This is a genomic window from Microbulbifer sp. GL-2, from assembly GCF_007183175.1.
GTDB lineage: Bacteria > Pseudomonadota > Gammaproteobacteria > Pseudomonadales > Cellvibrionaceae > Microbulbifer.
In genome coordinates this window covers 995001-1052671 of the sequence record NZ_AP019807.1, presented here as the reverse complement: position 1 = coordinate 1052671, position 57671 = coordinate 995001, and the positions used below count along the sequence as shown (strand labels likewise).

General features: G+C 54.1%; 51 protein-coding genes and 1 pseudogene (1 of these 52 only partly in view). 21 read left to right on the top strand and 31 right to left on the bottom strand.

The features are described from left to right. Positions 1-284 precede the first annotated feature (284 nt). Positions 285-857: a helix-turn-helix domain-containing protein gene (locus GL2_RS04640; RefSeq protein WP_143729505.1), complete on the top strand. Its 573-nt coding sequence runs from the start codon at positions 285-287 to the stop codon at positions 855-857. 79 nt (positions 858-936) lie between these two features. Here the strand turns inward: GL2_RS04640 and GL2_RS04635 are convergent, their stop codons facing one another. The 4 genes from GL2_RS04635 to GL2_RS21430 all read right to left on the bottom strand — a co-directional run bounded on the left by GL2_RS04635 (position 937) and on the right by GL2_RS21430 (position 6114). Next, positions 937-2526, bottom strand: coding sequence for a SpoVR family protein (locus GL2_RS04635; protein WP_143729504.1), 1590 nt, complete (start codon positions 2524-2526; stop codon positions 937-939). Then, positions 2520-3803 carry a YeaH/YhbH family protein gene (locus GL2_RS04630; protein ID WP_143729503.1) on the bottom strand — a complete coding sequence of 428 codons (1284 nt, stop codon included), beginning with the start codon at positions 3801-3803 and terminating at the stop codon, positions 2520-2522. Before GL2_RS04630 ends, GL2_RS04635 begins: the two co-directional genes overlap by 7 nt. Positions 3804-3933: 130 nt before the next feature. After that, positions 3934-5856: a PrkA family serine protein kinase gene (locus GL2_RS04625; RefSeq protein ID WP_143729502.1), complete on the bottom strand. Its 1923-nt coding sequence runs from the start codon at positions 5854-5856 to the stop codon at positions 3934-3936. Positions 5857-5952: 96 nt separating this feature from the next. Beyond that, the gene (locus tag GL2_RS21430; RefSeq protein ID WP_172621059.1) at positions 5953-6114 is read right to left on the bottom strand and encodes a hypothetical protein; all 162 of its coding nucleotides are present in this window, start codon (positions 6112-6114) and stop codon (positions 5953-5955) included. Positions 6115-6209: 95 nt separating this feature from the next. On the opposite strand from GL2_RS21430, the gene galE reads away from it, so the two are divergent. Continuing rightward, positions 6210-7238, top strand: a complete 1029-nt coding sequence (gene galE / locus GL2_RS04620) for a UDP-glucose 4-epimerase GalE (protein ID WP_143729501.1) — start codon at positions 6210-6212, stop codon at positions 7236-7238. A gap of 91 nt (positions 7239-7329) precedes the next feature. Here the strand turns inward: galE and GL2_RS04615 are convergent, their stop codons facing one another. The 5 genes from GL2_RS04615 to GL2_RS04595 form a co-directional block, all read right to left on the bottom strand. Beyond that, the gene (locus GL2_RS04615; RefSeq protein ID WP_143729500.1) at positions 7330-8142 is read right to left on the bottom strand and encodes a symmetrical bis(5'-nucleosyl)-tetraphosphatase; all 813 of its coding nucleotides are present in this window, start codon (positions 8140-8142) and stop codon (positions 7330-7332) included. Between the two features lie 33 nt (positions 8143-8175). Then, positions 8176-8973: a 16S rRNA (adenine(1518)-N(6)/adenine(1519)-N(6))-dimethyltransferase RsmA gene (gene rsmA, locus GL2_RS04610; RefSeq protein ID WP_143729499.1), complete on the bottom strand. Its 798-nt coding sequence runs from the start codon at positions 8971-8973 to the stop codon at positions 8176-8178. Positions 8974-9046: 73 nt separating this feature from the next. Then, positions 9047-10024, bottom strand: coding sequence for a 4-hydroxythreonine-4-phosphate dehydrogenase PdxA (pdxA, locus tag GL2_RS04605; RefSeq protein WP_143729498.1), 978 nt, complete (start codon positions 10022-10024; stop codon positions 9047-9049). 81 nt (positions 10025-10105) lie between these two features. Next, on the bottom strand, positions 10106-11437 hold the full coding sequence (locus GL2_RS04600; protein ID WP_143729497.1) for a peptidylprolyl isomerase: 1332 nt from the start codon (positions 11435-11437) through the stop codon (positions 10106-10108). Between the two features lie 8 nt (positions 11438-11445). Beyond that, on the bottom strand, positions 11446-14055 hold the full coding sequence (locus GL2_RS04595; protein WP_143729496.1) for an LPS-assembly protein LptD: 2610 nt from the start codon (positions 14053-14055) through the stop codon (positions 11446-11448). Between the two features lie 267 nt (positions 14056-14322). Here GL2_RS04595 and GL2_RS04590 point away from each other — a divergent pair, with 267 nt between their 5' ends. The 8 genes and pseudogenes from GL2_RS04590 to trpC all read left to right on the top strand — a co-directional run bounded on the left by GL2_RS04590 (position 14323) and on the right by trpC (position 21866). Continuing rightward, positions 14323-15354: an aminoglycoside phosphotransferase family protein gene (locus GL2_RS04590; RefSeq protein WP_143729495.1), complete on the top strand. Its 1032-nt coding sequence runs from the start codon at positions 14323-14325 to the stop codon at positions 15352-15354. A 38-nt stretch (positions 15355-15392) separates the two neighbouring features. Continuing rightward, positions 15393-16100, top strand: coding sequence for a nucleotidyltransferase family protein (locus tag GL2_RS04585; RefSeq protein ID WP_232053766.1), 708 nt, complete (start codon positions 15393-15395; stop codon positions 16098-16100). 19 nt (positions 16101-16119) lie between these two features. Continuing rightward, positions 16120-16782, top strand: a complete 663-nt coding sequence (gene rpe, locus GL2_RS04580) for a ribulose-phosphate 3-epimerase (protein WP_143729494.1) — start codon at positions 16120-16122, stop codon at positions 16780-16782. A gap of 231 nt (positions 16783-17013) precedes the next feature. Next, positions 17014-18513, top strand: coding sequence for an anthranilate synthase component I (trpE, locus tag GL2_RS04575; RefSeq protein WP_143729493.1), 1500 nt, complete (start codon positions 17014-17016; stop codon positions 18511-18513). Continuing rightward, positions 18510-19373, top strand: a complete 864-nt coding sequence (locus GL2_RS04570; RefSeq protein ID WP_143729492.1) for an ion transporter — start codon at positions 18510-18512, stop codon at positions 19371-19373. Before trpE ends, GL2_RS04570 begins: the two co-directional genes overlap by 4 nt. Next, the gene (locus tag GL2_RS04565; protein ID WP_143729491.1) at positions 19370-19948 is read left to right on the top strand and encodes an aminodeoxychorismate/anthranilate synthase component II; all 579 of its coding nucleotides are present in this window, start codon (positions 19370-19372) and stop codon (positions 19946-19948) included. The genes GL2_RS04570 and GL2_RS04565 overlap by 4 nt, the downstream gene beginning before the upstream one ends. 78 nt (positions 19949-20026) lie before the next feature. Beyond that, positions 20027-21075: pseudogene (trpD, locus tag GL2_RS04560) on the top strand (anthranilate phosphoribosyltransferase). After that, a complete protein-coding gene (gene trpC, locus GL2_RS04555) occupies positions 21072-21866 on the top strand; it encodes an indole-3-glycerol phosphate synthase TrpC (RefSeq protein WP_143729490.1) in 795 nt (264 codons plus the stop codon). Before trpD ends, trpC begins: the two are co-directional and overlap by 4 nt. Before the next feature lie 79 nt (positions 21867-21945). Here trpC and crp read toward each other — a convergent pair whose 3' ends face one another. After that, entirely contained in the window at positions 21946-22596 is a 651-nt protein-coding gene (gene crp, locus GL2_RS04550; RefSeq protein WP_051089460.1) for a cAMP-activated global transcriptional regulator CRP, read from the bottom strand. A gap of 300 nt (positions 22597-22896) precedes the next feature. Here crp and GL2_RS04545 point away from each other — a divergent pair, with 300 nt between their 5' ends. After that, positions 22897-23304 carry an OsmC family protein gene (locus GL2_RS04545; RefSeq protein ID WP_143729489.1) on the top strand — a complete coding sequence of 136 codons (408 nt, stop codon included), beginning with the start codon at positions 22897-22899 and terminating at the stop codon, positions 23302-23304. 90 nt (positions 23305-23394) lie between these two features. Here GL2_RS04545 and coq7 read toward each other — a convergent pair whose 3' ends face one another. From coq7 to GL2_RS04490, 11 genes are all read right to left on the bottom strand, one after another. After that, positions 23395-24039, bottom strand: a complete 645-nt coding sequence (gene coq7 / locus GL2_RS04540; protein WP_143729488.1) for a 2-polyprenyl-3-methyl-6-methoxy-1,4-benzoquinone monooxygenase — start codon at positions 24037-24039, stop codon at positions 23395-23397. Positions 24040-24093: 54 nt separating this feature from the next. Then, complete coding sequence (gene purD, locus GL2_RS04535) at positions 24094-25398, bottom strand: phosphoribosylamine--glycine ligase (RefSeq protein ID WP_143729487.1); 1305 nt, start codon at positions 25396-25398, stop codon at positions 24094-24096. 210 nt (positions 25399-25608) lie between these two features. Then, complete coding sequence (gene purH, locus GL2_RS04530) at positions 25609-27180, bottom strand: bifunctional phosphoribosylaminoimidazolecarboxamide formyltransferase/IMP cyclohydrolase (protein WP_143729486.1); 1572 nt, start codon at positions 27178-27180, stop codon at positions 25609-25611. A 148-nt stretch (positions 27181-27328) separates the two neighbouring features. Continuing rightward, positions 27329-27637 carry a DNA-binding transcriptional regulator Fis gene (fis, locus tag GL2_RS04525; RefSeq protein ID WP_020411495.1) on the bottom strand — a complete coding sequence of 103 codons (309 nt, stop codon included), beginning with the start codon at positions 27635-27637 and terminating at the stop codon, positions 27329-27331. Next, entirely contained in the window at positions 27634-28572 is a 939-nt protein-coding gene (dusB, locus tag GL2_RS04520) for a tRNA dihydrouridine synthase DusB (RefSeq protein WP_232053824.1), read from the bottom strand. The genes fis and dusB overlap by 4 nt, the downstream gene beginning before the upstream one ends. A 248-nt stretch (positions 28573-28820) precedes the next feature. After that, positions 28821-30113, bottom strand: coding sequence for a DUF3426 domain-containing protein (locus tag GL2_RS04515; RefSeq protein WP_143732791.1), 1293 nt, complete (start codon positions 30111-30113; stop codon positions 28821-28823). Between the two features lie 75 nt (positions 30114-30188). Further along, complete coding sequence (prmA, locus tag GL2_RS04510) at positions 30189-31070, bottom strand: 50S ribosomal protein L11 methyltransferase (protein WP_143732790.1); 882 nt, start codon at positions 31068-31070, stop codon at positions 30189-30191. Between the two features lie 133 nt (positions 31071-31203). Then, the gene (accC, locus tag GL2_RS04505; RefSeq protein ID WP_143729484.1) at positions 31204-32544 is read right to left on the bottom strand and encodes an acetyl-CoA carboxylase biotin carboxylase subunit; all 1341 of its coding nucleotides are present in this window, start codon (positions 32542-32544) and stop codon (positions 31204-31206) included. A 15-nt stretch (positions 32545-32559) separates the two neighbouring features. Beyond that, the gene (gene accB, locus GL2_RS04500; RefSeq protein WP_143729483.1) at positions 32560-33030 is read right to left on the bottom strand and encodes an acetyl-CoA carboxylase biotin carboxyl carrier protein; all 471 of its coding nucleotides are present in this window, start codon (positions 33028-33030) and stop codon (positions 32560-32562) included. A 23-nt stretch (positions 33031-33053) separates the two neighbouring features. Beyond that, entirely contained in the window at positions 33054-33509 is a 456-nt protein-coding gene (gene aroQ, locus GL2_RS04495; protein ID WP_143729482.1) for a type II 3-dehydroquinate dehydratase, read from the bottom strand. Positions 33510-33746: 237 nt separating this feature from the next. Continuing rightward, entirely contained in the window at positions 33747-35576 is a 1830-nt protein-coding gene (locus GL2_RS04490; RefSeq protein ID WP_143729481.1) for a protein-disulfide reductase DsbD, read from the bottom strand. 63 nt (positions 35577-35639) lie between these two features. Here GL2_RS04490 and GL2_RS04485 point away from each other — a divergent pair, with 63 nt between their 5' ends. The 4 genes from GL2_RS04485 to GL2_RS04470 all read left to right on the top strand — a co-directional run bounded on the left by GL2_RS04485 (position 35640) and on the right by GL2_RS04470 (position 39447). Next, the gene (locus tag GL2_RS04485) at positions 35640-36422 is read left to right on the top strand and encodes an N-acetylglucosaminyltransferase (protein ID WP_143729480.1); all 783 of its coding nucleotides are present in this window, start codon (positions 35640-35642) and stop codon (positions 36420-36422) included. Next, positions 36419-36892, top strand: coding sequence for a copper chaperone PCu(A)C (locus tag GL2_RS04480; RefSeq protein ID WP_143729479.1), 474 nt, complete (start codon positions 36419-36421; stop codon positions 36890-36892). Before GL2_RS04485 ends, GL2_RS04480 begins: the two co-directional genes overlap by 4 nt. 40 nt (positions 36893-36932) lie before the next feature. Then, entirely contained in the window at positions 36933-37502 is a 570-nt protein-coding gene (locus GL2_RS04475; protein ID WP_143729478.1) for a YajG family lipoprotein, read from the top strand. A gap of 181 nt (positions 37503-37683) precedes the next feature. After that, complete coding sequence (locus tag GL2_RS04470) at positions 37684-39447, top strand: EAL domain-containing protein (RefSeq protein ID WP_232053765.1); 1764 nt, start codon at positions 37684-37686, stop codon at positions 39445-39447. A gap of 39 nt (positions 39448-39486) precedes the next feature. On the opposite strand, the gene GL2_RS04465 is transcribed toward GL2_RS04470, so the two are convergent. Beyond that, the gene (locus GL2_RS04465; protein WP_143729476.1) at positions 39487-40485 is read right to left on the bottom strand and encodes an adenosine kinase; all 999 of its coding nucleotides are present in this window, start codon (positions 40483-40485) and stop codon (positions 39487-39489) included. 381 nt (positions 40486-40866) lie between these two features. Here GL2_RS04465 and mrcB point away from each other — a divergent pair, with 381 nt between their 5' ends. Next, on the top strand, positions 40867-43437 hold the full coding sequence (gene mrcB / locus GL2_RS04460) for a penicillin-binding protein 1B (protein ID WP_143729475.1): 2571 nt from the start codon (positions 40867-40869) through the stop codon (positions 43435-43437). Between the two features lie 45 nt (positions 43438-43482). Here mrcB and hemB read toward each other — a convergent pair whose 3' ends face one another. The 7 genes from hemB to GL2_RS04425 form a co-directional block, all read right to left on the bottom strand. Then, complete coding sequence (hemB, locus tag GL2_RS04455; RefSeq protein ID WP_143729474.1) at positions 43483-44493, bottom strand: porphobilinogen synthase; 1011 nt, start codon at positions 44491-44493, stop codon at positions 43483-43485. Positions 44494-44614: 121 nt separating this feature from the next. Then, positions 44615-45217, bottom strand: coding sequence for a GntR family transcriptional regulator (locus GL2_RS04450; RefSeq protein ID WP_232053764.1), 603 nt, complete (start codon positions 45215-45217; stop codon positions 44615-44617). 30 nt (positions 45218-45247) lie between these two features. Then, a complete protein-coding gene (locus GL2_RS04445; protein WP_143729472.1) occupies positions 45248-46423 on the bottom strand; it encodes a benzoate/H(+) symporter BenE family transporter in 1176 nt (391 codons plus the stop codon). Between the two features lie 157 nt (positions 46424-46580). After that, the gene (hemL, locus tag GL2_RS04440) at positions 46581-47864 is read right to left on the bottom strand and encodes a glutamate-1-semialdehyde 2,1-aminomutase (RefSeq protein ID WP_143729471.1); all 1284 of its coding nucleotides are present in this window, start codon (positions 47862-47864) and stop codon (positions 46581-46583) included. Between the two features lie 172 nt (positions 47865-48036). Next, positions 48037-48822: a hydroxymethylpyrimidine/phosphomethylpyrimidine kinase gene (locus GL2_RS04435; RefSeq protein WP_143729470.1), complete on the bottom strand. Its 786-nt coding sequence runs from the start codon at positions 48820-48822 to the stop codon at positions 48037-48039. A gap of 81 nt (positions 48823-48903) precedes the next feature. Next, the gene (hemJ, locus tag GL2_RS04430) at positions 48904-49332 is read right to left on the bottom strand and encodes a protoporphyrinogen oxidase HemJ (RefSeq protein WP_143732789.1); all 429 of its coding nucleotides are present in this window, start codon (positions 49330-49332) and stop codon (positions 48904-48906) included. A 28-nt stretch (positions 49333-49360) separates the two neighbouring features. Next, positions 49361-51196 carry a chloride channel protein gene (locus tag GL2_RS04425; protein ID WP_232053763.1) on the bottom strand — a complete coding sequence of 612 codons (1836 nt, stop codon included), beginning with the start codon at positions 51194-51196 and terminating at the stop codon, positions 49361-49363. Positions 51197-51292: 96 nt separating this feature from the next. Here GL2_RS04425 and argC point away from each other — a divergent pair, with 96 nt between their 5' ends. The 4 genes from argC to erpA all read left to right on the top strand — a co-directional run bounded on the left by argC (position 51293) and on the right by erpA (position 54126). Next, positions 51293-52339, top strand: a complete 1047-nt coding sequence (gene argC / locus GL2_RS04420; RefSeq protein WP_172621058.1) for an N-acetyl-gamma-glutamyl-phosphate reductase — start codon at positions 51293-51295, stop codon at positions 52337-52339. 64 nt (positions 52340-52403) lie between these two features. After that, positions 52404-53135 (top strand): DUF6776 family protein, encoded by a 732-nt coding sequence (locus GL2_RS04415; RefSeq protein ID WP_143729468.1) that lies wholly within the window; start codon positions 52404-52406, stop codon positions 53133-53135. A gap of 33 nt (positions 53136-53168) precedes the next feature. Continuing rightward, positions 53169-53612, top strand: coding sequence for a polymer-forming cytoskeletal protein (locus tag GL2_RS04410; protein ID WP_370452111.1), 444 nt, complete (start codon positions 53169-53171; stop codon positions 53610-53612). Positions 53613-53772: 160 nt separating this feature from the next. Continuing rightward, positions 53773-54126 (top strand): iron-sulfur cluster insertion protein ErpA, encoded by a 354-nt coding sequence (gene erpA, locus GL2_RS04405; RefSeq protein WP_143729467.1) that lies wholly within the window; start codon positions 53773-53775, stop codon positions 54124-54126. 14 nt (positions 54127-54140) lie between these two features. Here erpA and GL2_RS04400 read toward each other — a convergent pair whose 3' ends face one another. Together GL2_RS04400 and GL2_RS04395 are read right to left on the bottom strand one after the other, a co-directional pair. Continuing rightward, a complete protein-coding gene (locus GL2_RS04400) occupies positions 54141-55250 on the bottom strand; it encodes an anhydro-N-acetylmuramic acid kinase (protein ID WP_143729466.1) in 1110 nt (369 codons plus the stop codon). 15 nt (positions 55251-55265) lie between these two features. Continuing rightward, positions 55266-56645, bottom strand: a complete 1380-nt coding sequence (locus GL2_RS04395; RefSeq protein WP_143729465.1) for a peptidoglycan DD-metalloendopeptidase family protein — start codon at positions 56643-56645, stop codon at positions 55266-55268. A 276-nt stretch (positions 56646-56921) separates the two neighbouring features. Here GL2_RS04395 and tyrS point away from each other — a divergent pair, with 276 nt between their 5' ends. Further along, positions 56922-57671 carry the 5' portion of a tyrosine--tRNA ligase gene (gene tyrS / locus GL2_RS04390; protein ID WP_143729464.1) on the top strand. It continues 555 nt past the right edge of the window, so only the first 750 of its 1305 coding nucleotides appear in the window; its start codon is at positions 56922-56924; its stop codon lies beyond the right edge, outside the window.

The following is a 57671-nucleotide window of genomic DNA, read 5'->3' as shown; positions in this document are numbered from 1 at the left end:
GAGGATCAGGCGACACATCAATGTCGCGAAATCTAAGGTTATTCTATGAGACCTGTCATACCTGTCAACTATATCTTTTAGTATTTTTTGAGGGGGTTGTACCGCTGTTCGTTAATAAATTACATGGACCGGATTTCGGGCTGGTTTTGCAGCATTAAACAGCATAATTTATAGGGGCGGTTCTATTGGACAGGATAATTTCGCGCCTGGCTTCGGGGGATGGAGTCCAGGTGTGAGAGGTTGACCTGGCCGTCAAGGATCGCAGTTGTTGGGGAGAAAATAATATGAGCGAACTACATGTGCTAACCACCGGCGAGGCAGCCAGATACTGCGGCGTCAACTTTCGTACGGTGATTCGCTGGATAGAGCGCGGACAACTCAAGGCTTACAAACTTCCAGGTCGTGGTGACCATCGTATCTGTGTGGAGGACTTCGTTGGGTTCCTGCGCGATAACTCCATGCCGGTACCAAACGATCTGGCAGTGCCCAGCCGCAAGGTACTGTTGGTAACCACAGACCCGGAGCTGACTTCTGCGGGAATTCAAACGCTGAAAAGCATTGGCTGCGAGATAGAGATAGCTGGTGATAGCTTTTCCGCCGGTATTTTGCTGGCCAATGCAAAACCGGCACTGCTGGTGATTGATGCGAGCCTTGTGGGAGATGGTGGGTTCCAGGTTCTGGACTACTTGAGATCCCGCAGTGAGTACGCAAACCTGCGCATTCTGGTCGTGCCTTCTGAGGATGATCTCGATAAGGCTCGCTGGCTGGATGCGGGTGCTGATGCCCTGTTGGCGCATCGTGAAGAACGCGGGGAGTTGGCGGCAAAAGCGAAGTTGTTGCTGGAAGCTGACGACTAAGACTTTTCAGGCTGGCGCTGGCTTACTTTCTTACCCCTTCTGTGCGGGATCTGCCGAATGGCAGCTCCCACGCCGAAGTTCAAATGGGTTTCGGGATCAACATGGATTCCTCTTCTCCCTCTTGGCGATCGCGTCCCTGTTCTGGGCAGTGGAAGCTTGCCGTCACTTCATCACTATTAAGGCTGTGTAGATGCACGTCAAAGCCCCATAGTCTGTGCAAGTGCTTAAGTACTTCAGTGGTCTCCTTACCCAAAGGACGGCGTCGATACTGGGTGTGATGCAGTGTCAGCGAGCGATCTCCACGAGTATCTACTGAGAATACTTGAATATTGGGTTCACGGTTACCGAGGTTGTACTGCCCGGCCAGGTTTTCTCTCAATTGCCGATAGCCGCTATCATCGTGAATAGCGCTCACAATGATTTCATTTTCCTTGTCATTGTCACTGATACAAAAGAGCTTCATATCGCGCATCACTTTTGGTGAGAGGAATTGCAGGATAAAGCTCTCATCTTTAAAGTCGCGCATTGCAAACTGCAGCGTTTCCCGCCAGTTACTCCCTGCAATATCAGGAAACCAGCGGCGGTCCTCGTCGGTGGGACTTTCGCAGATTCGCCTTAGGTCACTGAAAATACTGAAACCCAGAGTATAGGGGTTAATGCCATTGTAATGTGGGCTGTCAAAACCAGGCTGATAGATCACATTGGTATGGCTTTGCAGGAACTCCATCATGAAGCCTTCGGTGACCCGACCTCGCCCATACAGCTCTGTCAGTAAAGTGTAGTGCCAGAAGGTGGCCCAGCCTTCATTCATTACCTGGGTCTGACGCTGTGGATAAAAATACTGGGCCAGTTTGCGAACAATGCGCACCAGTTCCCGTTGCCAGTTTTCCAGTAGTGGCGCATTTTTTTCAATAAAGTAAAGAATATTTTCCTGGGGCTCTTTGGGAAAACGTTCCTCCTGGGCTTCCTCTGTACCTTCGCCCAGCTTGGGAATGGTCCTCCACAGGTCATTGAGCTGTCGTTGCCGGTATTCTTCGCGTTCCTGTTGTTGGCGCTCCTCCTCAACCGCGGAGATGGGGTATGGTCTCTTGTATCGGTCGACACCGTAATTCATCAGGGCGTGGCAGGAGTCCATTATTGCCTCAACTTCATCGAGGCCATGGCGCTCTTCGCAGCGTGAAATATAGTTCTTGGCAAAAATCAGGTAGTCGATAATGCTGCCGGCATCAGTCCAGGACCGGAACAGATAATTTCCCTTAAAGAAAGAGTTGTGCCCATAAGACGCATGTGCAATAACGAGTGCCTGCATCGTCATGGTGTTCTCTTCCATGAGATAGGCAATACAGGGGTTGGAATTGATAACGATTTCGTAGGCGAGCCCCATCAAGCCGCGCTGGTAATTGTTTTCGACGCTGATAAATTGTTTGCCGAAGGACCAGTGATTATACCCAACTGGCATGCCAACCGAAGAGTAGGCATCCATCATCTGCTCAGAGCTGATTACCTCGATCTGGTTGGGGTAAGTATCGAGGCCAAACTCTTCTGCCAGCGCACTAATCGCGCGGTCATACTCCTGGATCAACTCAAACGTCCACTCAGAAGTGGTTGAGATAGGCCCTTGTGAATCAGATTTCTGTGAGTCGCTGCCACTGGTAAATGTGTCTAGCATCGAGCGGTTACCTTCTGGCTGAACAGCTGGCGGAAGACTGGGTAGATATCTTGGACATCGACAATCTGTTCCATGGCAAAGTGGTGTGGGAACAGTGTGCGCACACTTTCGTACTCCTCCCAGAGCGCCTGGTGATCGCGAGGGGTAATCTCTACATAGGAGTAGTACTGTACATGGGGCATGATGTCGTCGATCAGGATTCTATGGCAGGTACTGGAGTCATCATTCCAATTGTCTCCATCTGAAGCCTGGGCACCATAAATATTCCACTCGCTTTCTGGGTAACGCTCACGCATGATTCGCCGCATCAGTTTTAATGCACTGGAGACAATCGTGCCTCCGGTCTCACGCGAATAAAAAAATTCCTCTTCATCTACTTCTTTGGCGCTGGTGTGATGGCGTATAAACACCACTTCGGTGTATTCATAGCTGCGCTGGAGGAAAAGATAAAGCAGTAAGAAGAATCGCTTGGCCATATCCTTGGTGGCCTGATTCATGGAGCCGGAAACGTCCATTAAGCAGAACATGACAGCTCGGGAGCGCGGTTTTGGCTGGCGAATCAACAGGTTGTATTTAAGGTCGAAGTCATCAAGGAATGGCACCCGACTAATACGTTTGCGTAACTCGTTAATTTCATTATTAAGCGCTTCAATTTTGCGCTGGTCCCGCAGAACGGATTCTTTTCCTTCCTCTATTTCCAGTGACTGCTCTAAATCTCGCAGGTTGCGCCTTTTATTGCTGGTCAGTGCGATACGGCGGGCGTGGGCAGCCCTGAGGGAGCGGATGACATTAAGTCGGCCGGGAGTACCTTCATTGCTGATACCGGCGCGGACTACCTGGAAGGATTCATTGCCGGCTAATCGACGTTTGATCATATTGGGCAGCTGCAGCCCTTCAAACATAAAGTCGAGAAACTCCTCCTGGGAGATCTGGAAAACAAACTCATCCACACCTTCGCCGCTATCACTGGCACCACCACCGCCCCCATCCCCACCTTTCTGGTTTTGACGTGGAATTCGATCGCCGGTGGTAAACTCCTTGTTGCCTGGGAGGACGCGCTCCACGTGACCGCCGGCACCGTGAGAGAATAGAGGCTCGCTAATATCCCTGGTGGGAATACTGATACGCTCGCCTTTATCCATATCCATGATGGAGCGGCTGTTCATGGCGTCACCAACAGCTTTCTTTATATGGGCCTTGTAACGCCTTAAGAAACGTTGGCGGTTAACCGTACTTTTCTTCTTTCCGTTTAGGCGACGGTCGATGATATAGCTCATATTTCTGCCCTTGGTCCGAATAGTGTCTTTGGATAAAATCTCCCCAGAAACTATTCAGACATGCTCTACCAGCTGGATACGTGCATAGCAGGGGTCTCTCAATGAAGTGAACCCTGCTCTTACTGTAGGGTCACTGCGATTTGCGAACTCTCAGGTACCACTCAGACAATAGACGAACCTGTTTTTCGGTATAGCCGCGCTCGACCATGCGAGCAACAAAGTCCGCATGCTTACGCTTGTCATCTGCAGATGCTTTAGTGTTGAAGGAAATTACCGGCAGGAGGTCCTCGGTATTAGAGAACATCTTCTTCTCAATAACTGCGCGTAATTTCTCATAAGATCTCCAGTCTGGATTTTTCCCCTGATTATTGGCCCGGGCACGTAATACAAAGTTGACAATTTCATTACGGAAATCTTTAGGGTTGGATATTCCTGCAGGTTTTTCCGTTTTTTCCAGCTCTTCGTTTAGTGCACCGCGATCGAGTATTTCTCCGGTTTCGGGATCGCGGTATTCCTGGTCCTGAATCCAGAAATCGGCATAGGTGACATAGCGGTCAAACAGGTTTTGACCGTACTCAGCATAGGATTCCAGGTAGGCAGTCTGTATCTCTTTGCCTATAAACTCCACGTATCTTGGCGCCAGATACTCTTTGATAAAGCCAAGATAGTTTTCTTGGATCTCGGGAGGGAATTGTTCCTGCTCTATCTGCTGTTCAAGTACGTAGAGCAGGTGTACCGGATTAGCTGCCACCTCTGTTGCATCAAAGTTAAAGACCTTGGAGAGAATTTTGAAAGAAAACCGAGTCGAAAGGCCATGCATGCCCTCATCAACGCCTGCGTTATCGCGATACTCCTGAATGGTCTTCGCCTTAGGGTCTGTATCCTTGAGATTCTCTCCATCATAAATGCGCATTTTCGAGTAAAGACTGGAGTTTTCTGGATTTTTCATCCGGGAAAGCACAGAAAATTGTGCCAGCATACGCAGGGTGTCCGGCGCACATGGCGCTTTGGAAAGTGAGCTGTTTTCTAATAGTTTTTGGTAAATCTTGATTTCTTCCAGGACTCGCACGCAATAGGGGACTTTGACAATATAAATCCGGTCCAGGAAAGCTTCATTATTCCGGTTATTACGGAAAGACTGCCATTCGGATTCATTTGAGTGGGCAAGGATGGTGCCATTAAACGGTATGGAGCCCAGACCTTCGGTGCTATTGTAGTTACCTTCTTGAGTAGCTGTAAGCAGGGGGTGAAGCACCTTAATTGGCGCTTTGAACATTTCTACAAATTCCATCAACCCCTGGTTAGCGCGACACAGACTGCCAGAAAAACTATAGGCGTCAGGATCATTTTGTGGAAAGTCTTCCAGCTTTCGAATATCAATCTTGCCAACCAGAGAGGATATGTCCTGGTTGTTTTCATCCCCTGGCTCAGTCTTTGAAATGGCGACTTGATCCAAAATAGAAGGTCGAATTTTAACTACACGGAATTTACTGATATCCCCCTTGAATTCATGTAGGCGTTTAACTGCCCAAGGGGACATGATCGTATTGACGTATCGCCTGGCGATACCATAGTCCTCCTCCAGGATTCGTCCATCCTCATCGGGTGAGAACAGGCTGAGGGGGGATTCAAAGACCGGTGAACCTTTAATCGCATAAATTGGCACTTGTTCCATTAGGGCCTTTAAGCGTTCTGCAAGAGAGGATTTCCCTCCTCCTACAGGGCCGAGCAAGTATAGGATTTGTTTCTTCTCTTCCAGTCCCTGAGCGGCATGGCGGAAGAATGAGACAATTTGTTCAATTGCCTCTTCCATACCGTAAAATTCATTGAATGCCTTATAGCGCTTAATGACCTTGTTACAGAAAATTCGAGACAAGCGAGGGTCGCGAGACGTATCTATTAGTTCGGCCTCGCCTATAGCCATAAGCATTCGCTCTGCGGGAGATGCATAGGCGCTGCGGTCTGTTTTACACAACTCCAGATATTCCTGGATGCTGAGTTCCTCATCCTGGATAGACTCATACCTTTCAAGGTAATGGTTGAAAATTGTCATGGTATTGACCTCCCTGTTGCCTAGTAGGCAGAGCTCAGCGTCCTGCTTATCAATTGGAATCAGTGCACTGGTTGTTTCTGAGGCTGTACCGTCTGTTCACATTGTGCTGGTCAATATGTGGCAGTGGCGCAGCGGTTGCCATGTTTGAGATAAGTCCGGCATTAAACGCTTTTGATTATTGCCGTTACTATCCTTGTTCTTCCAAGGGACACGCGGAATTGTCCCCAGCTTTTCCAGCATAGCTTTCAGTCTGCTCATGGTATGGTAATGTCCCCCAGAATGGTTGAATAGAACGGCAGTTTTAGGTTTTACTTATATTTTCTCTGAAGTACTCAAAGGTCAAAGGAGCCATCATGGCGATTCTAGTGACTGGCGGAGCGGGTTATATTGGCAGTCATATGTGCGTGGAATTATTTGAGGCGGGCCTTCAACCGATTGTTGTAGATAATTTTTTGAATAGTAGCCAGGAAGCCCTAAACCGTGTTGAGGTTATTTCTGGGAAAAAACTACCATTTTATGACTATGACATTAGTGATCAGGAGGGGCTTCGTAAGATTTTCTATGAGCATGATATTGAAGCCGTAATCCATTTTGCTGGTTTGAAAGCAGTGGGAGAATCTGTTGAGCAGCCATTGCGTTACTATCAAAATAATGTGGCCGGAACCCTGGCTCTTATTGAGGTGATGGAGGAGTTTGGCGTATTTCAAATGATCTTCAGTTCGTCTGCCACGGTCTATGGTTATCCCGATACTGTTCCTATTAGGGAAAGTTGCGCAACCGGAGCTACTAACCCTTATGGCGCAAGCAAGTTGATTGTTGAAGAGATTTTACGCGATATTTGTGCAGTTCCCAGAAGCCAATGGAAAGTGAGCCTGTTGCGCTATTTTAATCCTATTGGTGCCCATAAGAGTGGGAGAATTGGTGAGGCTCCCCGCGGAATACCGAATAACTTACTGCCATTTATTTCCCAGGTCGCAGTTGGGTGTCACCCTTATTTGCAGATTTTTGGAGATGACTACGAGACGGCCGACGGAACAGGTGTGCGGGATTATATTCACGTGGTCGACCTTGCCCTGGGACACTTGGCAGCCCTTAAGTTACTTGGTAAACAGGAAACAAAAGAGGGGTGTTATACCTATAACCTGGGTACAGGGCAGGGAAGTTCTGTGTTTGAGGTTGTGCATGCCTTTGAAAAGGTTAGTGGCAGAAAAATTCCTTATAAGATAGTACCGCGAAGGCCTGGGGATATTGCAGAGTGCTATGCCGATCCGGCATTGGCAGAAAAAGAACTAGGCTGGAGCGCGACGTATGACCTAACGCGAATGGTTGAAGATGCCTGGCGTTGGCAATCCCGGAATCCTAAAGGATACACTGGGGAATAACCACTCTCACTAAAAAGCTTAATTGGAAAACTATATTGACATTGACCAATTAAGCTATGTTTGTGATTTTATTGGAATAACTATTAATTGCTTACAGGCTGCAATCTAAACAAAAAAATTCCTCATCATTCAAGCGCAGTGCAGTAAGATAACCACCCCAGACACATCCTGTATCTAGTGCATATATATTTTTTGTGTCTGCGCGACCTTCCAGGGCGGCCCAGTGGCCAAATATTATTTTGTCATTTTTTGTTTTTCTATTGGCAAAACTGAACCAGGGTTTGTAATCAGCATGGGCAGCTTGAGGGCCTCGTTTGGTGACCAGGTCGAGTGTACCATCTGCTTTACAGAAACGCATACGTGTGAAGTAGTTGGTTATTGAGCGCAGCCTTTCAATACCGATAAGGTGGTCGTTCCAGCAGTGGGGTTCATTGCCATACATCCCAAAAAAATAAGCTTTTGCCATAGCCTCGTCAGCAAGTGCATGCTCAACTTCGCGAGCCAACTCCTGTGCCTTGGTAACATTCCAAATAGGGGGGATGCCTGCATGCACCATAGTGTATCCCCCTTTATGTACCAGGAGGGGGAGGCCTTGAAGCCAACTCAGTAACTGGTCTGCATCCCTGGCCGTAAGGATTCTGGCCAGGTCATTTTCTTTCTCCGAGAGATGTTTAGCCCCATGGGCTAGTGCCAAGAGGTGCAGGTCGTGGTTGCCGAGAACGGCGGTGACCTGGTGGCGGTGCTTATATAAAAAGCGCAGAGTGCCCAGGCTGTCGTCACCGCGATGAACCAGGTCTCCGGCGAGCCATAGTTGATCACGATCAAAGCGGAATTGAATTTTCTTGAGCAGCCGCTGAAGAGGCTCAAGGCAGCCCTGAATATCACCGATGGCATACGTGGCCAAATTCCTCTCCCCTAAATCGGCTTATTATTTCTATTACTGTTCGAGGTGATGGCAGTAATTTGCCAACTGGACAAACTCCTCCACACTGAGGGTTTCCGGGCGGCGGCTGGCATCAACGGGTAGTAGGTTTATATCTAGTTCAGGGAACAGAGGCTTTAACGCATTGCGCAATGTCTTGCGTCGCTGCTGAAAGGCTACATTAACGATTCGCTCCAGTAGTTTTTCATCCTCGGCAAGGAACGGAAGTTTTCCATAGGGGGTAAGTCGCACAATTGCGGACTCTACCTTGGGGGCTGGCTGGAAAGACTGCGGGGGGACAGGAAATAGCCCCTGTACGCGACAATGATACTGAACCATGACACTTAAGCGTCCAAAGGACTTGTTACCTGGAGTAGCACTCAGGCGATCGACCACTTCCTTTTGCAGCATAAAATGCATGTCCTGCACCTTGCCTTTAAAGCTGAGTAGATGGAAAAGAAGCGGCGTTGAAATGTTGTAAGGCAGATTGCCGACGATACGCAGTGGTGATTCCGCAGCAAACTCTCCAAAGTTAAACTTGAGGGCATCCTGCTCAATAATTTTAAAATCAGGGTAGTCCCTGAATTTAAATTGCAGTAGGGGGATCAAGTCGCGGTCCAGCTCAACGGAGGTGAGGCTCGGGCAGCGTTGGAGGAGCAGCTCTGTAATGGCTCCCTGTCCAGGGCCAATTTCAACGAGCTTGTCAAATTCTTTGGGGGCCACGGCACGCACTATGCGTTCGATGATATTTTCATCAACCAAAAAATTTTGGCCGAAGCGCTTGCGGGCCTTGTGTTGAAAAAAACTGTCCATTAAATAATCTATCTTTTAATCAGTTGATAGGCGCGATCAGAGAGTATCTGCTGTGTAAGCATTGCCGGGTGTCTTATCGCTGTGCCAATTTAATAGCCTGTGTCAGGGCTGCTTCCAGGCTACCAGTGCTGGCATGGCCGGTTCCTGCGAGATCCAGCGCTGTACCGTGATCGACAGAGGTACGAATAAAGGGAAGCCCTAAGGTAATATTGACGGCTTTGCCGAATCCTTTGAATTTTAACACCGGTAACCCCTGATCGTGATACATGGCCAGTACCGCATCACAATGAGCCAGCTGGGGAGGGGTGAAGAGCGTGTCGGCTGGCAGGGGGCCGATAAGCTGTATACCCTTCGCACGTAACTTGTTCAGGGAAGGTTCTATCACCTCAATTTCCTCCCGGCCCAGGTGGCCCCCTTCACCAGCGTGGGGATTCAATCCACATACCCCTATACGGGGTGACTCTATTTGGAACTGGTCAGTCAAGCTTTCATGCAGTATTTGAATGGTCTGCTCCAGGCGCTTTTCCGTGATGGTGGCGCTGACCTCTTTTAGGGGGAGGTGTGTAGTAACAAGCGCTACCCGAAGTTCTTCTGCCGCGAGCATCATGACAACCCGCTCAACGCCGGCCTGATCGGCAAAAAACTCTGTATGCCCGCTAAAGGGGATACCTGCATCGTTTATCACCCCCTTATGCACAGGGCCGGTTACCAGGGCGTCAAATGTTCCAGACAGGCACCCCTGTGCTGCAGCCTCCAAGGTATTCAAAACATAGGGAGCATTAGCAGTATCCAAATAACCTGCTTTTGCTCCGCAAGCCATCGCAACCTCAACGATATAGAGACAGCCGGGTGGGGTGGCTAATGACGCTGAGCTAGGGGAAAAGGGGAGTAGTTTCAGGGGGAGCTGTGACGCAGCGGCGGCTTGGTGTAACAAGGCGGGATCGGCGATGGCCACTATTTGGGCGCTGCTACCCTGCTGGGCGACTTTAACCACTAACTCCGGGCCAATACCCGCGGGCTCACCAGGTGTCAAAGCGATTCTCGGTATCATTTTGAGGCCAACTTGACTGATCAATAAAAAAACCGGGCTCTGGGGCCCGGTTTTGGGATTCTCGAAGGGCGGCTATTCCTATTACTGCTCTTCTTCGGTCGGGTCCTTGTCTCCGTCCTGAAGCTTGATTTCAACATAGGCCTGGTCACGAATTTCACGACGCCAATTCTGCTTTTCCTCTTCGTAACGACGGTTGCGCAGCAGGTTGGCGGCCTGGTTGCGGATATATTGGTCTGTCATATCCTGCTTGCGCCGGTTTTCTACTTTCAAGATGTGCCAACCAAACTGGCTACGGAACGGCAGGCTGATTTCACCGATATTGGTGGTGTCCATAGCCTGGGTAAACTCCGGCACAAACTGGCCGGGCATGGACCAACCGAGATCACCCCCAGAAAGCATGGAGCCAATATCTTCTGAGTTCTCCCTGGCCAGCTCGGCAAAATTGTCACTGGTCATCGCCTCGTCACGCATAGCGATTAATTTATTGTAGGCTTCATCGTCAGTGAGTATGGCAGAGGGCTTGAGTAGAATATGGCGGACTTTGGTCTGTTCCACCAATTGCTCACTGGCCCCTTTCTGGGCGTGAATCTTGAGTAGGTGGAAGCCCGCATCGCTGCGGAAAGGTTCAGTCACATCCCCAACCTTCAGGCCATTGAGGGCATCAGCAAACAATGTCGGCAGCTCCACGGTCTTGCGCCAGCCTAAGTCACCACCGGCCAGGGCGTTTTGTCCCGCAGAGTTGGCAATTGCCAGGCGGCGGAAATCGGCACCTTCTCGAGTTTGTTGTACCAGTTCCTCCGCTTTTTCACGAGCTTGGGTTACTTCACTGGCGGGAGCACTGGAGCTGATTGGAATCAGGATATGGCCGAGCTCGTACTGCGGGGACTTCCAGAACTCGCCCTCTTTGGAGCGAAGGAAGTTGTCGATGTCCTGGTCGGTAATTTGGATTCTACGGTTGACACTGCCTTGCTCTACACGGCGAATCATCAACTCCTGGCGGATTTGCTGGCGGAAGCTTTTCAGGGTCATACCGTCGGCGCGGAGGCGTTGGCGAAACTCTTCAGGGCTGACACTGGCATTTTGTTGAACCCGTGCGATAGCCTGGTCGAGTTCGGATTCTGAGATTGTCACGCCTGCGCGGGACGCCATCTGTAGCTGCAGTCGCTCGATAATCAGCTGCTCGAGAACCTGGCGGCGTAAAACGTCGATAGGGGGTGCCTGAACCTGTTGTGCCTGGATCTGGCTGGCGATGGTGTTCATGCGCTGGGACAGCTCACTGGCCATTACCACATCTTCATCCACAACAGCGACCACCCTGTCCAGGGTTTGCACTTGTGCTGTAACAGTGCCGGCGATCAGGGCGCAGGCAGCCAGAACGGATGACAGGCTTATTTTCGGCGCAAATTTCTGCATTATTCTCATCACGGTTTCAGCTTTTCTCTCTGATCAAAGTTTGCAATGCCCTTGGTCAGCATCTGGGTTACGGTCGATCCGAACCCGGCCAGACCTTTAAGTTGCACCTCAAGGAAGATACCTTGCTCATACTCCAAGTCTTCAGCTGCGACAACCCCGGCCAAGTCATTGTCCAAGGTGCGGCTCCATACCAAGCGCGCACGATAGCAGCAATCATCATATTCGATACCTGCCAGGTATTGCAGTTCCCGATCCAGGGTTAAATCATAGGCGGCGCCTGCCATTATAGAGGCGTGGGCAGTAATGGGCAGGACCATAGAGCTGTTGAGCTGTCGGGTAGAGGAGTCGTCATCATTGCCTTCCTCTTTGGGGTAAAGCAACGCGTCATCTCGCTCATAGTAATAGCTGAGGTTGAAGATTCTGGCATCTTCGTCAAAGTAACGCAGGCTGAAGTTGCCTCGATTAACATTGTGCTCTGTGTCGTCGTAAACAAACTCACTGCCGATACGCAGGGACTGTATCGGGCGACTCTCCAGTCGGGCAGCGAGTTCAGAGCGGGGTGTCTCCTCGATTAACTCTGTTAACCCAATTTGTGAGTCGCTGGAATAATAGGCCTGGCCAATGCTGGCGGAGAACAAGTCTCGCCCACTGATTGGATCAATGAATCGGGTAGTGAGACCTAGAGCGACTCGACTTGCATCATCTATACGGTCACTGCCTGCAAAACGGCTGTCGCGGAAAAGCTGGTCGTAACTGAAGGTAAATAGTGAGGTATCATAGAGCAGATTATTGCTTCTCGCATTGACAGGGACTTGATAGTCAAAAATTTCATCTTCACTGATATCGAAAAAGCCATCCTGATTGGCGTTGCTACTAATCAACGTAAACAGGCGGGGCTCCAAGGTGTGGATAAAATCGCGGTTAAAAATGAAGCTATCGCGTTCAAAATAGAGTCCCGTATCTAGGGTGAACTGGGCGGCGGCTGCATCGGGTGTATCATTGGCTCCTTCGGGCAGAAACAAATCACTTACTTGGTAACCCAAGTAGCGGCCGGCGATGCCTGGTTTGAAATAGCCCCATAGCCACTGTTTATCCCAATAAAGTTCGTAATCTAGACGCAATCTTTCTGCAGTAATGAAGTTATTTTCAAGTGTGGTTACGCTGTCAGGGTCATCTGTATCGGCGATGAAGGTAATCGTCTGGGTATCCTGATGTCTCCATGCTACAGCTTCGTTTTGCATAGAGAGCAGCCAATCTCCCCAGCGATAGTTTCCGTCCACATCCAGGCGGGGAAGTTGGGCGAACTGGTCAAAGGCATCGTTTTGCAGCACCTGATAGTCCTGGGCGCGTAAAGTGAATCTCCAGTTTTCTGTGCTCAAGCTGCCTTGGGCTGCTTGGCTTACACTGGTTTCTGCGTTTATCCCCAGATTGGCTGTGCTTAAATCTCGGAAATAGTCCGCATCACTGACTTTTGTAAAGTCGATATCAGTGCGCCAGATACTGCCACTGTAGCCGCCTTCCTGGTCAAGATTCACCAGCCAGCGGTCCTTGCCTTTGTTGGGTAGCACCAGGTCCTCGGGGAAGCCGCGGTCGATAAGTTTGCGGGACAGATCATCGTTGCCGCCCTTGTCATTTGGCAGGTCAGCTAGGCGTAGTCTGGTATTAAATACAGGGCTCAGATGGCGAAATTCCACCTCCAGGCCATTGCCCCGGTACTGGATATAACGTGGGGTGATGGTCGCATCCATCTGTGGTGCGATATTCCAGTAGTAAGGAATGGCCAGGTCCCAACCGTTTTTATCGCTGTTACTCACTGAGGGAAAGAGGAATCCCGACATGCGGGCATCGCCGACCGGGAAACGAAAATAGGGGGCGTAGAAAACTGGAACACCCAGGATTTCCAGGCGTACATTCCGGGCTACGCCTTGGCTTTCCACTTCATCAATATTGATTTCGCTACCTGTTAGTTGCCAGAACTCCCGCCCCGGCTCACAGCGGGTATAGGTGCCGTCCGTAATAGTGAGTTCGCCACTGGTTTGGCGGGCTACATAGGCCGCATCCCCATGGATATATTCATCGTGAATGACGTAAGTAGCATCTTCAATAGAGGCCGTTTCACTGTCGGTGTGGACTTCGGCTGAAGCTCCACGAACTAACAGGCTGGGCTCGCGCAGTTCGACGGCGCCACTTAGATAGGCGGTATGTTCCTGCTGATTGAGATCGACTCGATCGGCAAATAGCTGGCGGTAGCCTTGAGTGATATGTACATTGCCAACCAGCTCTGCGGTGCCATCGTCAAGTATCTTGGACTGTTCGGCGGTGGCACGCAGGGGGGCGTCTTCAGGAGACAGGTTTGCATCCGGGTAGTTCCGCGGAGGAGCGACAAAAGCCCCCGAGCAAATAACCGGTATCCTGGCTCTCTCCTCTGGAGTCAGCTCTGAGCGAGGTAGCCAGTCGAGGTACAAATACGGATTGTAATTTGGGTCTTCAACAACTTCATATTGGTTTGCCTGCGCCCACAGGGGCTGTGCGGCGATCAGGCCGAGGGCAAGTGTGCGGGCTTGGGAGTGATTAGCGATCGCCAGCGCAAGGCGACGCCACCGGGGGACTTCAAGCATCAATCGATAGGTTCCGGCTATTCTTTAGTGTTTCTTTATCGGTAGATGCGTGCGACAGCTATCCAGCCGGGGCGCGCAAAAAACTTCGCCCGATTCTACTTGAATGTAGAAGTGGTTAATAGCCACACCACTGGTACGATTGTAAGGGTAATTGTGTTGTCGTCGCTGGACGCCACCTTGGGCGAGGTTACAATGCGTTCCAGTGCTCCGGGGAAACTACGGGGAAAATAAAAAGCCACAGGTTATAGAATTGATGAAAGGTGTGCTGTGACTGATGACCTGCGACGTGAAGGCCTAGCCCACTGGGTGGGGCGGGCTTTGGGAATGCCGTTCTCCGCAGAGCTGTCCGACCTTACCTGCGATGCGGGATTCAGGCGTTATTTCCGCACTGATACCAACCCCAGCCTAATCGCAGTCGACTCGCCGCCCCAGCAAACCAAACCTGCCCATTTTGTGGCGCTTGCTGATTACCTGCGTCGCAATGGTATCCATACGCCGATGGTGGTTGCGGCAGATACTGGCCAGGGTTATCTGCTGTTGGAGGACCTTGGTGATACCCAGTTATTTGGTGTGCTAAGTAGCGACAGTGTTGAAGGTCTCTATGCGGAGGTGATGAGCGAGTTGCTATGCCTGCAGCAGATACCCAGAAAAGAGTCACTTTTTCCAAAATATGACTCAGAGCTGCTGCTGACCGAGATGCGTATTATGCCTGAATGGCTAGCGGGAAAATTACTTGGCTACCAGCTTCCAGCTATGGAAGCGCGGTTATTGGAAGAGACTTTCCAGTTGCTGTTGAATAATGCCGCGAGCCAGCCCCAAACCCTTGTTCACCGGGATTATCACAGCCGCAACCTTATGATTCGCGGAGGGGAGCGGCCTGGGATCGTTGATTTCCAGGATGCGGTCTGGGGGCCGGTCACTTACGACCTGGCCTCGCTTTTGCGCGACTGTTATATACGCTGGCCGCGAGAACGGGTGGAACGCTGGGCTTTGGCCTATGCCGCCACTGCGGAAGCTGCCGGGGTGTTGGAACCTGTGGAGCCTGAGAGGTTCTTACGTTGGTTCGACTGGATGGGCCTGCAACGCCATATTAAAGTACTTGGCCTGTTTCCTCGTCTGTCGCTGCGCGATGGTAAGCAAGGCTACCTGGGTAATTTGCCCCTTGTCATTCGCTATGTGCTAGAGACAGCGGGTCGTTACCCTGAGCTGAAGCCCTTTAGCGATTGGTTTGGCAGCCAGTTGTTGCCATTGATCGAACAGCAAGCCTGGTACAGCGACTATCGCTGTGCCGGTGACTAGCGCGGGCAAGCCGCAAGAAAACTGTATAGATTAATTTGATGACTCAACTTATAGAGACTCCCCCAACAACAGCCATGCTCCTGGCCGCTGGCTTCGGGCGTCGCATGCGTCCACTCACGGATCAGACTCCAAAGCCCCTGCTCTCCGTGGCGGGGAAACCCCTGATTGAACATGCTTTGCTGCGCCTTCAAGGAATTGGTGTGCAGCGGGTGGTGATTAACCTGGGCTATCTTGGCCATATGATCAAGGACTACCTGGGCAGTGGAGAGCGTTGGGGGCTGGATATCCAGTATTCAGTCGAGCACGAAGAAAAGCCACTCGAGACTGCTGGAGGCATCCTCAATGCGATGCCGCTCTTGGGAGAGGCCCCGTTCCTGGTGGTGAATGGGGATGTCTGGTGTGATTTTGATCTCTCTGATTGGGTGGCTCGTCCGCTGCCCCAAGACTGTCCTGGACGACTGCTGATGGTGCCCAATCCCCCACACAATCCAGAGGGTGACTTTGCTATTGAGGCTGGCCTGTTATCAGGCACTGCAAAGCCCCGTTTCACCTTTGCCGGGATTAGTTGGTTGCGCCCGGAAGTGCTTACCCAATACCCCAAGATGCGAGAGTGTTTTGGCCTTGGTGAGGTATTTACCTTTAATGAAGATAAATTGCAGGCGGAGCTATACCGGGGAGACTGGTGTGATGTGGGTACTCCCGAGCGCCTGGATCGATTGCACCGCCGCCTGAGCGCGGAAAACTGAGTTACTGAAGGATATTGAGATGTCTGATTACAAAATTGCTCCATCTATTCTTTCCGCCGATTTCGCGCGTCTTGGAGAGGAAGTGGACAATGTACTGGCTGCAGGGGCCGATTGGGTGCACTTCGATGTGATGGATAACCACTATGTACCCAACCTCACCATTGGCCCGATGGTATGTCAGGCGCTGCGCAAGCATGGCGTAGAAGCCCCAATTGACGTACACCTGATGGTGGAACCAGTGGACGATATGATCCGTATGTTCGCCGATGCGGGAGCCACCTATATTACATTCCATCCCGAGGCCTCCCGCCACCCTGATCGCTCCCTGCAACTGATTCGCAGCCTGGGCTGTAAAGCAGGCCTGGTCTTCAACCCGGCTACCAGTCTTGATGCGGCCAAGTACGTGATGGATAAGCTGGATATGATCCTGTTGATGTCTGTCAACCCGGGCTTTGGCGGCCAGAAATTTATTCCGGGCACCCTTGAAAAATTGCGTGAAGCGCGCCAATTGATCGATGGCAGCGGCTACGATATCCGCTTGGAAATCGATGGGGGGGTGAACCGGGATAATATTGCGAAAATCGCCGCAGCTGGCGCTGACACTTTCGTCGCGGGTTCCGCAATCTTCAACACGCCGGACTACGCTGAAGTAATCGGCGCAATGCGCAAGAGCTTGTCCTGATAAAAACCCGGCGGGCAAGCCCTTGCCCGCCGCATACGGGATTTGTAAACTTGTGCGCCTGCACTGAGGAATTTCCGTGAATCACACAGTCCCCACAACAACCAGCTGGCGATGGCGCCGCTGATCCGCTGAGGTCAAATCGGTAGCTGCTACCATTTCGGCCGCCTCTCCCGTGGGCGCTATCTATACTCGAGCGCCAGCCTGAAAAATGCAAAATAGACCGGAGTCTCTATGACCCCAAGCGAATACGCCCGACTTGTGTCTGCGGGCTATAACCGTATACCACTGGTACGCCGAGTACTGGCCGATATTGAAACACCCCTGTCCACTTACCTGAAGCTTGCCGCGGGACGATACAGTTACCTGCTTGAGTCAGTGCAAGGAGGGGAAAAGTGGGGGCGATACTCCATTATCGGCTTACCCGCACGTACCTTGCTGCGTGTGCGTGGCAATGAGGTAACTGTCGAGCGGGATGGTGAGGTAGTCGAGAGCCACACTTCGGAAGACCCGTTGGCGTTTGTTGAAGACTTCCAGCAGCGCTATAGGGTGCCAGAGCTGCCGGGCCTGCCGCGCTTTAATGGCGGCCTTGTGGGCTATTTTGGCTATGACTGCGTACGTTATATAGAGCCTCGCCTGGCTCGCAGTATGCCCCAGGATACACTTGGCAATCCGGATATCCTGTTGATGGTTAGTGATGAACTGGTCGTATTCGATAACCTCGCGGGTGCAGTTATCTTTATCGTGCACGCGGACCCACAGGAGGGTGACGCCTATGGCCGTGCCCAGCAACGCCTGGATCAACTGGTGGATCGCCTAGCGCAGCCATTGCCTGATACCGTGCCACTGGACCTGGATGGTAATGGTATCGAGGAGAGTGCGTTTCATTCGCACTTCAGTGAGGAGAATTTCAAGCTGGCTGTAGGCCGGGTTAAGGAGTATGTCCTGGCTGGGGATGTTATGCAGGTGGTGCCGTCACAGCGCCTGTCCGCTCCCTTTGATGCGCCACCGCTGAATTTCTATCGAGCCTTGCGCAGCCTGAACCCGTCGCCTTATATGTACTTCCTTGATCTGGGGGATCACCAGGTGGTGGGTTCAAGTCCCGAGATATTGGTGCGCCTGGAAGATGGTGAAATGACGGTACGCCCTCTGGCGGGTACCCGTCGCCGCGGAGGCACTGAGGAAGAGGATCTGGCTTTGGAGCGGGAGCTACTGGCCGACCCTAAAGAGCGGGCTGAGCACCTGATGTTGATCGACCTGGGCCGAAACGATGTTGGGCGCGTGGCTGCCACCGGCAGCGTGCGGGTGACCGAACAGATGGTGGTGGAGCGCTACTCCCATGTGATGCATATCACCTCCAATGTGACCGGTCATATTCGCGAAGGACTCACAGGGATGGATGCACTGCGTGCGGCCCTGCCAGCCGGCACCCTGTCCGGAGCACCGAAGATCCGCGCTATGGAAATTATTGATGAATTGGAGCCGGAGAAACGTGGTATTTACGGCGGTGCTGTGGGTTACCTGGCCTGGAATGGCAATATGGACACCGCTATTGCCATCCGTACGGCTGTGATCAAGGATGGCCAATTATTTATCCAGGCCGGTGCCGGCCTGGTAGCCGATTCCGATCCACAGTCGGAATGGGATGAAACCATGAACAAGGCCCGCGCGCTTTTCCGCGCGGCGGGTATGGCACTGGCCAGTAGTAGTAAAGAAGTAAAGACCGAGCAATGAACGAAGCTAGTATTCCCCAAAAATTGACCTTGACTGAACGTTGCCAGCGGATCGTTGAAGCCCCCCTGTTTAACCAGGTAATTATCGGCATAATCCTGCTCAATGGTATTGCCGTGGGGCTGGAAACCTCGAACTGGGTAGTAGAGCGCTTTGGTGCCTTATTGAAGGCCACCAACCAACTGGTACTGGGCGCTTTCATCCTCGAAGCGCTGGTAAAAATTGCTGCTCACGGTGTCCGCCCATGGCGTTACTTTGCCAATGGCTGGAACTGTTTTGACTTCACCATTATCGTCCTCAGCCTGATACCTGCCGCCGGGCCACTGGCAACCCTGGCGCGCTTGGTGCGGGTGCTGAGAGTTTTGCGCCTGGTCTCCGCTTTCCCCGAGCTGCGCACCCTGGTGGATACCTTGCTGCGTAGTCTGCCCAGTATGTTTCACATCGCGCTACTGATGGGGATTATTTTTTATATCTATGGAGTGGCCGGTTATTTCCTGTTCCACGATGTGGATCCTACTCACTGGCGCAACCTGCCGATTGCACTGTTGAGTCTGTTCCGTATCGTCACTTTCGAAGATTGGACCGATATTATGTACACGGCTATGGATGCGATGCCCTGGGCCTGGGTCTACTTTATTAGTTTTGTGGTTATGGGCGCCTTTGTCATGATCAACCTGTTTATCGGGGTGGTGCTCAATAACCTGGAAGAGGCCAAGTTGAGGCGGATGGATGAGCTGTGCCTGCCGCCAAGTCAAACTGAGATTCTGCGCGAGCTGCGCTCAACCCAGGCGGCCTTGGCGCGCCTGCAAAAACGCATGGAAGCGAATTCCGATTCACCAGAGGCTACGGGGGCCGGACAATGATTTTAATGATCGACAATTACGACTCCTTTACCTGGAATGTGGTGCAGTATCTGGAAGAGCTGGGTGCGGAGGTTTTAGTCAAGCGCAACGATGAGATCACTTTGGCGGAAATAGAGCAGATAACTCCGGAGAAAATTGTGATTTCACCGGGGCCCTGTACCCCCAATGAGGCGGGAATATCCCTGGAGACGATTCGTGGTTTTGCCGGTCGCATCCCGATCCTGGGAATTTGCCTTGGCCATCAGAGTATTGGCCAGGTTTTCGGTGGCAGGGTGGTTCGTGCAGGCCAGGTTATGCATGGAAAAACTTCGCCTATAGTGCACAACAACCTGGGGGTGTTCCACGGTCTGTCCAACCCTTTTGAGGCGACTCGCTATCATTCACTGGTAGTGGAAAAAGGCAGCCTTCCCGAATGTCTGGAAGTTACTGCCTGGACTGAGACAGAAGACGGGGAAATCGATGAAATTATGGGCCTGCGTCACCGCGAACTCGCAGTTGAGGGAGTGCAGTTCCACCCGGAGTCAATTCTCACTGTGCACGGCCACGATATGCTGCGGAATTTTCTCGAGTCCTGATATTTAAGGGCCGATAGCGCGGGGCCGTAACTACTGGACCCGCTTAAATAAAATATAGAGCAGGGCAAAGGGGACAAAATGAATATCCAACAGGCCATCGCCAAGCTGGTGGATGGAGAGCACCTCACCCGTGTGGAAATGCGCGAGACTGTGGGCCAGATAATGCGCGGCGAGACCGAGGAAGCGCAAATAGGGGCGTTACTGATAGCCCTGCGCATTCGCGGAGAAACAGTCGATGAGATTGTTGGTGCGGTAGAAACCATGCGCGAGTTGGCGACGAAAGTAACCCTGAACCTGGATTACACCGTGGATATTGTGGGTACCGGTGGTGACGGTGCCAATCTTTTTAACGTCTCCAGCGCCAGCAGTTTTGTCGCCGCAGCGGCAGGGGCCAAAGTAGCCAAGCACGGCAACCGCTCGGTGTCCTCCAGTAGTGGCTCAGCAGATTTATTGGAGAGTGCCGGTGTTTACCTGGAGCTGAGTCCCGAGCAAATGGCTCGCTGTGTAGACACAATCGGTATTGGATTTATGTTTGCCCCCAGCTTCCACAGCGCTGTGCGTCATGTTGGGCCAGCACGAAAAGCATTGGGCTTGCGTACTATTTTCAATTTGCTCGGTCCTATGACCAATCCCGCTGGGGTAAAGCGCAAGGTGATCGGGGTTTATGAAAAACGCTATTGTCGCCTGCTGGCGGAGGTTTTACAGCGTTTGGGCTCTGAGCATGTGCTGGTATTACACAGTGAAGATGGCCTGGATGAGGCCAGTATTGCTGCGGACACCCACGCAGTGGAACTTAAACAAGGCACCATCAGTGAGTTTACCCTGCGCCCGGAGAGCTTCGGCATTGAACGCCGTGATCTGGGGGCCTGATTGTTTCCGGGTCGAAGGAGTCCCTGGCACTGATTCGTGATGCTTTGGGCAAGCGCGAGACTGAGGCTGGGCAGAAAGCCGCTGATATTATCGCCCTCAATGCCGGTCTCGCCATTTATGTTAGTGGTGTCGCTGCCAGCGCGGAACAGGGTATCGCTATGGCACAGGATGCCATCGACAGCGGCCTGGCCGCAGAAAAAATTAATGACCTGGCTGCTTTTACCAGCGCCTTTCGTCCTGAGGAAGTTAAGTCGTGAGCACGCCCACTATTTTAAAAACAATTATTGAGCGTAAATGGCAGGAAGTGGTTGAACGCAAACTGCAGTGTAGTCAGGAGGAGATACGACTGCGCGCGCAGGAACAGCAACCGCCGCGGGGATTTGTTACCGCCCTCGAACGTAAAATTGCTGAAGGTGAGGCCGCAGTGATTGCCGAAATCAAAAAAGCTTCGCCGAGCAAGGGGGTTATCCGCGAGGATTTCCTTCCCGCAGAAATTGCTACCAGTTATGAAAAAGGTGGGGCGGCTTGCCTGTCGGTACTTACCGATGTCGACTTTTTTCAGGGGGCGGACAGCTATTTGCAGCAGGCGCGCAACGCTGTACGCCTGCCTGTACTGCGCAAGGATTTTACCGTTGATCCCTATCAGGTCTACGAAGCCCGGGCGATCGGTGCCGATTGTATCCTATTGATTGCCGCCTGCCTCGATGACGAGCAAATGCAGGATCTCAATAGCCTGGCCCTGGATCTGGGTTTGGATGTTTTGGTGGAAGTGCATAACCGTGAGGAGCTGGAGCGGGCCTTGGTGCTGCCTAATCGCCTGATTGGTATCAATAATCGTAATTTGCACACTTTCGAGGTGCAGTTGGAAAATACGTTTAAATTACTCGACCTGATTCCGCAGGATCGCATAGTCGTAACTGAAAGTGGAATTCACACCACCGATGATGTCGCAGCCATGCGCGGGCACAGCGTAAATACGTTCTTAGTGGGAGAGGCATTTATGCGCGAACAGGAGCCTGGGCGGAAATTGATGGAAATGTTTAATTGAGCTGTAATATTTTAATAGTTCAACAAAAAAGGCGATCACTGGATCGCCTTTTTTGTTTGTGCGTGAAACCCATACCAGATTAACGGGTGCCGTATACCACCATCGTTTTTCCTTTAACGGATACCAGACCCTGCTCCTCCAGAGTTTTCAGTACTCGTCCGACCATTTCGCGGGAGCAGCCGACGATGCGGCCAATTTCCTGGCGAGTAATTTTAATCTGCATGCCTTCGGGGTGGGTCATCGCATCTGGTTCGTTACACAGGTCCAATAAGGTGCGGGCTACGCGTCCGGTTACATCAAGGAAGGCCAAATCGCCTACTTTGCGTGTTGTGTTGCGCAGGCGACCTGCCATCTGTGTGGCCAGTGCGAAAAGGAATTCAGGGTGTTGTCGGGTCAGCTCCTGAAATTTTGTATAGGAAATTTCCGCTACTTCGCACTCGGTTTTGGTGCGCACCCAGGCGCTGCGGGTGTCCTGGTCAAACAGGCCCATTTCACCAAAAAAGTCTCCATCATTGAGGTAGGCGACAATCATCTCGCGGCCTTCGTCATCCTCAATCAGGACGGTAACAGAACCGCGCATAATGAAATAGAGGGATTCACAGCGGTCGCCGGCATAGATAATCGTGCTCTTGGCCGGATAGCGACGCCGGTGGCAGTGGGCCAGAAAGTCTTCAATATTGCCGATAGTCATGGGGTCTTCGATAGCAACCGTCACGGATTTATTCCTCATTTTTTGTCTCGTGCTCTATCCCGGCTATAGCAGCTGAGCACTATTGAATTATCGCGCGAAAAAAGAGTCCCCGACAGAGGCAGGCCATGGCAAAGTTCCGCATTGTGACCTGTGACACTCTGGCGCCGGTGGGATTGGACTTCAGAGCCGCTCGGACGTTCACCGGCGAGCGCTGAAATTACACTGAAGGACATTCCGCGCGGAGGCGTGCATGACACTATACCGGAAATAGCTAGGCGTCGGGATAAACTTGTACGATATGCTAAGCTTCGCGACTTGAATTTTTGCGGGAATAAGGTGATGCAAGGCAAAGTAACCTGGGTCAATGATTTGACTTTTGTCGGTGAGGCCGGCAGTGGTAACTCGGTAGTAATGGAAGGTGGACGCACCAATAATGGCGTTCGCCCCATGGAAATGATTCTGCTTGGTGTCGGTGGCTGTGCTGCCTACGATGTAGTTTCCATTTTACAAAAGGCGCGCCAGGACATTATTTCCTGTCATTGTGAGTTAAATGGAGTACGCCCGGACACGACGCCATCGCCCTTTGAACGCATCGAAATGGAATTTGTAGTGCGCGGCCGTGGGCTAAAAGAATCTCACGTAGCACGAGCGGTGGAGCTGTCTGCAGAAAAGTATTGCTCAGCTTCTATTATGTTGCGCAATGCGGGAGTGGAAATTGTGCATAGCTATCGGGTTGAAGAAGCCTGAGTAATGTGGTTTTGATTGGGCTGGGTATATGAAGTTGATAAATACCCAGCCGGTTTATTTATAGGGCTGCAACCGCCACCCAGGTTCCCTTCAGATTTTATAGCTGGCTGAAGTCATTACCTTGGCCACCAGAGACATAGCCCCCTTTACCGGAGCCGGGAATCGACTACCCCCAGCGGCAAGGGCTGCATGGGCATGCTTATCCTCGTCAATCAGCATTTGCTCCACTACGGCACGACTTTTGTTGTCCTGAGGGGGGAGCTGTTGCAAATGACTTTGCAGGTGCTTGCAAACTCTTTCTTCAGTTGCGGCGACAAATCCGAGGCTGATTCGATCACTGACTTTACCAGCGGCTGCACCGAGACCAAATGACAGCCCATACCAAATGGGATTGAGCAGACTTGGACGGCTGTCCAGTTCTTGCAGACGCTGTTCACACCAGGCCAGGTGATCAATTTCTTCATCGGCGGCGCGTTCCATTTCACCGCGTACTTCAGGCAGTTTCGCGGTGAGGGCCTGTCCCTGATAGAGGGCTTGGGCGCATACTTCGCCGCTGTGGTTGACCCGCATCAAGCCGGCGGCATGCTTGCGTTCGGCGTCGCTGAGTTCGGCTTCAGCTTCCTCTCTGGCAGGGGAGGGGCGTGTGTGACAGGGCTCTCCAGGGCTCAAAGTGCGCAGGGCGCGATCGGCCTGGATTAGCAGGCGATCGAGCCCGCTCAGGTTGCGTTCACTCATGTTCTACTGCTCCGCTGAAGTAGCAACCGCTGGAGCGGTCGCTACAAGTGGCTATTACTGCTGTTCGCCGGCAGTGGCCTCTTCTCTCTCGACCGCGCGATAGCCGATATCTTTGCGACAGAAGACCCCATCCCAGTAGATTGCGCGTGCCGCTTCATAGGCGTTGGCCTGGGCATCGGCTACGCTGTCACCCAACGCGGTGGCACAGAGAACACGGCCGCCATTGGTCACCACCCGGTCACCATCCTCTGCGGTGCCAGCGTGGAAAACCTTGGCATTGTCGCTATCGGCTTTTTCCAATCCACTGATGGCATCGCCTTTGCGGTAGCTGCCAGGATAGCCATTGGCGGCTAACACTACACCCAGGGCGGGGCGTGTGTCCCACTCAGCGGTAGTGCTATCCAGTTTCTTGTCCAACGCGGCCAGACACAGGTCCACCAGGTCAGATTTCAAGCGCATCATGATGGGCTGGGTTTCCGGGTCGCCAAAACGGCAATTGTATTCGATCACCCGCGGAGCGCCTTCCGGATCAATCATCAGGCCAGCGTAGAGGAAACCGGTGTAGGGGGTACCTTCTGCGGCCAGCCCCTTCACGGTGGGCTCAATCACCTCTTTCATAATGCGTTGGTAGACACTGTCGGTTACCACTGGAGCGGGGGAATAGGCCCCCATACCGCCAGTATTGGGGCCGGTATCGCCATCGCCAACGCGCTTATGGTCCTGGCTGGTGGCCATGGGCAGGATGTTTTCCCCGTCTACCATCACTATAAAGCTGGCTTCTTCGCCACGCAGGAATTCCTCGATTACTACACGGCAGCCGGCGTCACCAAAGGCGTTGCCGGACAGCATATCGCGCACAGCCAATTCGGCTTGTTGCACGGTTTCCGCAACGATTACGCCTTTTCCCGCAGCGAGGCCATCGGCTTTTACTACGATAGGTGCTCCTCGCTCGCGGATATATTCAATCGCCGGGTCTATCTCAGTGAAGTTGCTATAGGCCGCGGTGGGGATCTTATGGCGCTCCAGGAAGTCCTTGGTGAAGGCCTTGGAGCCCTCCAATTGGGCGGCGCCTTTGCTGGGGCCAAAAGCGGCGAGGCCGCGACCGCTGAAGAAATCTACGATACCTTCAACCAGTGGGGCCTCGGGGCCAACGATGGTGAGTTCTACACCATTTTCCTCGGCAAAGTCGGCCAGGGCGGGGAAATTGTCGATACCGATGGCTATATTTTGTAGCTTTTCCTCGCGTGCAGTGCCTGCGTTGCCCGGCGCCACAAACACGGTGTCCACCGCAGGGTTTTGTGCAGCCTTCCACGCCAGGGCGTGCTCGCGGCCACCAGAACCGATAATCAATACATTCATTGTTAAATCCCCCTAAGTCGACCGCGTGGGTCCATTGGACAGGTATCAGGAGCGCTAGTTTAGCGCGGAATCAGTACGGGGCGGAGTCGCAGGCCCGCAGTTGTCGCCTCGCGAGAGCGGGCGTTTTTATTAGATACATAGAGCGACAGGGTACTACTACCGCCCAAGTGCCGCGAGCCACAGTGAGTGCCTCGCGTTGACCGTGTCAGTTTAGTGGCGGAAGTGGCGCATACCGGTAAAGACCATAGCCATATCGTGCTCGTCCGCAGCGGCGATCACTTCTTCGTCGCGCATCGAACCGCCCGGCTGGATTACCGCCTGGATGCCCACTGCAGCGGCATTATCTATGCCGTCGCGGAAGGGGAAGAAAGCATCGGAGGCCATTACCGAATCCTGAACGGCGAGGCCGGCGTGCTCTGCTTTAATCGCGGCGATGCGTGCAGAATTAACACGGCTCATCTGGCCAGCGCCCACGCCGACAGTTCGGCCGTCTTTACCGTAAACGATGGCATTGGATTTTACGAACTTGGCGACTTTCCAGGTGAACAGCAGGTCGCGAATCTCTTCTTCAGTGGGCTGACGTTTGGAGACCACCTTCAGGTCAGCGGCGGTAACAATTCCGTCGTCGCGGTCCTGTATCAGAAGACCACCATTTACGCGTTTGTAATCCAGTGCGGATGTGCGCTCAGTGCCCCACTGGCCGCAAACCAGCAGACGGACATTCTTCTTCTCAGCCACGGCCTGCTTGGCTTCCTCGGATACAGACGGGGCGATGATCACCTCCACAAACTGGCGCTTAACAATAGCGCGGGCGGTGGCGCCGTCCAGTTCGCGGTTGAAGGCGATAATGCCGCCGAAGGCAGACTCGCTGTCGGTAGCGAAGGCTAGGTTATAGGCATTGAGAGTATTCTCAGCAATGGCCACGCCGCAGGGGTTGGCGTGTTTGACGATGACACAGGCCGGCTCGTCGAAGGCTTTTACACACTCCAGTGCCGCGTCGGTATCGGCAATATTGTTGTAGGACAACTCTTTACCCTGCAACTGGCTTGCGGTGGCAATGCAGGCCTCTGCCGGATTGGCTTCGGTGTAGAAAGCGGATTTTTGGTGCGGATTTTCACCGTAGCGCAGATCCAGTTTCTTGATAAATTGACTGTTGTAGGTGCGCGGGAACAGCTGCTTTTCGTCGCCTTTGATCGCACCCAGATAGTTGGCGATGGCACCGTCGTATCCCGCAGTATGTTCAAAAGCTTTTACTGCCAGGTCGAAGCGGCTGGCATGGCTTAGAGCACCATTGTTGGTTTTCAACTCATTAATGATATTGCCGTAGTCGCTGGCGTTAACCACGATAGTGACATCTTTGTGATTCTTGGCTGCGGCGCGCACCATGGTAGGTCCGCCGATATCGATGTTTTCGATAGCGTCTTCCAGGGAGCAGTCGGGCTTGGCGACGGTTTGTGCGAAGGGATAGAGGTTGACTACCACCATATCAATTGGCGTGATGTTATGTGCGCTCATCACCGCATCGTCGGTGCCGCGGCGGCCAAGGATGCCACCATGCACTTTAGGGTGCAGGGTTTTGACTCGGCCATCCATCATTTCCGGAAAGCCTGTGTAATCAGAGACTTCTACTACCGGGATATCGGCTTCTTTGAGTTGGCGATGAGTGCCGCCGGTGGAGAGGATTTCAACGCCCATGGCAGTGAGTTGCTGGGCGAACTCAACGATGCCACTCTTGTCAGATACACTAATCAGCGCGCGGCGGATCGATACCTTGTCTGTCATTGCACTTGGTCCAACTGGTTTCTGAAAAGGTTTTGCCACCGGGTTTTCGAGAGGTTACCGGTGGGGCGGCAAAAACTACCGCGAGGAAAATAGCGAGGGGGGATGAGTGACCTCATCCCCCCTTCGGGTTTTCTATCTGTTCGGTAGCTTACAGCAGCCCGTAGCGCTTCAGTTTTTTGCGCAGGGTGCCGCGATTAAGACCCAGCAGCTGTGCAGCGCGGGTCTGGTTGTGACGGGTATATTTCATCACCACTTCGAGCATGGGCGCTTCGATCTCTGACAGCACCATGTCGTAGACATCGGTAACCATCTGGCCATCCAGGTGGCGGAAGTAGTTCTCCATTGCGTGCTCAACGGCATCGCGCAGGGACTGCTGCTGTGGCTGTGCCAGTTGAGTCTGCCCCCTGGAGGATACTTCTTCGTTGCCAGTATCCGGAATCAATACTTCATTATTCATGCCGCTTGTGCCCCTCTCGTTATTCGGCGTTCAAACCACTCGTGAACGCTGGCATGTTGTACTTCTGCGCTCTCTATTTGGAAAAAGGTCTTGCGGAAGGACTCGCTGTCAGCGAGTGTCTTCAAGTACCAGCCCACGTGCTTGCGGGCGATACGGACCCCCATCACCTCACCGTAGAATCGGTGTAGTTCGCCCAAATGGGCGAGCAAAATATTCCTGACTTCATCCAATGTCGGTTCGGGTAGCCGCGCGCCGGTGGCGAGGTAGTGGGCTATTTCCCGAAAAATCCATGGTCGTCCCTGTGCTGCGCGGCCAATCATGACCGCAGATGCGCCAGTGTAATCGAGCACCTGTCGGGCTCTCTCGGCACTGCTAATGTCGCCATTGGCAAAAACCGGGATCTTCACCCTGGATACAATTTCGGCAATGGTATCGAATTCAGCCCGTCCGTGGTAGCCGCAAGCGCGAGTGCGGCCATGGATTGCCAGTGCGGCGATCCCGGAATCCTCGGCCATTTTGGCTACAGTGACGCCATTGCGGGAATCCGGGCACCAGCCGGTGCGGATTTTTAGCGTCACCGGGACGGAGACAGACTGGACCACGGCCTGGAGAATATCCGCCACCAGCTTCTCATCCCGCAGCAGGGCGGAGCCCGCTGCTTTTTTACACACCTTTTTTGCCGGGCAGCCCATATTGATATCAATAATCTGTGCGCCGCGGCGCACATTTTCACGAGCGGCTTCCGCCATCATTTCGGGGTCACCACCGGCGATTTGCACCGATATCGGCGCCGTTTCGCCACCGTGATCCAGACGCAAGCGCGATTTGCGGCTGTTCCACAGGCGGGTGTCCGAGGTCACCATTTCCGAAACTACCAAACCGGCGCCGAGTTCTCGACAAAGCTGGCGGAAAGGGCGATCGGTGACTCCGGCCATGGGCGCCAGAATTACCGGGTTGTCGATAATATAGGGGCCTATGGCGGTGGACACGCTAGCTCCGTTTGGGCTGTGGGTAGGGCATATCGAGCCCCGGCAAAACAGCCGCCTATGATAGCGGTTGCCCCGTTAATGGCAAAGCGAAAAAGCGGGCAATTTGATCGAACACTATCCGTTTAGCCTGCAGAGTGTGCAATTTTGGAGGCTTTGCGTGCCAGTTTACAGCTTGCTCTATGTGCAGCTCTCTATTACTGAGTGATCTTCATCTCATAATTCACCGCTTCGGTGCCGGGGTCTACCACTTCGATAGCGATATGTATGGGACTGCCCTGAGGCATAAGTTTCCGCCCGGCCAACTCGCCCTGCAGGTATTCTCCCGGGGTAAAGCGACGGCTTGCTACTGCACGGTCTTTGAGGTCGCTGAAATTCAGTTCCAGATTGGGGAATGGCTGGTTGTAGGGTGCGGTATTGATTAACACTGCATCTACTACCAGGGCGCCTTCCAGTTGTGGGTGGCTGCGCACCATCAAATTGGTGGCTTGGATGGCGTTGGGGTCCCTGAGCTGAGGCACGGTGCATCCGAACAATGGACAGGTTGCGGCGTAGATACTACGCCAGGGCTGCTTCTTACTGAGGTTATCAAACTGGAAGTAAGCCACCTGTGCCAGCAGAATAATAGTCAGCAGCGGTAAGAGTAGCCACCAGAGCCAGGGGCTCACAACCTTCCTTTTTGGCGTTACTCCCCAGGACATTTCCAGGGGAGCGGGTTGGATAGCAGAGATCAGCTGTTCGCGCTCGGGTTGCGCTTGGGGTTTATCGTTGGTATCTGTACTGGACGCAAAAAAGGGTTCCCTGCGCCCATTGATAGCGTTGGTAATAGGCTCTGAAGCCTCCAGTGTGGAGGAATCTGAGTGGGCCGGCAACGAGCTGGACTCGAAGATTTCTGCTGGTGGAGCCTGCGCTGTCTGGGGCTGTTCCCAAGGACCGGGATCTTCCTGGTTTTTGCTATAGGCTCGAGGATTCGTACTGATCTGGCTATTGGATTCAGGGCTACCGTTGAAATCGGGAGCATCATCCCAGTCCGGCTTGAGAACAGATTCTAGGTCCTCTTCGGATTCCTCCTCGTGGATAGTCTCTTCCTGCAGCTCCTGCCACTGGTTATCACCAAAGGCGTCACCGATAAGGGTGTCGGGGTCCGGTTCTGTATCGCCCTGTGGAGGAACTTCCGGTTTTCTCTCTTGTGGTTTCTTCTCTATCTCCGCGATCGGTGTCGCCGGGGAGGGTTCCGGTTGCCTGGATGGGGTTGGCTCCTCGTCATCCAGTTCGATATCGTCGTGGATCAGGAAGTCGTCGTCTTCCAGGAGGGCTTCCAGGTCGCTGCGGGTACTAGCGCTTTCATCATTGAATACGATGTTTTCGTCGGCGCGGAAAACCTGCAGGCAGGAACCACAGCGCACGGCGCCGCGGGCAGCACGCAGTTGCTGGTCATTAATATGAAAAGAGGTGCTGCAATGGGGGCAGCGGGTTACCAGTTGAGACATTCGACTATGGCGCAGTTTATTTTGCGGTCAAGTTTATCAGTCTGCCGTCCCCCCGCGTAGTGGTGGTTGGCGCATTTAGCGAATGCGGGTACCGCTCAGGCGTACCCAGCCCTCATGCTCGCCATCTTCATCGAACTTAATATTTTGCGCATAGGCTTTTTTCACCTGCTCGGCCTGGGAGGCAAGGATACCGGACAGGCAGATACGTCCGCCCACCTTGGTCAGTTCGACCAGTTCAGCTGCGAGTTCCACCAGGGGGCCGGCGAGAATATTGGCAAGCATGGTATCCACACTTTCGTGTGGGATTTTTTCCGGCAGATACACCGGAAAGCATTGCGGGTCGATGCTATTGCGTTTGGCATTATCGCGGCTGGCGATAAGGGCTTGGGGATCAATATCGGTGCCAATAGCGCGTTCAGCACCGAGCAGTAGGGCGCCGATACCGAGGATGCCGGAACCGCAGCCAAAATCGATAACACTGTGGCCCTGAAGAGGTTCACTTGCCAGCCACTGTAGGCATAGGTAAGTAGTGGGATGTGTGCCGGTACCAAATGCGAGGCCGGGGTCGAGCAGTAGGTTGACGGCTTCTGGGTGTGGCGGCTTGCACCAGCTGGGACAAATCCATAAGTTGTCGCCACATTGGATGGGCTTGTAGTGGGACATCCACTCTCGCTCCCAGTCCTTGTCCTCCAATTGCTCCCAGCGCACATTGGGCAGCATTTCGCATAGGAATGAGGCGGCTTTGGCTTCGGTTACGGAGGTATCGACTTCGGCATCGAACAGGCCGGTTATCCGGGTTTGGTCCCAGAGGGGGACTTCGCCGAGACCGGGTTCAAGGATGGGCTGGTCTGCATTGTCCTGCAGGGTGACAGAGACGGCACCGGCAAAAAGCAGTGCGTTTTCGATTTTTTCCGCGTGCGCACGATCGGTGTCAACGCGGAGTTGTAGCCAGGGCATAGGGATTCCGTAGTGAGTAACTGCTGTTGTGAGTGGGTAGCCCACCCGTTCCCTGCGACAATTATCGCCATCCATGGCGTTTGGGCTCGTCGTCGGACGCAATTCTCTCCAACTTTGCCCCGGCTGGCGAGGGCTAGAGCCCTAGCTTCTTCTCCAGGTAGTGGATATTTACCCCGCCTTTGGCGAACGCCTCATCGCGCACCAGCTCCTCCTGCAGGGGGATATTGGTCTTGATGCCGTCAACCACCAGTTCAGACAGTGCTACGCGCATACGCGCAAGGGCAGTTTCGCGATCCTCAGCGTGAGTGATCACCTTGGCGATCATAGAATCGTAGTTGGGTGGTACCGTATAGCCGGAGTAAAGGTGTGAGTCCACACGTACACCGAGGCCACCGGGCATGTGGAAATTGTTCACCCTGCCGGGGCTGGGGAAGAAAGTCTGGGGGTCTTCCGCATTGATTCTACATTCGAAAGCATGGCCGCGGATCACTATGTCTTCCTGCTTGAGGGAGAGCTTCTCACCGGCGCAGACACGGATCTGTTCCTTAATCAAATCGACACCAGTCACCATCTCGGTTACCGGGTGCTCCACCTGGATACGGGTGTTCATCTCGATAAAGTAGAAGCGCTCGTTCTCGTAGAGGAACTCAAAAGTACCGGCGCCGCGATAGCCGATATCAATGCAGGCCTGTACGCAGGAGTCGTATACCTGCTCGCGCACCGCATCTGGAATACCGGGAGCTGGGGCCTCCTCCAATACTTTCTGGTGGCGGCGCTGCAGCGAGCAGTCACGGTCGCCCAAGTGTATGGCATTGCCCTGGCCATCGGACATTATCTGGATCTCCACATGGCGTGGATTCTGCAGAAATTTCTCCATATACACAGTACCGTCACCAAAAGCGGCCTGGGCTTCGGATTTGGTCACTGCAATGGCGTTGATAAGATTCTCGGCGCTTTCCACTACTCTCATGCCGCGACCGCCACCTCCGGCTGCGGCCTTGATGATGATCGGGTAGCCAATCTTTTCCGCAATCTCGAGGCAGCGCTCACCGTTGTCCGGCAGCGGGCCATCGGAGCCGGGCACCGTCGGCACGCCGGCTTTTTTCATTGCGGCAATGGCGGATACCTTGTCACCCATCAAGCGGATTACATCCGGGCCCGGGCCGATAAAGGTAAAGCCACTTTTCTGCACCTGCTCGGCGAAGTCGGCATTTTCTGCCAGGAAGCCGTAGCCGGGGTGGACGGCAACCGCATCGGTAATCTCCATAGCGGAGATCAAAGCGGGTATGTTCAGGTAGCTCTGCGGAGAGGGGTTGGGGCCGATACAAACGGATTCGTCGGCCAGGCGAACATGCTTCAAATTGCGATCCACCAAGGAGTGTACCGCCACAGTGGCGATACCCATCTCTTTACAGGCGCGCAAAATCCGCAAGGCGATTTCGCCGCGGTTGGCGATCAGGATTTTGTCGAACATTGTGACTTACCCCAATCAGACGATGGTCACGAGCGGTTGATCGAACTCTACCGGTTGCCCGTCTTCCAGCAGAATGGACTCGATAGTGCCGGACTTGTCGGCCTCAATCTGGTTCATCATCTTCATCGCCTCAACGATGCACACCACGTCGCCAGCTTTAACCTGTTGACCGACCTTGACGAAAGGCTCGGCACCGGGGCTGGGGGCTGCGTAATAGGTGCCCACCATCGGTGATTTCACCGCATGACCGCTAAAAGCAGGTTTGGATTCCTTTTCCGTGGGAGCCGGGGCCGCGCTCTGAGTGGGGGCTGCCACTGGAACAGGAGCCGGAGCGGCGGGGGCGCCGTACATTGGCATGACTGGCTGGCTAGCGTTGCTCACACCGCGGCTGATGCGCACAGACTCTTCGCCCTCCTTGATCTCCAGCTCGCCGATATCCGATTCCTCGAGCAGTTCAATTAGTTTTTTAATTTTGCGGATATCCATAGTTCATTCACTCGCAGGTTGATTCATTGGTTTCGAGGCGCTATATCCAGTTGGTGTATGGCTGCCTGTAGTGCCAGTGTGTAGCTGTGTGGACCGAAGCCACACACCACACCGCTGGCTAAGTCGGATAAATAGGAGTGGTGCCTGAATTTCTCCCTCGCGTGGGGGTTGGACAGGTGCAGTTCGATAAACGGAATGGCAACGGCGGCCAGGGCATCTCGTAAGGCTACGCTGGTATGGGTAAATGCCGCAGGGTTGATCACAATAAAATCCACGGCGCTGTTGGCCGCCAGGTGGATACGCTCAATCAGGGCTGACTCGCTGTTACTCTGCAAGGTTTCCAGCTCATGCCCGGCGGCGTCGCACTGGCGCCCCGCCGCTTCATTAACTTCCGCAAGCGTGGTGGAGCCATAGATGTGAGGCTCACGCGTGCCAAGCAGGTTGAGGTTGGGGCCGTGCAGGAGTAGAAGTTTAGCCATAATCTGCCTTGAGAAATGTTGCCGAAAAACCACGAAATGTAGTCTAAAGTTGGCTATCTTGCGGGCAAAATCGAATATTGGCCTGTTTGCCCGAGTGCTTTTGGCGAGTGTGCCGCAAAAGTGACTCCCTGTCCATGCCTGCCTGGCAGTTTATCGAAGTTAGCGGCATTTCGGCGATATTTGGCTAAAAATTAGCGCAAAATATCCATGTCGTGGCCTTTTTACCCCAGCGAATGGCTACAAAGGCGGAAGTTTCCTCTGCGGGACTGAAGAATTGCTGAGTCCGCCCTCGGCAGCGGCTTCCAGTTCCATCAGTAATTCTTCTCGAGAAAGGATCTGGGGCAGGATTTTGGCTTCGCCGCCACTGGCGGGGTAAAGCAGGTAGAGTGGCACACTGGTGCGCCCGTACTTTGCCAACAGGGCGCTGATATGTGGATCCTGATTGGTCCAGTCACCCTTCAGGGCTACAACCCCGAGTTTTTCGATAGCACTACTTACCGCATCGCTCGACAGCACTACTTTTTCGTTGGCCAGACAGGTGATACACCAGGCTGCGGTCATATTCGCAAGTACAGCGCGACCCTCGCCGCGTGCGGCTTCCAGCTTCTCTGCCGAATAGGGCTGCCAGTAGTCACTGGTCTGCTGCTGAGTCTGGGGTGCTGTACTGAGGCGTGGCAGAAGTATTACAGCAAAGGTCAATGCGGCAATCGCCACAGTACCATGCAACCAGCGCCACTGTGGGCGTGGCCATAGCCATAATGCAAAGGCGATAGCGACAGCGCCAGTGAGCACCAAGGTGACGCCGTCACCGCCAGTCTGGCGCCCCAGTACCCATAGTAGCCAGACGGCAGTTAGATACATGGGAAAGGCCAGCAACTGCTTGAGGCGATCCATCCAGGGGCCTGGCCGTGGTAACTTCTCCACCAGGGCGGGAATATAGGTCAGTAAAAGGAAGGGGGCCGCCATGCCGGCGCCGAGAGCCGCAAAAATGCTGAGTGCCACCACCGCTGGTTGGGTTACTGCAAATCCCAGCGCTGAACCCATGAGCGGCGCAGTACAGGGGCTCGCCACCAAAGAGGCCAATACTCCGGAGGTGAGTGAGCCGCGCAGGCCCTGGCTGTTATTCAGGTTGCTGCCGACCCCCATCAGGCTGGAGCCAAATTCTGTAACCCCGGAAAGACTTAGTCCCATGATGAAAAACAGGTATGCAAGAGCAGCCACCAGCCATGGGGATTGCAATTGGAAGCCCCAGCCGATCGCCTCACCGCCGGCACGCAACGCCAGCATGATCGCGGCGATAGCGACAAAGCTCAGGATCACCCCGGCAGTGTAGGCCCAGCCGTGATGGAGCCGCTGGTTGGCATTCTGTGCCGCCTGGCTCACTGCCAGCAGTTTGATGGAGAGCACTGGAAATACACAGGGCATCAGGTTCAACAGTAGGCCGCCAGCGAAAGCGAATAGCAGGGCAAAAGGCAGAGTAATACTGCTGCGGTTACTTTTACCCGCCTGGGACGAGAGGCCATTAGTCGTAGAATTGCTGGCTTTGGAGAAGCCGCCTTCTACCGCATGGATACTGCCGCTGGAGGTGTCCACCGTGTAATGGCGAGTTTGCGGTGGATAGCAGAGCCCCGCATCGGCACAGCCTTGATAGTGCAGCTCCAATTGTGTTGTGGTATTTGGGTTATTGAGGGCGATAGGGAATTCCAGCTGGCCGCGATAGACCTCGGTCTCCTTCTCGAAATAGTCATCCCAGATCACCTCGCCAGTCGGCAGATTCAGGGACAATTCGGTTTTTTGCCCGTTATCGATACGATAGAGGGCAAGCTTGTCACGGTAGAGGTAATATTCCGGGGCAATTTCAAATATGGCACTGAGCTGGCTACCGCTGAGGAGCAGGTCTTGTCGGTAGGCCTCGTCCACTGGCAGGAAAGCGTTGTCCTGGGTGCTATTGAGAGATGCAAAAGGATTGTCGGGGCCCTGGGCCAGGGAGCTGGCACTGGACACAAACAACAGGGTTGCCAGTAGGGCGAGGAAATTATTTCTGAAACTTCTGGTCATCACAGCCATAGATGAAAAAATTCATTATAGTCGGGCGCATAGTTCTGACTGCTGCACCGGACGTGGGTTCAGTTGCGCCAGCAGTATAGCGATGCCAGTGGTACAAAAAAACAACAACGGGGGATTGCTTTGCCGTCATTTGAACGCCTTCACAGCCTTGGAGTCTGCCTGTTCATGGTTGTTGTGCTGGGGGCCTGTACATCCAATCAACCGGCTCCAGCCCCCGCTAGTCCGCCGCCGAAGAAAACCGGGCCCTCACAGGAGGAGATTCGGCGGGGCAATGTGACTTTCTTTCTCAAGCGAGCTGAGCAGGCCCTGAACAAGGGATACCTGACCCAGCCGGCTGGCGCTAGTGCTTATGACTACTACCTGAGAGTACAACAGCTGGACCCCGATAATCGCCGTGCGCAAACGGGGATCCAGACCATCGTGGTTACTTATGTGGAACAGGCTCGCGAGGCACTGCGCCGACGCGCTTTCGGAGAGGTGCAAACCCTGCTCAAGCGAGCTGAGATGTTAGCGCCAGGCAATGCCTTGGTAGACGAAGTGCGTGGGCAGCTGTTGCGAGAGCGGGGTCGTGCCCGTCTCGACCTGCCGGAGGGAGAGAGCATTGGGTTGCCAGCATCAGAGTTGAATGCCCGGTCGGAACGTCTTTCTAATCAGTTGCGGCAGGTTGCCCAGCGAATCCGCAGTGAGCAATTGCGCGTCATTATTATCGCCAGGGATGATGCTCAGGGTCGCTGGGTTTACCAGCAGTTGCGTGAGGCCGTACCCGGTTACCGGGTGCGGGGCGATATCAAGGTTGGCAGTCCAGCGCGATTACTTCTTGTCAAACCCAATGGAGGGGTCCAATGAAAAAACCAGCTCTGTCCGAGTGGATACTTTTAGTCAGTGCTCTGTTATTCGTCGCCAAAGCCCATGCTGTCAACCCGGACCTTCGGGTAGACGGATATGCCCGCGAGACGCCCCCGGGAGCGCCGATGAGTGCGGCTTACTTATCCCTTCACAATACTGGGGCGAAGGACTTACTGCTGGAGGCTGTGGAGCTGTCGGGAAGTCAGGATGGGGGGGCCGACCTGCATACTACCGAGCGCAGTGAGGGTGTCAGTCGAATGCGCCCACTGAAACAAGTGGCGATTGCTGCCGGCCAGCAATTACAGATGGCACCGGGTGGTATACACCTGATGATTCACGGATTACGCCTGCGTGCAGGGGAATTGTTGCCATTGCGGCTGGTCTTTAACGATGGCTCCAGCCTGGAGGTCCAGGTACCGGTAGTGGGGCAGGGTACAGCAGAAAAAGAGCATCACCATCACCACGGTTGAGCCGGGGTATTTATTTTTATTGAAGTAAGGGGAGGGAATAATGAAGAGGTTACTGTTATTTGTGGGAGCACTCGCCCTGGCGGGCTGTGCCCACAGCCCACTGCAAATCCAACTGTATCCGCAGGTCCAGGTTGCTGCAGACTCCATAGGGTCGGGTCATAGCTTAAATGTGCAAGGGGTCAATGAATTACCCGGGGGCGGTCTGGGCTCACTGGGTGGGGTTTATGCTGAGACTTCACAGGTAAATATCGCCAATGATGCGGGAGAGGCGATTGCCACCGGTCTGCGCCAGGGGTTTGCCAACTGGTCTTTTCGTATCACAGATACGGCGCCTGAGGTGCAGGTCGTGGCGAAGTTGGTGAAACTCACTTACAACAGCCCCAATACGGTGTATACCACAACCATTGATACCTCCGCAGAAATCCACCTGGAAGTTACCGCCGGGTCGGCTTCTTATTTTGCGACTTACAGTACATCTGGCCAGGATCGCAACTTGGTCAAGCCCAGTCGCGAGGAAGTGCAAACTCGGGTAAACGGACTATTGAGTGCCACTCTGCAGAAGGTATTTGAGGATGAGAAACTGAAAAATTTCTTGCGTACCCGCTTGTGAGTGTGCAATTTAGGCGCCCTGTGACAGCGGTATGGCTGGGAGGCTAAATAATTGAATAAAGTCGGCGATCTTGGACGATTATGTCGATAAATCTGCCTGATTTACAGGGTGGGGAACTCTGTGGCAACTGTGTTGGCGGTTGCCAGTACCAAGCTGCTTTGTCGGCACAGGAAGTGTGGCCGTGACTCTGATTGACCCCAAGTCAGCTGAATACCTGGGGCCTCTGGGCCAGCTGGAGGCGCGCCTCAATCCCGCTGAGCAAATTAGCCTGCAGGCGGCGGAAGCAGCTCTCGGAGAGATTGCCGATGGGGTGATAGTAACCGACCCTAGGGGTTTGGTCCTTTATGCCAACCCCCTGGTTAGTGAAATGACCGGGAATCTGGTCGGGTTGCTGCCGGGTCAGCCGGTCAATGAGGGGTTGTCACTTTGTGATGAGAAGGGCGTCCCGCTTGCGCCAATATTACCGGACTCTCCCGCCGAGGAAGTGCCCAGAACAAGGGAGATCAACGCCTGTATCCATAGGCTTGGTGATGCCCGACAGCCTCTAGAGGTCACTGTGCAAGTGATGGCACTATGGGGTGCCGGCGTATTAACACATTATGTCCTGGTGTTGAGGGATACCTCCGCCGCCCGGCGGATCTCCACACGCCTCAGCTGGCAGACCAGCCACGATGCCCTTACTCGCCTGCCAAACCGCCAGTACTTTGAAAGCGAGCTGCAAAAGCTCCTGTCCCAGTGTGTCGATAAACGCCAGTATCATGTGCTGCTGTACCTGGATGTTTACCAGTTTAAGGTAATTAACGACACTCTCGGTTTTGTCGCTGGTGACCAATTACTCGTTCAGCTGGTAGCCCTGCTGCAGCGGGGTTTATCCAGTGTCGACCTGTTTGCTCGAGTGGGCAGTGATGAGTTTGCAATCCTGCTGCGGGATTGCACTCTGGAAGAGGGTGGGCGCGTAGTGGCACGTCTGCGGGAATCTGTGCAGGAATTCAGATTCCATTGGCTGGGTAATGACAACCGCGTTGCAGTTTCGATCGGTGTGGTTGGTGTGGATCGTTTTACCCCCAATGCCAGTCAGTTACTTGCTACAGCCAATGATGCCTGCTGCTCTGCCCGGGAGCAGGGGCGTAACCGGGTAAAGTTATTCGGTGACTCGCGTAAGTCGCTGGAGAAACGCCGTGAAACCACCTGGGTGGCAGAAATCCACGCTGCCTTGCGCGAGGATCGCCTGATTCTATATCGACAACCGGTGGTGTCCCTCAAGGGGGAGCGCAAGGTGCATCACTTTGAGATACTGGTGCGCATGCTAGGCCGCGATGGTGGGGTAATTTCGCCGGGTCTATTCCTTCCGGCAGCAGAGCGCTACGGATTGATTGAGGAAGTCGACCGTTGGGTAATCCGTAAGGTATTCCATTATATGGCCCAGGAGCAGCATATCGGCATTGCCGGTACCAGCTATGCAATTAATATCTCCGGTATCAGCTTGGGTGATGAGACTTTTGCCGATTTCGTTTTGCAGGAGCTCACAGAGGCTGGGGTAACCCCTTCACGGGTACAGTTTGAGATTACCGAAACCAGTGCTATCAACAACCTGGAGCGCGCACTGATCTTTATTCATAAGCTGCGCGCTGCCGGTTGTAGTTTTGCTCTGGATGATTTTGGCCGCGGTGTCTCCTCCCTGGCCTACTTGCGTCAGCTACCGGTAGACTATTTAAAGATTGATGGAAGTTTTGTGCGCAATATGCTGGAAGATGAAATCGACAGCGCGATGGTGAGCACCATAGATCACCTGGCCAAGCGCATGGGTATCAGCACCATCGCTGAATATGTTGAGAGTCCGGAACTGATGGAGCGGCTCTGCCTGATGGGAGTGGACTACGCTCAGGGTTTCGGCATTGCCGCTGCTACAGGGCTGCCTGAGATTGGAGAGTTTGAGGGTCTTTAGGCCCTGCAGGCGACCACATGATCGCCTGCAGACTTCCTTTTAAATAACGGTTGCGAGCAGTTCGGAATGCTGTTCTGCCTGTAAGCGAGGGCCATACTGGCTGACGACCTGAGCGGCGGCACGGCAGGCAAGTTCCCCCGCTTCGGTAAAGCCCATTTCGCGATTGATTCCGTAAAGGAAGGCGCCTGCAAACATATCTCCGGCGCCGTTGGTGTCGATAGCGTGTACCTCTGGGCTGGTCACGCGCTGGAGCTGGGTGCCATCCCATAGCAATGCGCCATCGGCGCCAAGAGTGATGGCAAAACTGAGGCAGTAGTCGCGCAAGGCCTCAGCGGCGGAGTCCAGAGAGTCGGTTCCTGTAAAGCCAAGCGCTTCATCGCGGTTGCAGAACAGCATATCCACACCGCCGCCAATCATCTCTCTCAGGCCTTCGCCAAAGAACTGTACCATGGCCGGGTCGGACAGGCTCAGGGCGGTTTTTACGCCGGCTTGCTGCGCCTGTTCACGCAGGGTAATCGCCGCTTGGCGGCCGGTATCAGAAGAGACCAGGTAGCCCTCGATGTAGGCCCAGCGGGAAGATGCCAGTGCCTCCTGGTCCAGCTCTGCCACGGACAGCTTTTCGCTGATACCCAGGTAGGTATTCATACTGCGTTCTGCATCAGGTGTGATCAGTACCAGGCACTTGCCGGTGGTGCCGCCATCGGCTTCCTGCAGGCTGGCAGGGTAGTCGACTCCGGCCGCACCGAGATTGCTGCGATAGAAGTCGCCATTTTCATCTGCGGCGACTTTACAGGAATAGAAGGCCTTCAGGCCGAAATAGCTGGAGGCGATCACGGTATTGGCACCTGATCCGCCACAGGCGCGCCTGGCAGTTATCAGGTGGTCCTGTAGATCATCTACCAGTTGCTGCTGCCGGGTATCGTCCACCAGGGTCATAACTCCCTTTTCAACACCGAGGGTCGATAGATCCTCGTCGGATACCTCGATTTCCGTGTCCAGCAGGGCGGCGCCAATGCCGTAGAGATCGTATTGGTGCATGTCTATCCTTTTCGGGTTTTTTGTCTAGATTTCCGCCGCATTATGGCTCTGATTACGGCAAGTGCAAGGTGATGGGTTTGACTTCAATCGGACAGCGTTTATAAAGGCGCCCTAAGCCTCAATATGAACTAATGGGGCACACTTGTGGTCAATCCACGAACAGGTGCGAGTAGCACCTCTATTGACGACCGGCCAGTATCCACTGCCCGGCGTTGAAGTGTGGCGGTTCAGGGATGTACCCCAAAGGCACCGGTTCGGGTGCCGGAGGCAAGATACCAGTGGAGCTGCCACCTGCTGGTATCCTACCCCTGATAGCGATAGGGCACCTGCGCTTCGTTGTCGATTGATGTACCAAGTTGGCAGCTGGATACCACTTTTTTTATGGCATCGATGAAACGCCGGCGCAGCAAAGCGTCAACACCGAAGAGACGATATCGCTGGCTCAAATTCCTGTTCCTGCTGGCCCTGATGGGTGGTCTCGCCCTCGCTGGCTATATGGCCTATTTGGATGTGCAGTTGCGCGAGAGACTGGACAGCCGCCAGTACCAACTGCCGGCGCGAGTGTATGCTCGTCCCCTGGTCCTGCGTGAGGGTATGGCGATGCATCCGGGTGAGCTTGTCTCCGAGTTTGCCGCGCTCAATTATCGCAAGCAGAAAACTCTTAGCGAGCCTGGTTCCTGGTCTCAGGAAGGTATGGACTATATGGTCTGGCGCCGCGACTTTATTCACTCCGATGGTCGTGAACCGGCGGCGGTGATTTCCTTCCGTTTGCGCAATGATGAAATTAGCAACCTGCGCGATAGTGACGGCCAGCGCATAGCGGAATTCCGCCTGGATGCAGCCAATATTGGCTCCCTGCTCGGAGGTGGTGATGATCGTAATCCGGTGCGTTTTAACGATATCCCCCCCCTAGTAGCGAATACCCTGATCGCCGTCGAGGACCAGGATTTCCTGCACCACTTCGGTATCTCTCCCCGCGGTATTGCCCGTGCCATGGTAGCCAATGTAAAGGCTGGGCGGCTGGTCCAGGGTGGTTCCACCATCACCCAGCAGTTGGTGAAAAATATCTTCTTCGATCACAAGCCGAGTCTGCAACGCAAAATCAACGAAGCGCTGATGTCGGTGTTGATGGAGATCCACTACGACAAAGGCTACATCCTGCAGGAGTACATCAATGAGGTGTGGCTTGGTCAACAGGGCGCTCGCGGCATCTATGGCTTTGGCCTCGCTTCGGAATTTTACTTCCAGCAGCCCCTGGATACCCTTGAGCCACATCAGGTGGCGTTATTAGTGGGCTTGGCCAAGGGTGCTTCTTACTACAACCCCTGGCGACACCCTGAACGCGCATTAAAACGTCGCAATACCGTATTGGAGTTGATGCGTGAGCAAGGGCTGATTACCCAGCCCCAATTCGAACTTTATGCGGCAAAACCCCTGGGGGTGGTAAAGGGTGGAGTGACTGCACAGAATCCCTATCCGGCTTTTACTGAACGCCTGTTGTTGGAGTTGCGCCCTTACTACTCCTATGAAGAACTGCGAACTGCCGGACTGAGGGTTTACACCAGCCTGGCACCCTCGGTGCAGAAGCTGGCTGAAGAGGCGATCAGTAACGGCGTACAGCGTTTGGAAAAAGACCGCGGTATCAAGGCAAATTCTCTGCAGGCAGCAACAGTGCTGATGGATAATCACAGTGGTAATGTGCTGGCCATGGTTGGGGACCGCGATCCGGATTACCCTGGCTTTAACCGCGCCCTAGAGGCCCGTCGGCAGGTTGGCTCTCTGATCAAGCCGGCGGTCTTTCTCACTGCGCTGGAGCGCCCTGAAGAGTACAATCTGGCCACTATGATTGATGATGCACCAGTGCGTATTGAAGAAGCTGATGGCGATGTGTGGATGCCGCAGAATTTTGACAAACGCGCCCACGGCCAGGTACCGCTGTATATAGCGCTGGCAAAGTCGTACAACCTGGCCACTGCGCATCTGGGGCTCGACCTGGGCTTGCAAAATGTACGTCAGACCATCCGCCGCCTAGGGGTGGAAACCAGGTTGCCAAAAGTGCCGGCGATGTTGCTGGGCGCTGTGGAAATGACCCCATTTGAAGTGGCGAGTATGTATCAGACGATCGCCAATGGTGGTGAGACAATACAGCCACGTACCCTGCTGGCCGTCTCCGATGCCGATGGGGAGCGGGTCCAGAACTTCCGCCGCCGTGCCCACCGCGGAGTCGATGCAGTTCCTGCCTATCTGCTGCGTTGGGGCCTTGAGCAGGCCATGCGCGAGGGTACCGGGCGCAGGTCCGCCAAGCGTCTGCCCAGCAGTGTGGCTTTTGCGGGCAAGACCGGAACGACCAATAACAACCGCGATAGCTGGTTTGCCGGCTTTTCCCCGGAGGTCACCGCGGTAGTCTGGCTCGGGCGCGATGATAACGAGCGCACCCGCCTCACCGGTTCAACTGGCGCCTTGCCGATCTGGACTGAAATTATGCGCAAGCTGCCCCACGAACACGGATTGGTGGAACCACCACGGGGAGTGGAATTGAAATCGGTGAATGCGCGCGGTGAGTATATGGACCCCGATTACTGCCGCGGTGGTTATGAAATCCCCTTCTCCTACGAGACCCACCTGCAACCGGCACCGGAGTGCCAGGGTCGCGATCGCTGGCGCTGGTTCCGCAACCTGTTTGGCAACGGGCGCTCTGAGGCGGCACCACGGGAAAAGATGACTCCCGGTTGGGGAATAGACCCCAGCGAGCAGCAATTGCGTGACCAGCGCCGTCGCCAGATGCAGGAACAGCTGCGCGGTGATGACGCGGAGGAGTTTGGTCGTGAGCCGGATTATCAGGAGGAACCTCTCGAGCTTCCCCGGGATCAATCCTATGAGCCCGATTCCAGTGGTGTCCCGGTGGAGGAGGCGCAGCCAATAGGGCCGGCTCTTGAAGACCAGTGGCCCTGAGCCAAGGCGCGCGGTTTATAAGCTCGCGCGCCAGTGAGGCGATATTCAGCCTTGCAGCAGCTGCGCGGCTTCCTCGGCGAAATATGTGAGGATGCCGTCGGCACCAGCGCGCTTGAAGGCCAGTAGAGATTCCAAAATTACGGCCTCGCGCTGCAGCCAGCCATTTTCAAATGCAGCACAGTGCATGGCGTACTCCCCACTCACCTGATAGGCGAAGGTGGGCACTCGCAGCTCGTCTTTTACCCTGCGCACAATATCCAGGTAGGGCATACCGGGCTTCACCATCACCATATCCGCACCTTCCTGCAGATCCAGGGCGCATTCGTGCAGGGCTTCATCGGAGTTGGCTGGGTCCATCTGGTAGCTGGCCTTATTGCCACCTTTCAAATTGCCGGCTGAGCCCACCGCATCGCGGAAGGGCCCGTAGTAGGCCGAAGCGTACTTGGCCGCGTAGGACATTATCAGGGTGTTGGTGTGACCTGCTCCCTCCAGAGCCTGGCGGATGGCGCCGATGCGACCGTCCATCATGTCTGAAGGTGCCACCATGTCTGCGCCAGCTGCTGCGTGGGAAAGGGCCTGCTGTACCAATATTTCTACAGTTTCGTCATTGACGATATAGCCACTGTGATCCATCAGCCCATCCTGGCCGTGACTGGTAAAGGGATCCAGAGCCACATCTGTAATCACTCCCAATTCCGGTGCTGCATTCTTTAGCTCGCTTACTGCGCGCTGGGCCAGGCCATCGGCATCGAAGGCGGCACTGGCGCAGTCTGATTTTGCGGAAGGGTCGACCACAGGAAACAGAGCCACAGCGGGGATGCCCAAGTGCAGTAGTGATTTCGCTTTGTTTGCCAGCAAATCCACACTCAGACGCTCCACTCCCGGCATGGATGCCACTTTTTGGGTTTCGTTGCGGCCTTCAATCACAAATAGCGGAAGGATCAGATCATCGCAACTGAGCTGGGTTTCCCGCACCAGTCGGCGGGAAAAATCTTTTGCGCGCAGGCGACGCAGGCGGGTGTTGGGATAGGCGCCGCGGCCGAGACTGTGACTCATAGGGAATTTACTCCAGCTCTCCATAGGGCTGCAGAAACCCCGCAGCCGCAATTGGCGGCCATCATATCAAATTGCAGTTTCAAGTGATTTCCGTACTTATGTGGGAACAGAGGGAGTCGCTTTAGGATTGGGGTTGACTCAGGTAGCCCACCAGAAGTTTGCCGGCGGCCTCAATATGCTGTGTCAGTAGTGTGGTGGCGAGTTCCCCATTCCCCTGTTGCAGGGCACTGAGAATAGCGAGGTGTTCTTCCTGGCTTGTATTCTGGTATTGCAGGTTGCGGGACTGGTATCCGATATAGCGCTCGCACTGACGGTGCAATTGCTCCACTGTCGAAAATAGCGTGGGCCGTTCGGCGGCCGCGTAAATACAGGCATGGAATTGCCAATTCAGGTTGCCTATTTGTTCGGCAGAGAGCTGGGTGTTGGCTTCCATGGAATCGAGAATGTCTTTGGCGCGTCCCAAGATCTCCGCATTGAGCTTGTTCAGCGCCAGTGTCTGCAGTAGTGGTTCTAGGTGCATGCGCATCAGGTAGAGATCTTCCACTTCAACAGGGTCGAACTGGGGTACAGCGACACCACGCTTGCCGTGAGGAGTCAGCCAGCCCTCATTTTTGAGTTTGGATAGGGCGTCGCGCACTGGAATGCGGCTTACTTCGTAGAGTGCAGCGAGCTCGACCTGCGTCAGAACCTGCCCTGGGGGGAAGCGCCCTCGCTGTAGGTCCATTTTGATTTTCTCGTAAAGGCCCATTGAGGTTCATGAATTCCCGTGTTTAAAAAACCAGTAACAGGCGAGTCCGCCAAGCAACCCCCAAAAGGCGGCACCAATGCCAAACAGGCTGATTCCGGAAGCACTGATCAGGAAAGTAATGATTGCCGCTTCGCGATTATCCGGTTCAGCGGTAGCCCCGGCCAGGCTGTTGCCAATTACGCCTATCAGCGCCAAACCTGCGAGACCTGCGATCAGTGCTTTGGGGAAAGCACTAAATAATGCCACTACACTGGCACCGCACAATCCTACCAGCAAGTAGAAGATGCCTGCGGCAATACCGGCGGTATAGCGTTTTTCTGGGTTGGAGTGTGCTTCTGGTCCAGTACAAATGGCCGCGGTAATTGCCGCCAAGTTAAAGGCAAAGCCGCCAAATGGTGTCAGTAAAAGGGAGGTCAGGCCCGTGCCGCTAATAACTGGAGAAATGGGCACTCGGCCATAGCCACTGGCGGCCAGGGTTGCAGCGCCGGGCAGGTTCTGGGAGGTCATGGTAACGATAAACAGGGGCAGTCCCACACCGATCAGAGTAGGGAAGTGAAACTCCGGCGTAACCCATACCGGGCGGGCCGCCTGCCAGCGGATCTGTTCAAGGGCGATCAGCTGTAACACCCAGCAGGCCAAGACCCCTGTCACCAATACCAGGATAATGGCGTATCGCGGTGCCCAACGCCGCCCGATCATGTAGGCCAGCAGCATAGTTCCCACCAGTAGTGGCTGGGCCTGCAAGGATGTAAACACGGACAGGCCGAACTGCAGCAATATGCCCGCGAGCATGGCGCTGGCTATGGGGGCTGGCACCATTCGCGCCACCCGGTCAAAGGCTCCGGATAATCCAACCAGTAAGGTTAATAGGGCGCTGAATACGAAAGCGCCAATCGCCTCGGCAATGGGAATACCAGTAAGGCTGGTGGCCAGCAGCGCAGCGCCAGGGGTTGACCAGGCGGTAATCACGGGTGCTCGGTAGTACCAGGAAAAGGCGATACAGGTAAGTCCCATCCCCAAACCCAATGCGCCAATCCAGGAGGCAATCATCGCCTGGTCAGCGCCGGCTGCTCTAGCCGCTTCAAAAACAATGGCTGCGGAGCTGGCGACTCCCACCAGCACGGCGACAAATCCAGCGCTGATTGTGGATAGGCTGGTATCCGAAAATGGTGAGCCTTTCAAAATGTATACCTTTTTAATTATGTATACATTTTTAAATGTTCCACTCAAAGTGTGCAATACCTTTGCGATGAGGTGAGATGTCGAGTGGGGGAGTATTAATACAGATCAAGCGGGCAGCAGCACCCGCAGAGAAGCGGGCGCTGTGGGGGGAGGGGGGTCAGCCGAGACGGGCGAAGACGCGCTCTGCGGCGCTAATTGTTGCCTCGATATCCTCATCTGAGTGTGCTGCGGACATAAATCCGGCCTCGTAGGAAGCTGGAGCCAGGTAGATGCCCTCTTCAAGCATGCCGTGGAAGAAGCGGTTAAAACGCTCATTGTTGCACGCCATTACCTGTTGGTAGTTGGTCACCTCGGGTTCTTCAGTGAAGAAAAAGCCAAACATACTCCCGGCTTTATTGGCAGTGATGGGAATACCTGCAGCTTTTCCTGCTGCCAGGATACCTTCTACCAGTCGTTCCGTTCTGGCCACTAGTGGCTTATAGAAATCACTTTCTTCAACAAGGCGCAAAGTTTCCAGGCCGGCAACCATGGCTACCGGATTGCCGGAAAGGGTACCCGCCTGATACACGGGACCCAATGGAGCGATTTGCTCCATGATTTCACGTTTGCCACCGAAGGCCCCAACCGGCATACCACCGCCGATCACCTTCCCGAGGGTGGTGAGGTCTGCTTCGATACCATAGAAGCCCTGAGCACCAGTCAAGCTCACGCGGAAACCGGTCATCACTTCATCGAGAATTAGCAGGGCGCCGTGCTGGTCACAGACTTCGCGTAGAGTTTCCAGGAAGCCTGGTACCGGGGGTATGCAGTTCATATTGCCGGCCACAGGCTCGACGATAATACAGGCGATTTGATCACCGAGTTCTTCAAAACAGGCGCGAACACCCTCGGCATCGTTATAACTCAAGGTGATGGTGTGGTCCGCCAGAGCAGCTGGCACTCCGGGGGAGGAGGGCACGCCCATGGTCAGGGCACCGGAGCCCGCTTTGACCAGAAGGGAGTCGGAATGGCCATGGTAACAGCCTTCAAATTTCACAATCTTGTCACGCCCGGTAAAACCGCGAGCCAGACGAATGGCACTCATGGTGGCTTCGGTGCCGGAGTTGACGAAACGTACCAAGTCCATATTTGGCCACAGGCGGCAGAGCTCTTCAGCCAACTCGGTTTCCAGCTCGGTGGGTGCGCCAAAGCTCAGGCCGGATTGGGCCTGTTCGACTACGGCTTCGATCACTTCGGGGTGCGCGTGGCCGAGGACCATTGGACCCCAGGACTGCACATAGTCGATATAACGTTTGTCGTCCGCATCGTACAGGTAGGCGCCTTCTGCACGCCGGATAAAAACCGGTGTGCCACCAACTGCGCGGAAAGCCCGTACCGGTGAGTTAACGCCGCCGGGGATATACTGCTGTGCTTCTGCGAAGAGCTGCTCGGATTTACTCATAGGATTTATTCAGAAATTGCGGAATAGGCCAGGAATCAGCGGACTATTATCGCGGCGCCGAGCCCTGAGGACAACGTAGAGATTGCAAGGGGAGTGAATGGAGAGATGGATGGCAGGTCGCACCGGTAGTCACACCGGTGCTGGAATCTTTTTACCGCAGCAGTGAGGAGCCTTAGCGTTCACACCAAAAAAGGCGGTTGGGAATAGGCCTGCCCATACCCAGGCGACGGCTGTCGCGAATTGCATTCCAGGCGTATTGCTGACTGCGACTGACCGCCTCGATAATAGTCAGGCCGTGTGCGATATGGCAGGCAATCGCTGTGGACAGAGTTCCACAGACGCCATAGGCGGCGGGCGGTAATCGCTCCCAGTGGAATTCTCGGATCAGGCCGCGCTCATCGTAGAGTCGGTTCTGCAGCTGCTGTTCGTGGGGTACGCCTGTGAGCAGTAGGTAGCGGCAACCACTCTCCAGTAGTTCCTGAGCCATGGCGTCGAGAATGTCGGCCTCCACCGCCATGGCGCGAGCCTCACGACGATTTGGGCAGACCATAGTGGCATAGGGGAGAAGCAGGGAAGCCATGGCCTCCCACAGAGGTGGCGCCAGTACACTGTTTTTATCTGCCAGGGTGGCGTCGGGGTCGATTACGACAGGGATGTCCGGGTAGTCCCGCAAAACACTGTGCAGTGCTCGCACATTCTCCACCGATCCCAGGTATCCCACCTTAATCGCCGCTATCGGCATATCCTCCAGTACTGCGCGGGTTTGTTCTACCAGCAGACTGTCGTCCACCGGGGCCACTCCAAGCAGTTCGCCAGTGTTACATACACTGATGGCAGAGACGGCGGAAGCGGCATGGCAACCCAGGCTTACAGCAGTTTCTGTATCAGCGGCGATACCGGCACTGCCGCTGGGATCGTGATGGGTAACGGTCAGAATAACGGGCTGCGGTGTATCCATAGATAATCTACATGACTGCCAATAGCTGTGCGCCTAATTCTAGTTGCTAGGCGCACTACGCATAGAAGAATTTCGCGCCAATCAAAAAGGCTTTACCACTGCCAGAATCACAATTGCAAAAAGGGCGAAGACCGGAAGCTCATTGAAAATACGGAAAAAACGTCCGCTTCGGGTATTGGTGCCCTGGGCAAACTTACGTACGTAAGCGCCACAAATATGATGATAGGCCAGTAGCAGTACAACAAAGGTAAGTTTTGCGTGCATCCATCCAGCGGAGGTGTAGTAAGAGGGGTTGAGACTGTACAGCCAGATGCCCAGCGCCACGGTGGCGATCATGGATGGGATTGCGATACCGCGATACAGACGTCGTTCCATAATACAAAAACGATCACGACTGACTGCATCTGTGGCATCAACGTGATAGACAAAAAGACGCGGCAAGTAGAAAAGCGCGGCAAACCAGCACACCATGGCGATAATATGAAAAGCCTTGATCCACAGCATTGAAATTCCCCTCAAAATAAAAGCCGGAGATAGTTTATTTCCGGTAAAAATTATCGATCTGTAGCGGCAGAATAATGCCCGCGATGCGATTGTCCAGTGAACCGCTCTGGTGGCGGCTGATATAAAGGGCATCGGCACCAGTGCTTTTAAGTTTTTGCTGGGCTTCCAGCAAAGTGGCACCCCAGTTGAGTTCCGCCATTTGCTTGCGCTCACCAGGTATTTTAAGTAAATCGATTAAAGGATTTTTTAAAGGTATTTCCTCTTCCTGTTTTTCCATCCGTGTATCTGTCAGTGTTTCTGTTGATTCCCCTTTCTCCGCACCTTGCAAGAATGTGGACAAGTCAGCGGCGCGCAATAGTTGCGGGTCGGTTTCATCGGGCAGGTCGATTAAAATCCACTGGGGGTGCTGTGCAATTAATTCTTTTGCCTGGCCCAGGGGAATTTCACGTGGTTCCACGACAAAATTTCGCTCCATTTGGCTGGCGACACCGACGCCGCTGAGCATCTGTTGGCGCCAGGTGGGTGTGCCGGCCTTGTTCAGGGCGCGCAAAGTCTCCTGGTAAATTCCTCGGGTGGCAAAAACCTGCCTGCTGATCAGCATCGCCACCACTATCATCATCATGCCGGGAAACAGGACATTGGGGTTGTAAGTCAGCTCAAGAATTGCCAGCAAAGCCGCCAATGGCGCATTCAGCATCGCTGCCATCATGGCCGCCATACCCACCATGGCGTAAAAGCCAGGGCTGGCAGTGTGTGCTCCAAGCCACATGTTGGCGAGGCCACCGGCGATGCCGCCCAGGCAGGCGCCGAGTATTAGGCTGGGGCCGATAACCCCGCCGGGGATACCCAAGCCTGATCCCAGTGCTGTGGCTACCAGCTTGGCAGCGACAATCACTGTTAGGGTGGTGATCCCCAGCTCTCCTAACATCGCCATTTGCAGGGTGTCGTAACCGCCACCGAGAATTTCTGGCACCCAGATACCAATAGTGCCAGTGACTAAGCCGACCAATAAAAAACGCAAAAGGGGAGAGCGATATTGCTGACGGGTGAGGCCTCGGTGCGCCCAGATAAACAGGGCTGCCAGCAACCCGATGGCCAGGGCGCATAAAAACAGGATGGGTAACTCCACCAGGGAATTCAGCTGGATGGCCGGTACATTGAAGTCCGGTTCACGCCCAAAGGTAATCTGGGTGATAGTACTGCCGGTTACCGCTGCCAGCATTACCGGTAAAAACCCCGCCACGGAATATTCCAGCATCACGACCTCCATGGCGAATACCATTCCGGCCAGCGGGGTATTAAATGATGCGGCGATGGCTGCGGCCACACCGCAACCCAGCAAACTGCGCGCTGAATTATTAGGCAGGCGCAGTACCCGTGCGAGCCAGCTACCACTGGCTGCACCCAGGTGCACCGCGGGCCCTTCGCGTCCTACCGAATGACCACTGACCAGGGCAATGGCGCCAGCAAAAAATTGCAATAACGCATTTTGTATTGGCATCTTGCCCTGATGGTTATATAGGCGGTCTAGTACATGTACGACGCCGACTTCATAGCGTTTTGGGCTGAGCAGCAGGTAGATAATCCCGATGACCAGGGAGCCCAATACCGGCAGGGCAAATCTCCATATAGGTGGCAGGGATTCGTAATTCTGGGGAACAGATAGAAAAAATGTGGTGGGCCATTCCATTGCCAGTCGAAAAAGGATTGTCACCCCGCCGGCCAGCAACCCGGTAATCAGCGCCATGCCAACCAGCGGTGCTAAAGCTTCCTTGGCGGAGAGCTGCAGGCGCACATGCTCCAGGCTGTTTGTCTTGGGCAAACACCGGGCTAACGCATTTTTAATCAATTTCCTGGGGCGCTGTGACACTGCACATCCTTCAAGTGCTGGGGCTTGTGGTAGAGTGTTTCGCTGGTTTTATGATTATCGTCTCAGTTGGCAGATTTACCGGGAGATTTTTGCAAGGTGATTAAGGTAGCAATTGTCGGTGGCACCGGCTATACGGGTGTGGAATTACTGAGAATTTTGGCGACACACCCGCAGGCAAAAGTCACTACTATCACTTCTCGCTCCCTGAAAGGCACTCCGGTGGCGGAATTATTCTCCAGCCTGCGGGATCATTTTGACCTGGCTTTTTGTGAACCGGATTTTGATCAGCTGTCCGCCTGTGACGTGGTATTTTTTGCCACCCCTCATGGAGTAGCTCAGGCTCAGGTACCGGCACTGATCGAGAGAGGGGTGCGTGTTATCGATCTCTCCGCCGACTTCCGCCTCAAGGATATTTCCGTCTGGGAGCGGTGGTATGGCCAGGAACATATGGCACCTGCCCTGGCGCAGGAGGCAGTATACGGCCTTCCCGAGGTTAATCGTGCTGAAATCGCTGGGGCCCAACTTGTGGCCTGCCCGGGTTGTTACCCCACTGCGATCCAGCTGGGCTGGATCCCTTTATTGGAAGCCGGCGCCGTCGATCCTGTGGAGTTGATCGCCAGTGCTGCCAGCGGTGCCAGTGGTGCGGGTCGTCAGGGCAAGACTGATCTGATACTGGCGGAAAATAGTGATAATTTTCGCGCCTACTCTGCCGCCGGCCACCGCCACTTGCCAGAAATTGAGCAGGGGCTGCGTAGAGTCCAGCCCAATGGCGCCAGCCCTGCTCAAGTGACGTTTGTACCGCACCTGCTGCCGATGATCCGGGGCATACATGCGACCCTGTTTGCTAAGTCCAAAGCTGATATATCGGCGCTAGAGTTACAGCAGCTGTTTGAGAATCGCTATAAAGATGAGCCTTATGTGGATATTTTACCGGCCGGAAGCCATCCACAGACCCGCAGTGTTCGGGGCACTAATATGTGTCGCATTTCCGTGGTGCAGCCCCAGGATCGGCATACCCTGCTGGTTTTGTCGGTGATTGATAACCTTGCCAAGGGCGCTTCGGCCCAGGCGATACAGAATATGAACATTATGTTTGGCCTAACTGAGACGTTGGGCTTGGAGAGCCCGGCGCTGCTGCCTTAGAATCAAAAAAATACGACAATCGATAAAACCCGGTTAAGCCGTAGCAGATTTTAGGGAGTTCAGAGTGAAAGGCAGCAAGCAGTACCGTATGAAAGTGGTGCCCCATCGTCCCTTCTCAGGGGTAATCACCACAGGTGGTGTCGCTCTGTTGGTACTAATTACTTCTGCCAGTTCCTACTATGCTGGGCAATACCATCTGCGTAAAAACCTCGATGAGAAAACCCGGGAATACACCAGGGTGCTGGGGCGCCTCGAAGCACTTAAAAGTGAGAACGAAACCCTGCGTATGCGTGCGGCCACTGCAGAGCAGTCCCTGACGATTGGAGAGCAGGCCAGCGAGACTGTGCGCACCGAACTTGTACAAAAAGAGAGCCAGATCGCTGAGCTGAAGCAGGAAATTTCCTTTTACCGTGGTGTTATGGCCCCAGTGGATGGTGGTGAGGGGGTTTCCATCGGTCGTTTTATTCTTTCGCAGACTGCCGACGCACGAAACTACCAGTATAAGCTGCAGGTACAGCAGTCGGCGGCGCGACGCAATGTGGTTAAGGGTGCTGCCACCTTTACTGTGGTGGGTCGCCAGGATGGAGAGCCAAAAAGCTACCCGCTGAAGGATCTCTCTGAGCAGGTAGATAGCGAGTCTATTCCACTGCGTTTTAAATACTTCCAGAATATAGAAGGCGAACTCCACTTGCCCGAGGGCTTTGTTCCCGAGGGGGTGGAGTTATCGCTTAAGTCCACCGGGCGCAAGGGCTTTAGCATCGAGCGGCGCTATGGTTGGTTGGTACAGAAAAGCTAGCATTAATGCCACAGGCATGAGGTTTTGGGGATTATGTTGAGAAAAAAAGAGAAACAAGTAGCTATGGCCAGTACAGGTAGTAACCACACGACCCTAATCGCGCGCCAGACGGAAGTGTCCGGTGATATACACTTTCGCGGTAACCTCGTAATTGAAGGCAAGGTAAAGGGCAATGTCACAGCCCACAGTGACAGTGATGCGCGCCTGCAGATTGTCGATGGCGGGGTTATTGAGGGAGAGATCCGTGTGCCCCAGGTGGTGATTAACGGCAATGTGAATGGCGATGTGCATGCTGCGCGTCATCTGGAGCTGGCGGCCAAGGCTATGGTCGAAGGCAATGTACACTATAAGTTAATCGAGATGGTGAAAGGTGCTCAGGTAAATGGAGCTCTGGTTTCCAACGTGGATATCAGCTCTGCAGGTGATACCCCCATGATTGGTTACTCAGAGGATGAAACGGTAATCGAGGCTTCCTGAGTCTGCTACTTTAAGGCCTCGGCAGTCAAATAGAGCCGGGGTCAGTTGCCCGCAAATACTTGACTGATTTCCTGGGTTTAAGCAAGATGACGCCTTTCAGGGCTGTGCTCCGCATAGCTTTTATGCGAGTGCGAACGTCCCGGTGAGTTGAGAGAGACTTATGTCAGAAGCTGTATCCTTTTCTCCTGCGCCATTGGTAGTCACTGATAAAGCCGTGGCGAAGGTAAAGAGTTTGCTGGAAGAAGAGGGCAACCCGGAGCTGAAGCTCAGGGTGTTTGTAACCGGTGGTGGCTGTTCTGGATTCCAATACGGCTTTACCTTCGACGAACTGGTTGCTGAAGATGACGCCATAATTGAAAAAGACGGAATCCAGGTGCTGGTTGACGCCATGAGTTACCCCTATCTGGCGGGTGCCAATGTCGATTATGAAGAGGGCTTGGCCGGGTCGCGCTTTGTGGTACAGAACCCCAATGCCTCATCGACCTGTGGATGTGGCTCTTCCTTCTCGATCTGAGCGGTCCTATTCCTTCAGGGGAGGTAAATAGCTCCCAGAATGGCCTCTTTTTTTGCTCCGGTAACTCCGGGGCAGTTGCCGGGCAGGCCGAGCAGTGTCTGCCGGGCCAGCCAGGCAAAGCCCACCGCTTCCAACCAGTCCGCATCAATTCCATAAGTACCGGTATCGGTAATTGACCAGGTGGGCAATCGCCTCTGTAGCCTCGACAGCAGGTCCTTGTTTTTGGCGCCCCCCCCGCAAATCAATAACTCTCCACCATCTGCGAACAGGTGCACCGCCTCGGCAATACTGGCTGCAGTCACTTCTGACAGAGTTGCCTGTACATCTGCGGGCGAAAGTTCCAGGCCAGCCAGTGCCTGCTCCAGCCAGCTGGCATTGAAGGTCTCTCGGCCGGTGCTTTTGGGAGGCTCCGCAGCGAAATAGGGGTCGGACATCAGCCGGTTGAGTAGTTCCGGATTGGCGCGGCCGCCAGCCGCCCAAGCACCATCGCGGTCAAACGGCTGGTTTTTATGCAGGCTTACCCAGTAATCCAGCAGTGCATTTCCTGGACCGGTATCGTAGCCGTACACACCGCCACCTGAAGTCAGTTCGGTAATGTTGGCCATTCCGCCAATATTGACTACGGCACGATTACCCTCGGTTTTAAACGCTGCGCGGTGGAATGCGGGCATCAACGGTGCACCCTGCCCCCCTAAGGCCATATCGCGTCGGCGAAAGTCTGCAACTGTGCGAATACCGGTCAATGCGGCGATGGTGTTTGGATCGCCCAGTTGCAAAGTAAAAGGAGAGGTAACTGTACCCGGCGGGCGGTGGCGTACAGTTTGCCCGTGACTGCCGATTGCTGTTATTGCGCCGGCCTCAATGCCGGCACGTGCCAGCAGGGTGTTGGTGGCCTCGGCAAAAACCTGTCCCAGCTGCCGATCCAATTGCCCGGCACGGTCCAGCTCGGAGGGGCCGGGGGCGCAGAGGGCCAGGATAGCATCGCGCATTGAGGGGTGAATGGGGTGGCCGAGGGCAGCCAGGATACGCGGCTTGATCTTCTCTTCGCCGCCAAAGTCGACCAGTGCAGCGTCGATCGAGTCGACGCTGGTACCGGACATCAGACCGATAAAAAGATCGGGCATATTGTTGGCGCTTTATCAGTTGTCTTCGTCAAGTTTGGCCAGTGCTGGTCCCTGGTAATTTTCCAGCTTTGCCAGCAGTGGTTGTGTCTGGTTCTTAAAGCGCGTCATTTCTGAGGAGGGCACTGACTTTGCCTTGGGCAGTTTGCGCACAATAGTCGCCGGATTTCGATGCCTGCCGTCTACCAGGAATTCATAGTGCAGGTGCGGCCCGGTTGCATATCCAGTGGAGCCCACGGTGCCAATAACCTGGCGCTGCTTCACCCGTTGGCCCCTTTTTACCTTGCGCTTGGTCAGGTGCAGGTAGCGGGTAACGTAACGCTCACCGTGCTGGATAAACACGTAGTTACCGTTGGGCTTACTATAACCGGAGGCGATCACTCGGCCATCGCCGGTGGAGTATACGGGGGTACCGCGTGGCGCGGCATAGTCGGTGCCATTGTGCGGTCGACGAGACTTGAATACCGGGTGCAGGCGACGTGGATTAAAGTGGGAGCTGATGCGTACTATATCCAGTGGTGTGCGAATAAACGCCTTGCGCATGCTCTTGCCTTCCGGCGTATAGTAATTGGCATCGCCATTGCTGTCGATGTAACGCACTGCGCTGTAAGTGTCTCCCTGATTGGTAAAACTCACCGCCAGGATGGGGCCATTGGCAATTTTTTCCCCATCCAGAAATTTCTCTTCAAACATCACACTGAAAGTATCGCCCTTGCGAATATCCAGTGCGAAGTCGATATCAGAGCTGAATACATCAGCCATTTCCATAATCAGGCTGTCGCTGAGGCCGGCGTCGCTGCCGGCGACAAACAGGGAGCTGTCAATTTGCCCAAGGCGATAAGCCGGATGGCTGTCCGGCTCACGTTGCACCAGGGTGTGCTGGAAATTGCTGTCCCCGGCGCGGGTAAATCGAACCTGATTGAGACGGTCTCTCTGTAGTTCCAGGCTCTGTAGCTGCCCATCGGGATTTATCTTGAAGGTCAGCTCTTCACCTGGGGTCAGGCGTGCCAGTTTTTTTGCTTCCTTGCCACTGCCTAGAAGCTGATACATCTCACCGGCACTTATTTTGGCTCGCTTAAACAGGTCGGAAAGCGTATCGCCATTGCGTACGGTCAGGTTTAGAGACTGGATCGCCTCTACAGCGGCACTGGCCAGGGGAATGTTCTGGCGGGGTGCGATAGTTGTTTCTTCCGTGCGGACTTCCAGAGCAGTTTCATCTACAGAGGAGAGCTTGACTGCCAGAGGCATACGCTTGGCCTCAACCTCGGGAGTGGGAATAAATACTGCCAGTACCAGCACACAAGCAGCCACACCGGCGGTCAGTGCATGCACACGGGGAAAATGTCTGGGCAGAGCGCCAATACGGACACGTGAAGTCGGTTTGCGATGATTTACCATGGTATTAACGGGCGGCGCCGGCTGTCGTTGTTATCTGCGCTTGAAATTTAGAGTGTTTAAAAAACAGGCATAGAGTTGGCTTTATAGCAAAAAAGCCGCCTCGGTTCACGGGGTAATTGACCCAACTCTCCATGAGATAGTTCCTCGGCAGTAGTTTTGCAGGTTTGCGCCGAGCGTCGCTGCCCGCTTGTATTTGCCACAAACTTCGGTAATGTTGCAGCGCATTTTGCCGCCGGTTGGCGGCGCTAAATTCAAGCCTGAATATGAGGGGAAAGCATGGCTGGGGTCGACATGACACTGCTTGAAGACTTGGACCGCCGCGGATTAATCAATCAAGCGACTGGTGACGGCGAACTGACGCAGCATTTGTCGGAGAGTCGAACCCTGTATTGCGGCTTTGATCCCACCGCGGACTCCCTTCATATAGGCAGTTTAGTACCGCTGCTGACATTAAAGAGGTTTCAGGCGGCAGGGCATAAACCGATTGCACTGGTCGGCGGTGCTACCGGCCTGATTGGTGACCCATCCTTCAAAGCACAAGAGCGCAGCCTTAATACCCCTGATGTGGTTGCTGGCTGGGTGGATAAGTTGAAAAGCCAGGTTTCGCAGTTCATCAGTTTTGACTGTGGCGAAAACAGTGCTGTTGTCGCTAACAACCTCGACTGGACCCGTGATTTAAATGTGCTCGACTTCCTGCGTGATGTGGGAAAACATTTCTCCGTTAACAATATGGTTAACAAGGAGTCGGTAAAACAGCGCATCCAACGTGAAGGGGAGGGTATTTCCTTTACCGAATTTTCCTACATGCTTCTGCAGTCCATGGACTTCTCCGAGCTGTATAAGCTCCACAGTTGCACCCTGCAGATTGGTGGCTCCGATCAATGGGGCAATATTACCGGGGGCGTCGATCTGACCCGCCGCCAGCACCGTGGCAAGGTATTTGGCCTGACCTTGCCGCTGGTAACCAAAGCAGACGGTACCAAGTTCGGTAAAACTGAAAGCGGCACTATCTGGCTCGACCCCAAG

What these genes read in the sequence shown, in the direction of transcription:
- GL2_RS04640 (WP_143729505.1), top strand. Translation starts at nt 285, where the DNA reads ATGAGCGAACTACATGTGCTAACCACCGGCGAGGCAGCCAGATACTGC.
- GL2_RS04635 (WP_143729504.1), bottom strand. Translation starts at nt 2,526, where the DNA reads ATGCTAGACACATTTACCAGTGGCAGCGACTCACAGAAATCTGATTCA.
- GL2_RS04630 (WP_143729503.1), bottom strand. Translation starts at nt 3,803, where the DNA reads ATGAGCTATATCATCGACCGTCGCCTAAACGGAAAGAAGAAAAGTACG.
- GL2_RS04625 (WP_143729502.1), bottom strand. Translation starts at nt 5,856, where the DNA reads ATGACAATTTTCAACCATTACCTTGAAAGGTATGAGTCTATCCAGGAT.
- GL2_RS21430 (WP_172621059.1), bottom strand. Translation starts at nt 6,114, where the DNA reads ATGAGCAGACTGAAAGCTATGCTGGAAAAGCTGGGGACAATTCCGCGT.
- galE (WP_143729501.1), top strand. Translation starts at nt 6,210, where the DNA reads ATGGCGATTCTAGTGACTGGCGGAGCGGGTTATATTGGCAGTCATATG.
- rsmA (WP_143729499.1), bottom strand. Translation starts at nt 8,973, where the DNA reads ATGGACAGTTTTTTTCAACACAAGGCCCGCAAGCGCTTCGGCCAAAAT.
- pdxA (WP_143729498.1), bottom strand. Translation starts at nt 10,024, where the DNA reads ATGATACCGAGAATCGCTTTGACACCTGGTGAGCCCGCGGGTATTGGC.
- GL2_RS04600 (WP_143729497.1), bottom strand. Translation starts at nt 11,437, where the DNA reads ATGCAGAAATTTGCGCCGAAAATAAGCCTGTCATCCGTTCTGGCTGCC.
- GL2_RS04595 (WP_143729496.1), bottom strand. Translation starts at nt 14,055, where the DNA reads ATGCTTGAAGTCCCCCGGTGGCGTCGCCTTGCGCTGGCGATCGCTAAT.
- GL2_RS04585 (WP_232053766.1), top strand. Translation starts at nt 15,393, where the DNA reads ATGACTCAACTTATAGAGACTCCCCCAACAACAGCCATGCTCCTGGCC.
- rpe (WP_143729494.1), top strand. Translation starts at nt 16,120, where the DNA reads ATGTCTGATTACAAAATTGCTCCATCTATTCTTTCCGCCGATTTCGCG.
- trpE (WP_143729493.1), top strand. Translation starts at nt 17,014, where the DNA reads ATGACCCCAAGCGAATACGCCCGACTTGTGTCTGCGGGCTATAACCGT.
- GL2_RS04570 (WP_143729492.1), top strand. Translation starts at nt 18,510, where the DNA reads ATGAACGAAGCTAGTATTCCCCAAAAATTGACCTTGACTGAACGTTGC.
- GL2_RS04565 (WP_143729491.1), top strand. Translation starts at nt 19,370, where the DNA reads ATGATTTTAATGATCGACAATTACGACTCCTTTACCTGGAATGTGGTG.
- crp (WP_051089460.1), bottom strand. Translation starts at nt 22,596, where the DNA reads ATGAGGAATAAATCCGTGACGGTTGCTATCGAAGACCCCATGACTATC.
- GL2_RS04545 (WP_143729489.1), top strand. Translation starts at nt 22,897, where the DNA reads ATGCAAGGCAAAGTAACCTGGGTCAATGATTTGACTTTTGTCGGTGAG.
- coq7 (WP_143729488.1), bottom strand. Translation starts at nt 24,039, where the DNA reads ATGAGTGAACGCAACCTGAGCGGGCTCGATCGCCTGCTAATCCAGGCC.
- purD (WP_143729487.1), bottom strand. Translation starts at nt 25,398, where the DNA reads ATGAATGTATTGATTATCGGTTCTGGTGGCCGCGAGCACGCCCTGGCG.
- purH (WP_143729486.1), bottom strand. Translation starts at nt 27,180, where the DNA reads ATGACAGACAAGGTATCGATCCGCCGCGCGCTGATTAGTGTATCTGAC.
- fis (WP_020411495.1), bottom strand. Translation starts at nt 27,637, where the DNA reads ATGAATAATGAAGTATTGATTCCGGATACTGGCAACGAAGAAGTATCC.
- dusB (WP_232053824.1), bottom strand. Translation starts at nt 28,572, where the DNA reads ATGGCCGGAGTCACCGATCGCCCTTTCCGCCAGCTTTGTCGAGAACTC.
- GL2_RS04515 (WP_143732791.1), bottom strand. Translation starts at nt 30,113, where the DNA reads ATGTCTCAACTGGTAACCCGCTGCCCCCATTGCAGCACCTCTTTTCAT.
- prmA (WP_143732790.1), bottom strand. Translation starts at nt 31,070, where the DNA reads ATGCCCTGGCTACAACTCCGCGTTGACACCGATCGTGCGCACGCGGAA.
- accC (WP_143729484.1), bottom strand. Translation starts at nt 32,544, where the DNA reads ATGTTCGACAAAATCCTGATCGCCAACCGCGGCGAAATCGCCTTGCGG.
- accB (WP_143729483.1), bottom strand. Translation starts at nt 33,030, where the DNA reads ATGGATATCCGCAAAATTAAAAAACTAATTGAACTGCTCGAGGAATCG.
- aroQ (WP_143729482.1), bottom strand. Translation starts at nt 33,509, where the DNA reads ATGGCTAAACTTCTACTCCTGCACGGCCCCAACCTCAACCTGCTTGGC.
- GL2_RS04490 (WP_143729481.1), bottom strand. Translation starts at nt 35,576, where the DNA reads ATGGCTGTGATGACCAGAAGTTTCAGAAATAATTTCCTCGCCCTACTG.
- GL2_RS04480 (WP_143729479.1), top strand. Translation starts at nt 36,419, where the DNA reads ATGAAAAAACCAGCTCTGTCCGAGTGGATACTTTTAGTCAGTGCTCTG.
- GL2_RS04475 (WP_143729478.1), top strand. Translation starts at nt 36,933, where the DNA reads ATGAAGAGGTTACTGTTATTTGTGGGAGCACTCGCCCTGGCGGGCTGT.
- GL2_RS04465 (WP_143729476.1), bottom strand. Translation starts at nt 40,485, where the DNA reads ATGCACCAATACGATCTCTACGGCATTGGCGCCGCCCTGCTGGACACG.
- mrcB (WP_143729475.1), top strand. Translation starts at nt 40,867, where the DNA reads ATGGCATCGATGAAACGCCGGCGCAGCAAAGCGTCAACACCGAAGAGA.
- hemB (WP_143729474.1), bottom strand. Translation starts at nt 44,493, where the DNA reads ATGAGTCACAGTCTCGGCCGCGGCGCCTATCCCAACACCCGCCTGCGT.
- GL2_RS04450 (WP_232053764.1), bottom strand. Translation starts at nt 45,217, where the DNA reads ATGGACCTACAGCGAGGGCGCTTCCCCCCAGGGCAGGTTCTGACGCAG.
- hemL (WP_143729471.1), bottom strand. Translation starts at nt 47,864, where the DNA reads ATGAGTAAATCCGAGCAGCTCTTCGCAGAAGCACAGCAGTATATCCCC.
- GL2_RS04435 (WP_143729470.1), bottom strand. Translation starts at nt 48,822, where the DNA reads ATGGATACACCGCAGCCCGTTATTCTGACCGTTACCCATCACGATCCC.
- GL2_RS04410 (WP_370452111.1), top strand. Translation starts at nt 53,169, where the DNA reads ATGTTGAGAAAAAAAGAGAAACAAGTAGCTATGGCCAGTACAGGTAGT.
- erpA (WP_143729467.1), top strand. Translation starts at nt 53,773, where the DNA reads ATGTCAGAAGCTGTATCCTTTTCTCCTGCGCCATTGGTAGTCACTGAT.
- GL2_RS04400 (WP_143729466.1), bottom strand. Translation starts at nt 55,250, where the DNA reads ATGCCCGATCTTTTTATCGGTCTGATGTCCGGTACCAGCGTCGACTCG.
- GL2_RS04395 (WP_143729465.1), bottom strand. Translation starts at nt 56,645, where the DNA reads ATGGTAAATCATCGCAAACCGACTTCACGTGTCCGTATTGGCGCTCTG.